The organism is Mesorhizobium sp. AA23 (assembly GCF_001672435.1).
Taxonomy (GTDB): domain Bacteria; phylum Pseudomonadota; class Alphaproteobacteria; order Rhizobiales; family Rhizobiaceae; genus Mesorhizobium.
Genome location: NZ_LYTP01000010.1, coordinates 1 through 54,285, shown reverse-complemented (window position 1 = coordinate 54,285; position 54,285 = coordinate 1). Strand labels below are relative to the sequence as shown.

At 64.9% G+C, this 54,285-nt stretch carries 58 protein-coding genes (1 of these 58 only partly in view); 21 read left to right on the top strand and 37 right to left on the bottom strand.

Annotated features, from left to right (window positions below):
* From A9K66_RS09960 to A9K66_RS09940, 5 genes are all read right to left on the bottom strand, one after another.
* Positions 1-747 carry the 5' portion of an ABC transporter permease gene (locus tag A9K66_RS09960; protein WP_067323044.1) on the bottom strand. Its footprint begins 228 nt before the window's first position, so the window shows 747 of its 975 coding nt (coding positions 1-747); it begins with the start codon at positions 745-747; its stop codon lies off the left edge, out of view.
* A gap of 1 nt (position 748) precedes the next feature.
* Complete coding sequence (locus A9K66_RS09955) at positions 749-2,212, bottom strand: sugar ABC transporter ATP-binding protein (RefSeq protein ID WP_067323041.1); 1,464 nt, start codon at positions 2,210-2,212, stop codon at positions 749-751.
* 45 nt (positions 2,213-2,257) lie between these two features.
* Positions 2,258-3,274, bottom strand: a complete 1,017-nt coding sequence (locus A9K66_RS09950) for an ABC transporter substrate-binding protein (RefSeq protein WP_066998252.1) — start codon at positions 3,272-3,274, stop codon at positions 2,258-2,260.
* 95 nt (positions 3,275-3,369) lie between these two features.
* Positions 3,370-4,260 (bottom strand): SMP-30/gluconolactonase/LRE family protein, encoded by an 891-nt coding sequence (locus tag A9K66_RS09945; RefSeq protein WP_067323136.1) that lies wholly within the window; start codon positions 4,258-4,260, stop codon positions 3,370-3,372.
* Positions 4,260-4,454 (bottom strand): 4-oxalocrotonate tautomerase family protein, encoded by a 195-nt coding sequence (locus tag A9K66_RS09940; protein ID WP_067323038.1) that lies wholly within the window; start codon positions 4,452-4,454, stop codon positions 4,260-4,262. The genes A9K66_RS09945 and A9K66_RS09940 overlap by 1 nt, the downstream gene beginning before the upstream one ends.
* 142 nt (positions 4,455-4,596) lie before the next feature.
* Here A9K66_RS09940 and A9K66_RS09935 point away from each other — a divergent pair, with 142 nt between their 5' ends.
* A complete protein-coding gene (locus A9K66_RS09935; RefSeq protein ID WP_067323034.1) occupies positions 4,597-4,935 on the top strand; it encodes a putative quinol monooxygenase in 339 nt (112 codons plus the stop codon).
* 22 nt (positions 4,936-4,957) lie between these two features.
* On the opposite strand, the gene A9K66_RS09930 is transcribed toward A9K66_RS09935, so the two are convergent.
* Positions 4,958-5,698 carry a response regulator transcription factor gene (locus A9K66_RS09930; RefSeq protein WP_066998258.1) on the bottom strand — a complete coding sequence of 247 codons (741 nt, stop codon included), beginning with the start codon at positions 5,696-5,698 and terminating at the stop codon, positions 4,958-4,960.
* Complete coding sequence (locus A9K66_RS09925) at positions 5,698-6,975, bottom strand: histidine kinase (RefSeq protein ID WP_067323031.1); 1,278 nt, start codon at positions 6,973-6,975, stop codon at positions 5,698-5,700. The genes A9K66_RS09930 and A9K66_RS09925 overlap by 1 nt, the downstream gene beginning before the upstream one ends.
* Positions 6,976-7,198: 223 nt before the next feature.
* Here A9K66_RS09925 and A9K66_RS09920 point away from each other — a divergent pair, with 223 nt between their 5' ends.
* The 7 genes from A9K66_RS09920 to A9K66_RS09890 all read left to right on the top strand — a co-directional run bounded on the left by A9K66_RS09920 (position 7,199) and on the right by A9K66_RS09890 (position 16,031).
* A complete protein-coding gene (locus A9K66_RS09920; protein ID WP_067323027.1) occupies positions 7,199-9,616 on the top strand; it encodes a glucan 1,4-alpha-glucosidase in 2,418 nt (805 codons plus the stop codon).
* Positions 9,617-9,647: 31 nt separating this feature from the next.
* Positions 9,648-10,655, top strand: coding sequence for a phosphogluconate dehydrogenase (NAD(+)-dependent, decarboxylating) (gene gnd, locus A9K66_RS09915; RefSeq protein WP_067323024.1), 1,008 nt, complete (start codon positions 9,648-9,650; stop codon positions 10,653-10,655).
* 16 nt (positions 10,656-10,671) lie between these two features.
* A complete protein-coding gene (gene zwf, locus A9K66_RS09910) occupies positions 10,672-12,048 on the top strand; it encodes a glucose-6-phosphate dehydrogenase (protein WP_067323020.1) in 1,377 nt (458 codons plus the stop codon).
* A gap of 16 nt (positions 12,049-12,064) precedes the next feature.
* Positions 12,065-12,769, top strand: a complete 705-nt coding sequence (locus A9K66_RS09905; protein ID WP_067323017.1) for an ROK family protein — start codon at positions 12,065-12,067, stop codon at positions 12,767-12,769.
* Positions 12,770-12,959: 190 nt separating this feature from the next.
* The gene (locus A9K66_RS09900) at positions 12,960-13,424 is read left to right on the top strand and encodes a MucR family transcriptional regulator (RefSeq protein WP_067323014.1); all 465 of its coding nucleotides are present in this window, start codon (positions 12,960-12,962) and stop codon (positions 13,422-13,424) included.
* A 110-nt stretch (positions 13,425-13,534) separates the two neighbouring features.
* The gene (locus A9K66_RS09895) at positions 13,535-14,635 is read left to right on the top strand and encodes a pyridoxal phosphate-dependent aminotransferase (protein WP_067323011.1); all 1,101 of its coding nucleotides are present in this window, start codon (positions 13,535-13,537) and stop codon (positions 14,633-14,635) included.
* 157 nt (positions 14,636-14,792) lie between these two features.
* Entirely contained in the window at positions 14,793-16,031 is a 1,239-nt protein-coding gene (locus A9K66_RS09890) for an MFS transporter (protein WP_067323006.1), read from the top strand.
* A gap of 70 nt (positions 16,032-16,101) precedes the next feature.
* On the opposite strand, the gene A9K66_RS09885 is transcribed toward A9K66_RS09890, so the two are convergent.
* From A9K66_RS09885 to hemC, 6 genes are all read right to left on the bottom strand, one after another.
* Positions 16,102-16,818: a glutamine amidotransferase gene (locus A9K66_RS09885; protein ID WP_067323003.1), complete on the bottom strand. Its 717-nt coding sequence runs from the start codon at positions 16,816-16,818 to the stop codon at positions 16,102-16,104.
* A gap of 18 nt (positions 16,819-16,836) precedes the next feature.
* Complete coding sequence (locus A9K66_RS09880) at positions 16,837-17,316, bottom strand: TerB family tellurite resistance protein (RefSeq protein WP_066998287.1); 480 nt, start codon at positions 17,314-17,316, stop codon at positions 16,837-16,839.
* Positions 17,317-17,348: 32 nt separating this feature from the next.
* Complete coding sequence (locus tag A9K66_RS09875) at positions 17,349-18,920, bottom strand: heme biosynthesis protein HemY (protein ID WP_067323000.1); 1,572 nt, start codon at positions 18,918-18,920, stop codon at positions 17,349-17,351.
* A 10-nt stretch (positions 18,921-18,930) separates the two neighbouring features.
* Positions 18,931-20,403 (bottom strand): mitofilin family membrane protein, encoded by a 1,473-nt coding sequence (locus A9K66_RS09870; protein ID WP_067322997.1) that lies wholly within the window; start codon positions 20,401-20,403, stop codon positions 18,931-18,933.
* A gap of 105 nt (positions 20,404-20,508) precedes the next feature.
* Entirely contained in the window at positions 20,509-21,222 is a 714-nt protein-coding gene (locus A9K66_RS09865) for a uroporphyrinogen-III synthase (RefSeq protein WP_067322993.1), read from the bottom strand.
* A gap of 1 nt (position 21,223) precedes the next feature.
* On the bottom strand, positions 21,224-22,150 hold the full coding sequence (gene hemC, locus A9K66_RS09860; RefSeq protein ID WP_067322989.1) for a hydroxymethylbilane synthase: 927 nt from the start codon (positions 22,148-22,150) through the stop codon (positions 21,224-21,226).
* Positions 22,151-22,377: 227 nt separating this feature from the next.
* Here hemC and tsaD point away from each other — a divergent pair, with 227 nt between their 5' ends.
* The 6 genes from tsaD to A9K66_RS09830 all read left to right on the top strand — a co-directional run bounded on the left by tsaD (position 22,378) and on the right by A9K66_RS09830 (position 26,471).
* Entirely contained in the window at positions 22,378-23,463 is a 1,086-nt protein-coding gene (gene tsaD, locus A9K66_RS09855) for a tRNA (adenosine(37)-N6)-threonylcarbamoyltransferase complex transferase subunit TsaD (protein ID WP_197507464.1), read from the top strand.
* A complete protein-coding gene (locus A9K66_RS09850) occupies positions 23,460-24,485 on the top strand; it encodes an NAD(P)H-dependent glycerol-3-phosphate dehydrogenase (protein WP_067322986.1) in 1,026 nt (341 codons plus the stop codon). The genes tsaD and A9K66_RS09850 overlap by 4 nt, the downstream gene beginning before the upstream one ends.
* 17 nt (positions 24,486-24,502) lie before the next feature.
* Entirely contained in the window at positions 24,503-24,799 is a 297-nt protein-coding gene (locus A9K66_RS09845; RefSeq protein ID WP_066998315.1) for a YciI-like protein, read from the top strand.
* A 102-nt stretch (positions 24,800-24,901) separates the two neighbouring features.
* Complete coding sequence (locus tag A9K66_RS09840) at positions 24,902-25,327, top strand: EVE domain-containing protein (protein WP_067322984.1); 426 nt, start codon at positions 24,902-24,904, stop codon at positions 25,325-25,327.
* A complete protein-coding gene (locus A9K66_RS09835; RefSeq protein WP_067322981.1) occupies positions 25,324-25,995 on the top strand; it encodes a methyltransferase in 672 nt (223 codons plus the stop codon). Before A9K66_RS09840 ends, A9K66_RS09835 begins: the two co-directional genes overlap by 4 nt.
* Before the next feature lie 50 nt (positions 25,996-26,045).
* Positions 26,046-26,471, top strand: coding sequence for a DUF1761 domain-containing protein (locus A9K66_RS09830; protein ID WP_067323129.1), 426 nt, complete (start codon positions 26,046-26,048; stop codon positions 26,469-26,471).
* 72 nt (positions 26,472-26,543) lie between these two features.
* Here A9K66_RS09830 and gcvA read toward each other — a convergent pair whose 3' ends face one another.
* Positions 26,544-27,470, bottom strand: coding sequence for a transcriptional regulator GcvA (gene gcvA, locus A9K66_RS09825; protein ID WP_067322978.1), 927 nt, complete (start codon positions 27,468-27,470; stop codon positions 26,544-26,546).
* A 131-nt stretch (positions 27,471-27,601) separates the two neighbouring features.
* Between gcvA and A9K66_RS09820 the strand changes: the two genes are divergently transcribed.
* Complete coding sequence (locus A9K66_RS09820) at positions 27,602-27,859, top strand: DUF1127 domain-containing protein (RefSeq protein WP_067322976.1); 258 nt, start codon at positions 27,602-27,604, stop codon at positions 27,857-27,859.
* An 89-nt stretch (positions 27,860-27,948) separates the two neighbouring features.
* Here the strand turns inward: A9K66_RS09820 and A9K66_RS09815 are convergent, their stop codons facing one another.
* A complete protein-coding gene (locus A9K66_RS09815; RefSeq protein WP_067322973.1) occupies positions 27,949-28,545 on the bottom strand; it encodes a L,D-transpeptidase in 597 nt (198 codons plus the stop codon).
* Between the two features lie 83 nt (positions 28,546-28,628).
* Here A9K66_RS09815 and A9K66_RS09810 point away from each other — a divergent pair, with 83 nt between their 5' ends.
* Complete coding sequence (locus tag A9K66_RS09810; protein WP_066998380.1) at positions 28,629-29,312, top strand: response regulator transcription factor; 684 nt, start codon at positions 28,629-28,631, stop codon at positions 29,310-29,312.
* 246 nt (positions 29,313-29,558) lie between these two features.
* Complete coding sequence (locus tag A9K66_RS09805) at positions 29,559-30,017, top strand: cyclic nucleotide-binding domain-containing protein (RefSeq protein WP_067322970.1); 459 nt, start codon at positions 29,559-29,561, stop codon at positions 30,015-30,017.
* 33 nt (positions 30,018-30,050) lie between these two features.
* Here the strand turns inward: A9K66_RS09805 and A9K66_RS09800 are convergent, their stop codons facing one another.
* The 7 genes from A9K66_RS09800 to tesB form a co-directional block, all read right to left on the bottom strand.
* Complete coding sequence (locus A9K66_RS09800) at positions 30,051-30,851, bottom strand: exodeoxyribonuclease III (protein ID WP_067322968.1); 801 nt, start codon at positions 30,849-30,851, stop codon at positions 30,051-30,053.
* A 103-nt stretch (positions 30,852-30,954) separates the two neighbouring features.
* Complete coding sequence (locus tag A9K66_RS09795; protein WP_066998340.1) at positions 30,955-31,623, bottom strand: outer membrane lipoprotein carrier protein LolA; 669 nt, start codon at positions 31,621-31,623, stop codon at positions 30,955-30,957.
* A 143-nt stretch (positions 31,624-31,766) separates the two neighbouring features.
* Positions 31,767-34,427 carry a DNA translocase FtsK gene (locus A9K66_RS09790; RefSeq protein WP_067322965.1) on the bottom strand — a complete coding sequence of 887 codons (2,661 nt, stop codon included), beginning with the start codon at positions 34,425-34,427 and terminating at the stop codon, positions 31,767-31,769.
* Positions 34,428-34,639: 212 nt separating this feature from the next.
* The gene (locus A9K66_RS09785) at positions 34,640-34,915 is read right to left on the bottom strand and encodes a hypothetical protein (RefSeq protein WP_066998346.1); all 276 of its coding nucleotides are present in this window, start codon (positions 34,913-34,915) and stop codon (positions 34,640-34,642) included.
* 294 nt (positions 34,916-35,209) lie between these two features.
* Positions 35,210-36,391 carry an ammonium transporter gene (locus A9K66_RS09780; protein ID WP_245307480.1) on the bottom strand — a complete coding sequence of 394 codons (1,182 nt, stop codon included), beginning with the start codon at positions 36,389-36,391 and terminating at the stop codon, positions 35,210-35,212.
* 196 nt (positions 36,392-36,587) lie between these two features.
* A complete protein-coding gene (locus tag A9K66_RS09775) occupies positions 36,588-36,926 on the bottom strand; it encodes a P-II family nitrogen regulator (RefSeq protein ID WP_066998360.1) in 339 nt (112 codons plus the stop codon).
* Between the two features lie 248 nt (positions 36,927-37,174).
* Positions 37,175-38,038 carry an acyl-CoA thioesterase II gene (tesB, locus tag A9K66_RS09770; RefSeq protein ID WP_067322958.1) on the bottom strand — a complete coding sequence of 288 codons (864 nt, stop codon included), beginning with the start codon at positions 38,036-38,038 and terminating at the stop codon, positions 37,175-37,177.
* A gap of 107 nt (positions 38,039-38,145) precedes the next feature.
* On the opposite strand from tesB, the gene A9K66_RS09765 reads away from it, so the two are divergent.
* The gene (locus tag A9K66_RS09765) at positions 38,146-39,408 is read left to right on the top strand and encodes a ubiquinone biosynthesis hydroxylase (RefSeq protein ID WP_067322955.1); all 1,263 of its coding nucleotides are present in this window, start codon (positions 38,146-38,148) and stop codon (positions 39,406-39,408) included.
* A 271-nt stretch (positions 39,409-39,679) separates the two neighbouring features.
* Here the strand turns inward: A9K66_RS09765 and A9K66_RS09760 are convergent, their stop codons facing one another.
* The 3 genes from A9K66_RS09760 to A9K66_RS09750 all read right to left on the bottom strand — a co-directional run bounded on the left by A9K66_RS09760 (position 39,680) and on the right by A9K66_RS09750 (position 40,886).
* A complete protein-coding gene (locus tag A9K66_RS09760; protein ID WP_067322954.1) occupies positions 39,680-40,210 on the bottom strand; it encodes a hypothetical protein in 531 nt (176 codons plus the stop codon).
* Between the two features lie 98 nt (positions 40,211-40,308).
* Positions 40,309-40,665 (bottom strand): YciI family protein, encoded by a 357-nt coding sequence (locus tag A9K66_RS09755; RefSeq protein WP_067322951.1) that lies wholly within the window; start codon positions 40,663-40,665, stop codon positions 40,309-40,311.
* Between the two features lie 2 nt (positions 40,666-40,667).
* A complete protein-coding gene (locus A9K66_RS09750; protein ID WP_067322949.1) occupies positions 40,668-40,886 on the bottom strand; it encodes a hypothetical protein in 219 nt (72 codons plus the stop codon).
* A gap of 205 nt (positions 40,887-41,091) precedes the next feature.
* Between A9K66_RS09750 and A9K66_RS09745 the strand changes: the two genes are divergently transcribed.
* Positions 41,092-41,517 carry an OsmC family protein gene (locus A9K66_RS09745; protein WP_067322946.1) on the top strand — a complete coding sequence of 142 codons (426 nt, stop codon included), beginning with the start codon at positions 41,092-41,094 and terminating at the stop codon, positions 41,515-41,517.
* Positions 41,518-41,725: 208 nt separating this feature from the next.
* Here the strand turns inward: A9K66_RS09745 and A9K66_RS09740 are convergent, their stop codons facing one another.
* The 7 genes from A9K66_RS09740 to A9K66_RS31615 all read right to left on the bottom strand — a co-directional run bounded on the left by A9K66_RS09740 (position 41,726) and on the right by A9K66_RS31615 (position 46,992).
* On the bottom strand, positions 41,726-42,355 hold the full coding sequence (locus A9K66_RS09740) for a DUF480 domain-containing protein (protein ID WP_067322943.1): 630 nt from the start codon (positions 42,353-42,355) through the stop codon (positions 41,726-41,728).
* Between the two features lie 295 nt (positions 42,356-42,650).
* Positions 42,651-43,430 carry a succinate dehydrogenase iron-sulfur subunit gene (locus tag A9K66_RS09735; RefSeq protein ID WP_066991866.1) on the bottom strand — a complete coding sequence of 260 codons (780 nt, stop codon included), beginning with the start codon at positions 43,428-43,430 and terminating at the stop codon, positions 42,651-42,653.
* Complete coding sequence (locus A9K66_RS09730) at positions 43,430-43,864, bottom strand: DUF3052 family protein (RefSeq protein ID WP_067322940.1); 435 nt, start codon at positions 43,862-43,864, stop codon at positions 43,430-43,432. Before A9K66_RS09730 ends, A9K66_RS09735 begins: the two co-directional genes overlap by 1 nt.
* 1 nt (position 43,865) lies before the next feature.
* Entirely contained in the window at positions 43,866-45,701 is a 1,836-nt protein-coding gene (sdhA, locus tag A9K66_RS09725) for a succinate dehydrogenase flavoprotein subunit (RefSeq protein WP_067322936.1), read from the bottom strand.
* A gap of 4 nt (positions 45,702-45,705) precedes the next feature.
* Positions 45,706-46,101, bottom strand: coding sequence for a succinate dehydrogenase, hydrophobic membrane anchor protein (sdhD, locus tag A9K66_RS09720; protein WP_066991857.1), 396 nt, complete (start codon positions 46,099-46,101; stop codon positions 45,706-45,708).
* The gene (sdhC, locus tag A9K66_RS09715) at positions 46,101-46,523 is read right to left on the bottom strand and encodes a succinate dehydrogenase, cytochrome b556 subunit (protein WP_067322933.1); all 423 of its coding nucleotides are present in this window, start codon (positions 46,521-46,523) and stop codon (positions 46,101-46,103) included. Before sdhC ends, sdhD begins: the two co-directional genes overlap by 1 nt.
* A 223-nt stretch (positions 46,524-46,746) precedes the next feature.
* Positions 46,747-46,992 (bottom strand): hypothetical protein, encoded by a 246-nt coding sequence (locus A9K66_RS31615; protein WP_336618886.1) that lies wholly within the window; start codon positions 46,990-46,992, stop codon positions 46,747-46,749.
* 465 nt (positions 46,993-47,457) lie between these two features.
* On the opposite strand from A9K66_RS31615, the gene A9K66_RS09705 reads away from it, so the two are divergent.
* Positions 47,458-47,811, top strand: a complete 354-nt coding sequence (locus tag A9K66_RS09705) for a hypothetical protein (protein WP_067322927.1) — start codon at positions 47,458-47,460, stop codon at positions 47,809-47,811.
* Here A9K66_RS09705 and A9K66_RS09700 read toward each other — a convergent pair.
* Entirely contained in the window at positions 47,795-48,973 is a 1,179-nt protein-coding gene (locus tag A9K66_RS09700; protein ID WP_245307478.1) for a GGDEF domain-containing protein, read from the bottom strand. The genes A9K66_RS09705 and A9K66_RS09700 overlap by 17 nt on opposite strands.
* A gap of 140 nt (positions 48,974-49,113) precedes the next feature.
* The gene (locus A9K66_RS09695; protein WP_067322920.1) at positions 49,114-50,307 is read right to left on the bottom strand and encodes a GGDEF domain-containing protein; all 1,194 of its coding nucleotides are present in this window, start codon (positions 50,305-50,307) and stop codon (positions 49,114-49,116) included.
* Positions 50,308-50,433: 126 nt separating this feature from the next.
* Here A9K66_RS09695 and A9K66_RS09690 point away from each other — a divergent pair, with 126 nt between their 5' ends.
* Positions 50,434-50,748: a hypothetical protein gene (locus A9K66_RS09690; protein ID WP_066991843.1), complete on the top strand. Its 315-nt coding sequence runs from the start codon at positions 50,434-50,436 to the stop codon at positions 50,746-50,748.
* 60 nt (positions 50,749-50,808) lie between these two features.
* Here the strand turns inward: A9K66_RS09690 and leuC are convergent, their stop codons facing one another.
* From leuC to A9K66_RS09675, 3 genes are all read right to left on the bottom strand, one after another.
* Positions 50,809-52,218 (bottom strand): 3-isopropylmalate dehydratase large subunit, encoded by a 1,410-nt coding sequence (leuC, locus tag A9K66_RS09685; protein WP_066991840.1) that lies wholly within the window; start codon positions 52,216-52,218, stop codon positions 50,809-50,811.
* Positions 52,219-52,498: 280 nt separating this feature from the next.
* Positions 52,499-53,134, bottom strand: a complete 636-nt coding sequence (locus A9K66_RS09680; protein ID WP_067322917.1) for a class I SAM-dependent methyltransferase — start codon at positions 53,132-53,134, stop codon at positions 52,499-52,501.
* Between the two features lie 57 nt (positions 53,135-53,191).
* A complete protein-coding gene (locus A9K66_RS09675; RefSeq protein WP_067322913.1) occupies positions 53,192-54,004 on the bottom strand; it encodes an amino acid ABC transporter permease in 813 nt (270 codons plus the stop codon).
* Positions 54,005-54,285: the final 281 nt, after the last annotated feature.

Genomic DNA, 54,285 nt, shown 5'->3' with positions numbered 1-54,285 from the left:
GTTGCCGATATTGGCGTCGGCCGAAGTGGTGATGCCGATCAGCGCCATGCCGGAAAGCACGCCGAACAGGCCGGTCAACGTGAAGAGCACGATCTTTGTCTTGAGCAGCGACCAGCCGGCGCGCCTGAGCGCCGCGGCATTGCCGCCGGAACCGCGCAGGATGACGCCATATGAAGTGCGCATCAGGCCAAAATGCACGATCGCCGCGATGAGCAGTGCCGCCAGTATAGGGAACGGGATATAGGGCGGCTTGAAAGACATGATCGCCAGCAGCCAGTCCGGAGCCTTGCCGCCCGGCTTCGGCAGGATGAGGATGGCCAGCCCCTGCCAGACGAAGCTCATGCCGAGCGTCACCACGATCGAGGGCAGGTTGCGCAGATGGATCAGCGCGCCGAGCAGCGCGTAGACGCCGATTGAACCGAGCAGCACAGCGACACCGATGAGCGGCGCATCCCTGAGCCAGGTGGCGGTGACGCAGCCGACAAAGCCGACGAAAGTGCCGATCGACAGATCGAGCTCATTGCCGGCGATGACGAACATCTGCGCGATCGTCGCCAGCGCGATCGGGATCGCCAGGTTCAGCATCAGGTTGAAGCCGAAATAGCTGATGGCACGCGGATTGAGCCAGGCGATGGCCATCAGCACCAGCGCCAGCGACAGCGCCGGCAGCAGGCTGCGCAGCATGCGTGCGCGGGCCGCGCTGCCGCGGGAAGATTTGGGGAGCGTGCCGGGAGCGATCGCCGTCATCTCAGGCCGTGTCGCCGAACGAGGACTGGATGATCTTCTCCTCCGTCAGTTCGTCGCGTCCAAGATTGGCGACGATGCGGCCGTTCTTGAAGACATAGACATGGTCGCAATTGTCGAGCTCTTCGGTTTCGGTCGTGTACCAGAGGAAGGTGCGGCCCTTTCCGGCCTCCTCGCGCACGAGGTCGTAGACTTCGAGCTTGGTGCCGATGTCGACGCCGCGCATCGGATCGTCCATCAGCACGATCTCGGCATCGGAGCCGAGCGCGCGCGCAAACAGCGCCTTCTGCTGATTGCCGCCCGACAGCGAATAGATGTTGTTGTTCATGTCCGGCGTGCGGATGCCGATCTTCTTCTTCCAGAATTCGGCCAGCTCCGCCTCGCGCTGCGGCGAGATCAGCAGGCCGTCGCGCAGGCGCTGAAGCGAGCGGATGCCGATGTTCTGGGCGATTGACCATTGGGCGAAGATGCCGTCCGCCTGGCGGTCGCCGGCGACCAGCGCCACCGGCGCCGTCACTTCGATGCCGGCCCTGGCGCGCGAGGCGGCCGAGAAGATCGCGAGCAGCAGGTCCGTCTGGCCATGCCCCGCGAGTCCGGCAAGGCCGATGATCTCGCCCGCCCGGGCGACAAGCTCCTTGCCATCCTGCTGCCGCGCCGGGCGCGCCCGCACCCTGAGCGCCCCGACCGCGACCTTGCGGGTCTCGGCGGCGGCCTTCTGATGTTCCCCGGCGCCGCCCATCGCGGCGACCAGCTTGTCCCGGTCGAACGCGCTTGCGGCGTCGGCGGCGACCACCTTGCCGTCGCGCATCACCACGATGCGGTCGGCATTCTGCAGCACCTCTCCCAGCACATGGGAGATCAGGATGCAGCTGCCGCCCGCGGCGACGAAGCGGCGCACGAATGAAAGCAGCTGGCCGGCCGTGTGCGCATCGAGCGACGAGGTCGGCTCGTCGAGGATGACCAGATGCAGCGGCTCGCGGGTCAGCGTGAAGGCGCGCGCCACCTCGACCATCTGGCGGCGTCCGATCGACAGATCGCCGGCAATGTCGTCCGCCGCGATGCCGTGGTCGGGAAAGATCTCGTCGAGCTTGGCCTGGATGAGATCGGCGGCCTTGCGCCGCCAGCCGAGCCCGCTGAGCGAGGGATGGTTGATGCGCGTGTTCTCGGCGACGCTGAGGTTTGGGCAGAGCGACAGCTCCTGGAACACGCAGCGTATGCCGAGCTCGAGCGCGCGCGCCACGGAATAGCTCGCTTCCTGATTGCCGCGCACCGCGATCTGCCCGCCATCGGGCCGCAGCGTGCCCGCAACCATATGCATCAGCGTCGACTTGCCGGCGCCATTGTGCCCGACCAGCCCGACGCATTCGCCGGCGCCGACATGGAAGTCGACGCCGTTGAGCGCGCGGACGGCGCCGAAGTGCTTTTCGGCGCCGTCCAGCCTGACGATGTCTGCAATAGCCTGGAGCATCCTCAACGATATCCGGTCGGCGATGCGGCTGGCAACGTCGCGCCGCTATTGCTTGATGTTGGCCTTGATGGCCGCGATCGCGTCTTCCTGGGTGTATTCGTGGGTAGCGACGCCGCCTTCCTTGATCTTCGGCAGCGCGGCCTCGAAATTGTCCTGGGTGAAGGCGAGATACGGCACCAGCAGATCGTGCGGCACGTCCTTGCGGCCGTCGAGCACCTGCTGCGCCACCCAGAAGGCGAGCGTCGACACGCCGGGCGCGATCGAGGCCGACCAGGTCTGGTAGCCGTCCTTGTCCTTCTGCTCCTTCCACCACTTCAGCTCGTCCTGACGGTTGCCCATGATGATGGTCGGACGCGGCTTGCCGGCGGCGGCGAACGCTTGCGCGGCGCCGTAGCCGTCGCCGCCCTGGTCGACGACGCCGACGATCTCCGGCAGCGACGGCAGGATGGTCGCCACCGCCTTCTGCGCCGTGGTCTGGTCCCAGTCGCCGGTCACCGAGCCGACGATCTTGAACTCGGGATGGGCGGCGACGCCTTCGAGGATACCGGCATGGATGGCATCGTCGATCGAGGTGCCTGCCAGCCCGCGGATTTCCAGCAAGTTGCCGCCCTTCGGCTGGAATTTGGCCATCTGCTCGACTTCCTGCCTGCCCATGTCCTTGAAGTCGACGACGACGCGGTAGGCGCAAGGCTCGGTCACGATGCCGTCGAAGGAAACGACCACGATGCCGGCGTCGCAGGCCTGCTTGATGGCGCCGTTCAGCGCATCCGGCGAGGCGGCGTTGATGACGATGGCGTCATAGCCCTGCAGGATCAGGTTCTGCACCTGCGCGGCTTGCGTCGGCACTTCCTTGTCGGCGGTGGTGAAGACATCCGCCGCCGCCACCACCTTGTCCTCGACCGCCTTCTTGGTGACGATGGCGTAGCTGTCGAGCATCGCCTGGCGCCACGAATTGCCGGCATAATTGTTGGAGAAGGCGATCTTCTTGCCGCTCGTGTCGGCAAGCGCGGTGCCCGAGGCGAGCATGGCTGCAAAGGCGCTCAAGACCAGTAGTTTCTTCATGTCATTATCCTCCCAGATGTGTTGACTGCTGCACTTCCCACCGGCCCCTGCGGGTCGGCTTCACTCCCATCCGATCTGAGCGCGAACGGTCCCGCTCAAAACAGCCTCAATCCCGGCACCCGTACCCTCAGCCGGTAGAGCGACGTCGACGCGGCGATGTAGAGGCTCCGCAGGTCCTCGTCGCCGAAGGTGAAATTGGCACAATCTTCCGGCGTCGCGATGACGCCGAGGAGATCGCCCGACGCGTCAAAGACATGGATGCCGCCCGGGCCGGTGCAATAGAGGTTGCCGCGGCTGTCGATCTTCATTCCATCCGGCGCGCCTGGCGCATCGCCCTCGGTCACAGCCCATACGGCGCCGCCATTGAGGTCACCATTGGATTCGACGCCGAACACACGGATGTGGCCACGCGTGGTATCGTTGACGAAGAGCCGCGATTCATCGAGCGAGAAGCAGAGCCCGTTGGGCTGCGCGAAATCGTCGGCAAGCAACGTCAGCCCGGCGCCGTCGCCGTCGATCCGGTAGACACCCTGGTAGGACAGTTCCTGCGGCCTCGGCACGCCGTAGAATTCCGCTCGGCCGTAGGTCGGATCGGTGAAATAGATCGAGCCTCCAGTGGCGACGACAATGTCGTTCGGGCTGTTGAGCTGCTTGCCCTGGTAATGGCTGGCGAGAACGGTCGTGGTGCCGCCCGGCTCGGCGCGGGTAACGCGGCTGCTGGCGTGCTCGCAGGTCACCAGCCGCCCCTGCCGGTCGAGCGTGTTGCCGTTGGCCATGTGGCTCGGGTCGCGGAACGCCGCGATTTCGCCGGAAGCGCTGCGCCGGTACATGCGGCTTTGCGGAATATCGGAAAAGACCAGCCATTTCTCATAGGGATGCCACACCGGACCTTCGATGAAGCCGTAGCCGGTGGCGAGCCGCTCCATCGCCGCATTGCCGACGACGTCATCAAAGCCGGAATGACGGGCGCGCGCCGGGATCGACATCACGGGCTCTTGGGTTCCCGCACCGGCTTGCCGGCGACGAACCAGTCGCTGCCCGGCACGTCCTCGATCACCACCCAGATCGCGTCCATGGGCAGTCCGGCGACCTCGCTGATCGCCTCGGTGACCCGGCGAGAGATCTCGTTCTTGCGCTTTTGCGAATGACCCTCGAGTATCCGTATGCTGACGAACGGCATGAGCGCTTCCCCGGGATTTTTGTTTTTGTAGGACAAAAGCTAGTCGGGACGCGGACCGGGCGATAGCGGTCTAAGCGCAGCACCGACTGTGGTTTTGCACAGTCGGCACCGGCATCCACGGCTGCAGACAGGAGAACCATGGATGGCAGAGAGATGCGGCAGGCCGATCGTGCGGATTGCGGAACTGGAGATCGAGGCATCCCAGCTCGAAAGCTTCAGGGCCTTGCTCGCCGAAGAGATCGAGGCCTCGGTGCAGAACGAGCCTGGCGTGTTGTTCCTGCACGCGGTCTCGATAAAGGGTTCGCCCGAAACGGTGCGCGTCATCGAATGCTATGTCGATCATTCCGCATACCAAGCTCACCTGACCGCGCCGCACTTTCTCAAATACAAGGCGCGGACGGCTGATATGGTCAGGTCGCTTCGATTGATCGAGACCGAGCGGATCGTTCTGAGGGCCAAGAGCAATCAGCATTCAAGCTGAGCCTGTTCGCCCATCGCGGGGCTTACTGCTCCTGCAACGGCGTTGCCTGCGCGAGCCAGGCGTCGAGTTGCTCCTGCTCGCGCCGCAGCGCATCGATGTTGATCAGGCCTCGGGCCATGGCCAGATAGATCGCGCGGGTGCGCGAATTGAACACCGACGCCTCGCCAGCACCCTCCTCCGGCGGCACTATTCCGAGCTTCTCGTAGACATGCTTGATGCGGCTCTGCGCGCCGCGGATCGACAGGCCGCGCCGCGCCGCGATCGCTCGGTCGGTGAGGCCGAGCGCGATGTCGATCAGGCTTTCATATTCGCCGTCGGTGATGCCCTCGAACCGGTCCTGGACGCGGTGCTGGATGCCGCGGATCTCGCGGTCGATGATGCAATGCCCCTCGCGGAACACGCCCCGCAGCGCCGAGCGCATGCCTTCTTCCGTCGCCGATTTCAGCACATAGCCATAGACCGACCCCGGCGGCACGATGCGCGCCACGCCGCGCACATAGGCCTCGTCGGCGAAGTTGGACCAGAACAGGATATGCGTGCCGGCGCGCTGGCTCCAGATGGCGCGCGCCACCTCGATCCCGGTCGCCTTGGGCAGTTGCAGGTCGAGCACGACATGCGGCGGCTGCCGTTCCGCCGCAAGATTGATGGCGTCCTCGCCGTCGCCGGCTTCGATCACCTCGACATCGCCGGGCCACAATTGCTCGACGGTCCGCCGCGCGAAGGTGCGGTGCAGCCCGTCATTTTCGGCGATCATGACCAGCATCAGACTGCCTCCGCCACCGGCTGAGCTTCGGTTATCGCGGTGCCGTACGCCGCCGCCTCGGCCTCGGCGGACTCGCGATCGATCTCGATCACGACCCTGGTGCCGCCCTTGCGGTCGGCCGGCTCGAAACGCAGCCGCGCCCCGACAAGGGCCGCTCGCGTGTGCATGTGGCCGATGCCGCCTTGAGCGGCGGGATCGATCGCGCCGCAGCCATGCCCGTCGTCGGTGACGGTCACGTTGAATGTGGTTGCCGTCGACGCCAGCTGCACCTCGATGCGGCTTGGCGCGGCATGACGGACCGCATTGTTGATGGCTTCCTGCACGATGCGATAGAGCGCGGTGCGAAGTGTTTCCGACAGGCCGTCGGCGCTGCCGTCGCTGGTGTCGGCGATGCGCACCGCGATCGGCGGCTTGGCCCTGGCAACGCTGCGGTTGAGATGTGCCTCGACCGCGTCGCGCAGGCCGAACAGTTCCAGGACGCTCGGCCGCATGTCGTCGACGATGTGGCGCAGCTCCGCGAGGCAGCCCGCCACCTCCTGCTCGAGATCGGCAAGCTGGGCCGTCCGCGCCACGCCCCGGCTGCGGAACGCAGAAACCTGACGTGCGATGCGGGCAAGGTCGGCGAGCGTCTGGTCGTGCAGGTCCATGGCCATGCGGCGCCGCTCGCGCTCCATGCCCTCGGTCAGTTGCGAGGCGCCGACTCTCAGCAGTTCCGCCCGGTTGCGCGCCTCGCTTTCGGCGAGCATGGCGCGGCGCGCTTCCTCTGTCTGGATCAGCGCGAACATATAGGGCCCGATGAGGTCGGCGCATTGCTGAGCGACCTCGACGTCCTCTTGCGAGTAGCAGCCGGCCTTGTGCCGGCTGATGTTGAGCGCGCCGATCACGCTGCCGCGTGCCCGCAGCGGCACGATGATGCGGCTGCGCAGCTTGGCGGCGAAGATCGGTCCGTCGAACGCTCCCTCGAAGTGGAATCGGTCGTCGAGAAGCGCGTTGTCGGTCAGAAGATAAGGCGTGTCGCCCCACAGCACGCGCCGGATCGGGCTGCCCTCGACCGGATGCTGCGCCAGATCGCTCCAGCTGGTATGGAAGCCGGCCTCGTAGCAGGCATGCATGCGCCCATCGAGCGACAACACCGCCAGATCGATATGGTCGTGCGGGATGAGCGTGCCGATTTCGATCGCTGTCGCCCGGAACGCTGAGCCCGGATCGATATGGCCGGCGAGCGCCCGCGAGATCGCGAGCAGCCGATCGATCAGCTGGGGAGATACCTCCGACATGTCTCCTCCCTGTCCCCCTGATGAATGCCGTGGAACGACAGCCAAGCTGCGCCGCGCGGCCTCGATCCTGTTTTCCGCAGTTCCTCCCTGCCCGAGAAATAGTGAGCGCTTGACAGCGCCGCTGTCAACGATGGGTCAAGCGACCCGAGCCCGATCAACTTCGGGTGCGGCGATTGAAAAGCCGCCGGCTCCTGGTCTAGGAACGGCCGCAGGAGGCCAATTGATGGCAGTGACGCCGACCGTTGCTCAGGGCGCCCCGGGAATTCCCGCGCGCTGGACGTCAAGCGCCAAGAGCGGCGTCGGCACCGGGCTTTCAGCGAACAGCCCGCTTTGGTTCACCATCAGTCACGGCATATTGAACGAGGTCTATTATCCCCGCCTCGACAGCGCCTGCACGCGCGACCTGGGGCTGATCATTACCGGTCCCGATGGCTATTTCTCGGAAGAGAAACGCGATGCCGCCCATCTTGTCGAGCCATTCGAAGCCGGCGTCCCCGGCTATCGCCTGGTCAACACGGCGGTCAATGGCTCCTATCGGATTGAAAAGCGCATCGTTACGGATTCGAAACGGCCCGTTCTGCTGCAGGAAATCACATTCGCGGCGCTCAAAGGCTCAGCCTCGGAATACCAGGTCTACGCGCTGCTCGCGCCGCATCTCGTCAATCGTGGCATGGGCAACACCGCCTGGGTCGGCGAGCACAAGGGGCAGCGTATCCTCTTTGCCTCAGGCCGCGGCATCTCGGTCGCGCTTGCCGCCTCGCTGCCCTGGGGCGCATGCTCGGCCGGCTATGTCGGTTTCTCCGACGGCTGGCAGCAGCTGCGGAATGGCGGCGCGCTCGATCCTGCCGCTGAGCGCGCGGAGGATGGCAATGTGGCGCTGACCGGCGAGATCGGCTTCTCGACAGGCAAGGGCACCGCATTGCTGGCGCTCGGCTTCGGCGCCTCGCCGGAAGAGGCGGCGGAGGCCGCGCTGGCCAGCCTGAAGGACGGTTTCGATGCGGCCGCCGAAACCTATGCCGCCAGTTGGCGGAATTTCCAGTCCGGCCTGGAGACGCTCGACAGGCAAGCCGCCTCCGGCTTGAACACCTACCGCGTCAGTACCGCCGTCCTTGCCTCGCATCTGTCGATCGCCAGGCCTGGAGCCGCAGTCGCCAGTCTTTCGATCCCCTGGGGCTTCAGCATGGGCGACGACGATCTCGGCGGCTACCATCTGGTCTGGCCGCGCGACCTGGTCGAAACGGCGGGGGGCTTCCTTGCAGCCGGCGACGCCAGGCAGGCGCTCGATGTCCTCACCTATCTCCGCTCGATCCAACAGGCGGACGGTCATTGGCCGCAGAACTGCTGGGCGAGCGGCACGCCCTACTGGCCTGGCATCCAGATGGACGAATGCGCCTTTCCGCTGCTGCTTGCCGACGCGCTCCGCCGCGCGGGTCATCTGCCGCGCGCGAAGCTCGACGACTTCCTAGCCATGATCGAAAGCGCGGCTTCCTATGTGGTGCGCAACGGCCCGGTCACCGGCGAGGACCGCTGGGAAGAGGACGCCGGCTACAGCCCGTTCACGCTGGCCGTCGAGATCGCGGCGCTGCTTGCGGCGGCTGACATGCTGGATGCTTGCGGCAAAAATGAACCGGCAAACTATCTGCGCGAGACGGCCGACTGCTGGAACGACCAGATCGAGCGCTGGACCTATGTCACCGGCACCGAACTCTGCGCCAGGGAGGGCATCGACGGCTACCATGTCCGCATCGCACCGCCCGACGGTGCTGGCGCCGCTTCGCCGAAGGACGGTTTCGTGCCGATCAAGAACCGCCCGCCCGGCGATAGCCATCGGCCGGCCGAGGCCATCATAAGTCCCGACGCGCTGGCGCTGGTCCGCTTCGGACTGAGAGCCGCCGACGATGCGCGCATCGTGAACACCGTCAAAGCCATCGACGCGCTTCTGCGCTGCGAGTTGCCGCAGGGCCCGCTCTGGTACCGCTATACCGGCGACGGCTATGGCGAGCATGAGGATGGTTCGCCCTTCGATGGCACCGGCCGGGGCCGGCCCTGGCCGCTGCTCGCCGGCGAGCGCGCGCATTACGAACTGGCCGCTGGGCGACCCAGCAAAGCGGCCGAACTGCTCGAAACCTTCGAGCGCTCGGCCGGTGCAGGCGGCCTGCTGCCGGAACAGGTGTGGGACAGACCCGACCTGCCGGAGCGCGAATTGCGGCTCGGCGCGCCATCGGGCAGCGCCATGCCGCTGGTCTGGGCGCATGCCGAGCACATCAAGCTGCTGCGCTCGCTGCGCGACGGCAAGGTCTTCGACATGCCGCCGCAGGGCGTCGAGCGCTACATCAAGCGCAAAACCGTGTCGCCGTTCAGGACATGGCGCTTCAACAACAAGATCCGCTCGCTTCCCGCCGGCAAGCTCCTGCGCGTGGAACTTGCGGCGCGCGGCGTGGTTCACTGGAGTAGCGACAAATGGCTGACGGTGCGCGACGACAACACGGTGGAGAACGCCTTCGGCGTCCATCTGGTTGACCTGGATGTCGCCGGCCTGCAGCCGGGATCGACGGTCGTCTTCACATTTTTCTGGCCCGAAGCGAGCCGTTGGGAGAATGTCGACTTCACCGTCGGCATCGATCCTTCGGATAGCCAGTAAGGTTCTTTCCTCAAGCTATTAGGATAACACCATGCAGATCGGAATGATGGGACTGGGCAGGATGGGCGCCAACATGGTGCGCCGCCTGATGCGCGACGGCCACGAATGCGTCGTCTACGACATCAATTCGGCAAGTGTCGCCGGCATGGTCAAGGACGGCGCCATCGGCGCCGCCTCGCTGGAGGAGTTCGTCGCCAAGCTCGCCAAGCCGCGATGCGCCTGGCTGATGCTGCCGGCGGCGATCACCGGCAGGATCGTCGACCAGGTTGCGGCGCTGATGGAGCCGGGCGATATCATCATCGACGGCGGCAATTCCTATTATCACGATGCCGTCGACCAGGCGGCGAAGCTGGCGACCAAGGGCATAAATTTCGTCGATGTCGGCACCAGCGGCGGCGTCTGGGGGCTGGAGCGCGGCTACTGCCTGATGATCGGCGGCCCCGACGACGCCGTGAAACACCTGGATTCGGTCTTCGCCACGCTGGCGCCGGGCGCCGACCCGGGCTCCAATCCGCCGAAAGGCGCCGGAACCGCGCCTTACGGCTATCTGCATTGCGGGCCGAGCGGCGCCGGCCATTTCGTCAAGATGGTTCATAACGGCATCGAATACGGCGTCATGGCGGCCTACGCCGAGGGCATCAACATCCTGAAATCGGCCAATGCCGGCAAGCGCGCCCGCACGGCGGACGCCGAAACCAGCCCGCTCGAAAGCCCGCAATACTATCAGTTCGACATCGACCTGCCCGCCGTGGCCGAAGTCTGGCGCCACGGCAGCGTCATCGGCTCCTGGCTGCTCGATCTCACCGCCGGCGCGCTGAAGAACGATCCGTCGCTCGCCCAGTTCGGCGGCCGCGTCTCCGATTCCGGCGAAGGCCGCTGGACGCTCAAGGCCGCGATCGATACCGGCGTTCCGGCGCCGGTGCTCTCCTCGGCGCTGTTCGACCGCTTCTCCTCGCAAGGCGAATCCGCCTTCGCCGACAAGCTCTTGTCCGCCATGCGTTACGCTTTCGGCGGCCATGTCGAAAAGCCGAAGGCGTGAGGGCGGGAGTGACGGGATGAGCCAGGAGAGGTCCGACACGCTGGTGCTTTTCGGGGCGACCGGCGATCTTGCGCACAAGAAGATATTTCCGGCGCTCTATCACATGGTCGCCAAGGGGACGCTGAGCGAGCCGGTGATCGGCGTCGCTTTCGATCCTTGGGATCTTGGCAAGCTGGTGGACCGCGCCCGCGACGGCGTCTTCAATGCGCTGGGCGGCGTCGACGACAAGGTGTTCGCCAAGCTCGCCTCGCTGCTGCGCTATGTCAGCGGCGACTATCGCGACCCGGCGACATTCGAGAAATTGAAGGCAGCGCTCGGCTCGGCGCAGCGGCCGCTGCATTACATGGCAGTGCCGCCCACCATGTTCGAAACCGTCGTCCAGGGCCTCGAACAATCCGGCACCGCGCGGGGCGCCAGATTGATGGTCGAAAAGCCTTTCGGCCACGATTTGCAGTCGGCCCACTGGCTGAACCGCGTGTTGCATCTGGTGTTCAACGAACAGTCGATCTTTCGCATCGACCACTATCTCGGCAAGGAAGCGATCCAGAACCTGCTCTATTTCCGTTTCGCCAACGCCTTCCTCGAGCCGATCTGGAACCGCAACTTCGTCGAGAGCGTGCAGATAACCATGGCCGAGGATTTCGGCATCGAAGGCCGCGGCAAGTTCTATGACGACGTCGGTTGCATCCGCGACGTCATCGAGAACCATCTGCTCAACATCCTGCTGTTGCTCGCCATGGAGCCGCCGGTCGGCCGCTCTGCCGACGATTTGATCGACGAGAAGGTGCAGGTGCTGCGCGCCATCCGCACCTTGACCAAGGACGATGTCGTGCGCGGCCAGTTCGACGGCTATCTGGCCGAACCGGGCGTGCGGCCGAACTCGCCGGTCGAGACCTTCGCCGCCGTACGCTTCTTCGTCGACACCTGGCGCTGGCAGGACGTGCCCTTCTTCATCCGCGCCGGCAAGAACATGCCGGTGCATGCGACCGAAGTGATCGTGCGGCTGAAGCGCCCGCCGCTCGACGTCTTCGATCCGATCAAGCCGGGCGACGCAAACTATGTCCGTTTCCGTATCGATCCGCAGGTGGCGATCTCGATCGGCGCCCAGCGCAAGGTAGCCGGCGACGACATGATCGGCGAGCAGGTGGAACTGACCGCGCTCGACGACACCAAGGGCGATATGCCGCCCTATGAGCGGCTGATCGGCGACGCGATGAACGGCAACGGCCAGCTCTTCACGCGCCAGGACGCGGCCGAGCTTGCGTGGCGGATCGTCGGACCGGTGCTTGGCGACACCACGCCGCCTCCGATTTACGCGCCGAAGACCTGGGGGCCGGCCGACGCCATGAACGGCTTCGGCCCGCCCAATGGCTGGATCAATCCGACGAAATAGCTTCTCGGGGGACGGGATGGCGAAAGCAGCAAAACGGGCTTCGACGAAGGACGGGCAGGTCGTCCTCACCATCGACGTCGGCGGATCGCGTGTGAAAATTCTCACCAGCGCCGGCGGCGAGATGCGCCGCACCGATTCCGGGCCGGGCCTGACACCTGAGCAGATGGTGGCTTCGGTGAAGAAGCTGGCCGAGGGCCTGGATTACGACGTCATTTCGATGGGCTACCCTGGCCCGGTCAGGGACAACAAGCCTTCGCTCGACCCCTTCAATCTCGGCAAGGGCTGGAACGGCTATGATTTCGCCGCCGCCTTCGGCAAGCCGGTCAAAGTCGTCAACGACGCGCTGCTGCAGGCGATCGGCAGCTATGACGGCGGCCGTATGCTGTTCCTCGGCCTCGGCACCGGCCTGGGCGCCGCCATGATCCTTGACAATGTCGGGCAGCCGATGGAGCTTGCTCATCTTCCTTACAAGAAGGGCGGCAGCTTCGAGGATTATGTCGGCGAGCGCGGCCTGGAAAAGCACGGCAAGAAAAAATGGCGCAGATACGTTTTCGATGTCGTAAACAGGCTTCGCGCCGCCTTGCAGCCGGACTATGTGGTCATCGGCGGCGGCAATGTCGACAAGCTCGATGAATTGCCTGAAAGATCCAGGCGCGGCGACAACACACGTGCCTTCGAAGGCGGATTTCGACTGTGGCGCGATAAGGCGCTGATCGTCTGATATTTTTACTTTTCAGTATAGTCGTTCAAAATAGCGTGTAGTCGCACGACCTGTCGTTGCGCCGCGCAGGTTTGCCGACTAGGAATCCGCCGGCCTGCCGCACATGCGCCTGCCTCGGCGCGCCAAGGGCGCGGCAGCGCGCTGATTTTACATCCCGATTTGTGGCCGTGCGGCATAGAGGAGGACTGACGTGGACGAGGAAACCAATGCAGCCAAGGAAGATGTCGACCTGCTCGAGCTCACCGCCCACATCGTGTCGGCCTATGTCGCCAAGAACCGGCTGCCTGCTTCGGGCCTGGGCGAGCTCATCGCCAGTGTCGCCTCCTCGATCGGCGCCCTGAACCAGCCGCCGACTCCGCCGGCACCGCCGCCCGTTCCTGCCGTCAATCCCCGGCGCTCGGTGACGCCGGATTACATCATCTGCCTCGAGGACGGCAAGAAGTTCAAATCGCTGAAGCGTCATATCGGCGTGCATTTCGGGCTGAGCCCGGAAGCCTACCGGACCAAATGGGGCCTGGCGGCAGACTACCCGATGGTCGCGCCTAACTACGCGGCATCGCGCTCCGAGCTCGCCAAGTCGATCGGCCTCGGCCGCAAGGCCGAAGCCGAGCCGGAGAAGCCGGCAAAGGCCAGGAAGGTAAAGGCCCCCGCCTGAACGATCTTGGCCCTGTGCCAACGGTTTGAAGAAGCCTGCCAAGGAATCCGCCTTGGCAGGCTTCCTGCTTTTGGCTTGGATAAGACAAGCGAATGCTGTTCGGGTGAGCCATGAACTATGCGAGGATGGTGATCGAGAAGGAAGCGCCGGAGGAATACGGCTACGACCGGATCCGCTTCAATCTCTCCGAAAGCTCGATCGCCGACCAGAAGCTTGCCGATATCGGCCTCTCGCTGCCCGACCTCACCTTGTTCTACGGCGAGCATCGCGGCGACAAGGAATTGCGCGCGCTGATCGCCGGGCAGGACAAAGGGCTCTCCCCGGACGACGTGCTGGTTACAGCCGGCGCTGCCGGCGCGCTGTTCATCATTGCTACCTCGCTGCTTTCGGCCGATGACCATCTCGTCGTCGTGCGGCCGAACTATGCCACCAATATCGAGACGCCCAAGGCGATCGGCTGCGCCATCACCTATGTCGATCTCGACTTCGACGAGGGCTTCGCCGTGGATGCCGCGCGCGTCGCGGCGGCGGTGCGGCCGAACACCAGGCTGATCAGCGTCACCTGCCCGCACAACCCGACCGGCACGATGATGACCGGCGCCGATCTCGACGCGCTGGTCGCGCTTGCCGAAACCCGCCGCTGCCGGCTGCTGGTCGACGAAACCTATCGCGATCTGTCCTATGGCGAGCGCCTGCCCTCCGCGGCATCGCTCAGTCCAAGCGCGATCAGCGTCTGTTCCCTTTCGAAAGCATTCGGCATTCCGGGCATCCGCATCGGCTGGCTGGTCAGCAAGGACCACGCTCTGCAAGAGACTTTCCTCGCCGCCAAGGAGCAGATCGGCATCTGCGGCAGTGTCATCGACGAGGCGATCGCACGCTTCATGCTCGAGCGGCGCGATGCCTTCCTTTCATCGTTGTTGCCGGAGATGGCCAAGCGCCGCGATATCGTCCAGGCTTGGATCGACGGCGAGCCGCTGGTCGACTGGGTGCGTCCGCAAGGCGGTGTGGTCGGCTTCCCGCGGCTGAATGTCGATGCGGATTTCGACCTCGACCGGTTCTACTTGCGGCTCCTGGAAGAACACGGCACTTATGTCGGCCCCGGCCACTGGTTCGAGATGCCGAAGCGCTTCTTCCGCGTCGGCTTCGGCTGGCCGAAAGAGGCGGAATTGCGCGGCGGGTTGCAAGCGATTTCCGCTGCGCTGGGAGACTGAGCCTCTTTCCACCGCGAACGACAATCCCGAAGATCCTTCATGCGGCGCCGATTTTTTGCGCGCGCGACGAGGCGAACTGGGCTAAGGGTCTCCGGCCGGAACAGCGCCCACCGTGGAAGTGCCCCGCCGGCCGATGTCACAACGGGGCCCTCGAATCATGACCGCCGAAGCAACTTCACCTGAACAGCGCTACGCCGCCTTCCGGCACCGGCCGTATCTCAGCTACTGGACGGCGCGCTTCCTCACCACTTTCGCCACCCAGATCGTCTCCGTCGCCGTCGGCTGGCAGATCTACGACCTGACGCGCAATCCCTTCGACCTCGGCATCGTCGGCATCGTCCAGTTCCTGCCGTCGCTGCTCTTGGTGCTTGTCACCGGCGTCGTCGCCGACCGCTTCGGCCGCCGCCTGATCATGACATTGGCGTCGTTCGTCGAGGCCGGCTGTGCGCTCACTCTGTTGTTGCTGACGCTGCGCGGCCTTGGCGGCCCGCTGCCGATCTTCGTCGTGCTAGCCATGTTCGGCATCGCCCGCGCCTTCTACGGGCCGGCCTCGTCCTCGCTGGTCGCCAATCTGGTGCCGCCACAGGATTTCGCCAACGCCATTGCCTGGAATTCGTCGGCCTGGCAGACGGCAACCATCGTCGGCCCGGTCGCCGGCGGCCTGCTCTACGGCCTTTCGGCGGAGATCGCCTACGCTACTGCGGCGATCCTGATGCTTGTCGCCGCGCTGCTCGTCTTCACCATCCCCAAGCCCGCGCAGCAGACGGCCACCGACAAGCCGACGATGCAGACCCTGTTTGCCGGCTTTCGTTACATCTGGGGCGAGAAGATCGTGCTCGGCGCGATCTCGCTCGACCTGTTCGCGGTGCTGCTCTCCGGCGCCTCGGCGCTGCTGCCGGTCTATGCCCGCGACATTCTGGAGCTTGGGCCCTGGGGCCTCGGCCTGCTGCGCTCGGCGCCTGGCATCGGCGCCATCGCCGTGGCGGTCTGGCTCGCCGGCCATCCGATCCGCGACCATGCCGGCAAGATCATGCTCGGTTTCGTCGCCTTGTTCGGCGCCTTCACCGTCCTGTTCGGCGTCTCGACCATCACCTGGCTGTCGATCGTGGTGCTCGCCATGCTCGGAGCCACCGACATGTTCAGCGTCTATATCCGCGAGACGCTGATCCAGCTCTGGACGCCGGACGAGGTGCGCGGCCGCGTCAACGCCGTCAACCAGGTCTTCGTCGGCGCTTCCAACGAGGTTGGCGAGTTCCGCGCCGGCACCATGGCGGCGCTGATCGGCACCGTGCCGGCGGTGGTGATCGGCGGCATCGGCGCCATCGCGGTTGCCGGGATCTGGGCTTGGTTGTTCCCTGCGCTGCGGCAGGTGCGGCATTTGAATAGCAGGAACTAATTGCCGGCGCAGCAACTTGACGGCCGGACTAGAAGAGTGCAGCGGCTTCCCTCTGCAATTGCGGCAAAATCTATCCGACGGCCGGCTTGCCGAAGATCAGGCTCAAAAATTCGCCGAGCCAGCGCTTGAGGTGCATGTCCCAGATCAGCCGGCCGCCGAGATGATCGCGGCCGGGCTGCGCGCCGGGCAGCTCGAAGCGATGCGCGCCTCGCACCACCCAGCGCTGCATCATCACCCTGGTCAGCTCGCCATGAAACTGAATGCCCCAGGCATTCTCGCCATAACGAAAAGCCTGGTTGGGATAGGTTTCGGCCGTGGCGAGCAGCGTCGCGTCCTTCGGCAGGGAAAAGCCCTCGCGGTGGAACTGGTAGACCATCTCCGGCCAGTGCAGCAGTTTCTTGCCGGCGTCGGTCGCCTTCAGCGGATACCAGCCGATCTCGACCAGTCCTTCGCCATGGCCCTCGACCCTGCCGCCAAGATGCCTGGCGAGCATTTGCGCGCCGAGGCAGATCCCAAGAAAAGGCCGGTTTTCCTTGAGCGGGATTTCGATCCACTCGGTCTCACGCCGGACGAACTCGTCGTGGTCGTTGGCGCTCATCGGCCCGCCGAAGATCACCGCCCCGGCGTGGCCGTCCAAAGTGCAGGGAAGCTCTTCGCCAAGCGGCGGCCGGCGAATGTCGAGATCGAAACCTTCTTCCAGAAGCATATGGCCGACGCGGCCGGGGCTCGAAGTCTCCTGATGCAGCACGATCAGGATTTTTGGTCTCGGCCTGGGTCTGGGTGGCATGGAAGAAGAAAGGTCCAGCTATTCGTCGCTCGATGTGCCCCGCGCGCCCGGCGCTTCGGCCGCCGCCTTGCGGCGCGCCTCGATGCGGTCGTGGCGCTCGACACCGATCAGTTCGGCGACGCGCCAGACGGTGTTGTCCTCGAGCTCGTGCAGCTCGCCGTCGGCGTAGACGATCTCCCACATCAGGCCGATGAAGGCCTTGCGCGCCTCGGCATCCAGATGGCGCTTGAGCACGCTGGTGAAGGCATAGAGGTCGATCGCCTCGTTATCGGCACGCTCGCCGGCGGCGGCCAGCGCGTCGAGCTCGTCGCCGCTGATCGAATAGGTCTCGGCCAGGATCTCCTTGAAGCGCTCCCACTCGATATCCTGGCGCACGCCGTCGGCGTTCATCACGTGATAGAGCAGCGCCGAGGCCGCGACGCGCGGATCGTCCGCGCTTGGCTTGCTCGCGCCCGCAGCAGGCAAATCCCTCAGGAAGGACAATACGCGTTCGAACATCGATGCTTTTTCCCTGTCCGCCAAGCCGAGCCTCAAAACAAACGAAACCGGCGCGGCGATTTTTCCGCCTCGTCTTCCGGCGTGACGCCGGGATCATCCGGCAAGCGCGGCAACTCCGGCGCCTGCTCGACCACCATGTCATCGGCGGCGGCGACCTCGGTTTCCCTCTCGATGCCGTTCGGCGCCTCGGCGGCCGCCTTCTCGGCCGAACTATCGGGCTCAAGGTCGATCGCTCTCTCGTCAGCCGGCAAAGCGGGCGCCGATGCAGCGATCGCGGGAACCGCCTCCTCAACCTCGCTGTCGATTAGTTGCCCGAGCCGCTCCATCGGCGCGCGCCAAGTGAACGCGTCGAGCTTGCCGGTGATCGGCGATACCGGCGCCCAGCGCTCCGAGACGACACCGTCCGCCACCCAGGCCGGATCGCGCGGCGCGCGCACAGCCTTGGACAGCAGCTGCCGCACCTTGCCCTGGTCGCCGCTTTCGGCCTCCTCGATGTCGGCCAGCAACAGATAGGCGCCTTCGCGGCGATCAATGCGGATGGCGGATTCCGCCTCGCGCCTGGCGGTGGCGAAATCCTGCGCGTCGAGCGCGGCGCGTGCCACGGCCATCGACGATTCGGCATGGTTCTTCTTCAATTCCTGCAGCTTTTTCGCCCGGTTGAGGCGATCGAGCACGGCATCGCCCGGCCTCGCATGGATGTAGAGCTCGGCAATATCCGGATGCGGTTCGGCCCGCCAAGCGGTCTCCAGGATTTTGGAACCCTTGCGCACATCGTTGTGCTTAATCAGCAGGTTGGCCGCGATCACCGCGGCCGGCGCGAAACCGGGCGCCAGCTTGTTGGCTTCGAGGGCCGCGGTCCGGGCAGCGTTCGGATCGCTGTCGACCAGCGCCTGCGCCTTGGCAGTGAGCAGCACGGCGCGGCGGCGGTTGGCGGCATCGCGTTCGATTTGCCTTGTCGATTTCTGCGCCTCGACCAGCTTCAACGCGCCGTCCCAGTCGCCGCGCTCGGTCAGCTCTTCAAGCGTCGATTCCGCCGCCCAGGCAAGCTGCGGTGCCACGGCTGCGGCACGACCGGCATAGTGGCGCGCGGCGTTGCGGTCGCCCAGTCGCTCAGCTTCGAGATAGAGCCCGCGCAGGCCGAGCAGCCGCATCTCCGGATCATCGAGCATGCGCTCGAACTTTTCCCGCGCGCCTTCATGGTCGCCTTCGAGCAGCGAGGCCTGCGCATCGAGCAGGTTGATCAGCGGCTCCTGGTCGGAACTGATCAACTTGGCGGCCTCCTTGGTCTTCTTGCGCGCCAGCGCGCCGTCGCCGGCGCCGGCCGCGATCATCCCCGTCGACAGCGCCTGGTAGCCGCGGTCGCGGCGGCGCACCCGGAAATAGCGCGAGATCGCATAAGGGCTGTTCCACAGCGACTTGATCAGCCACCAGACGATCATCACCGCTGCGACCACGGCGACGATCGCCACCGCCGCCACCATCAGCGTGACCTGGTACTGGTAACCGTTGAAGGTGACGATCATCTCGCCCGGGCGGTCGGCCAGCCAGGCAAAGCCGAGTCCCAGCGCGAACACGACGGCGAGGAAGGCGAGGATGCGGATCATCTGACGGTCCTCATGCCTTGGTCGCGCCGGCAATCAGCGCTTCGATCTGCTTTTCGACTTCGAGCCGCGCCTTCAGTTTGCTGGCGAAGTCGGCGCCGGCCGCCTTCGACGCATCGGGCAGGGTATCGTATTCGGCGAGCGCCTTGGCATAGTCGCCCTGGTTGACTGCCACTTCAATGCGCGCGACCGTTTCCGGCACGCCCTTGCCTTCGACGGCGCCGACCGGCCGCACCTGCACCAGCGATTTCGCGCTCGACACCAGGCTTTGGAAGAAGCCGGCATTCTGGTCGACCGGCGTTGCCGCTTCGATCATGGCGTTGGCGGCGGCTTCGGCCTCGGAAGCGATGGTGGCTCGCGTGGGCACGCCTTTTTCCGCATAGCCGCGCAGAACGCCAAGCTCCGGCGAGTCAGGCGCAATGGCGGCGAACGTGTCGAGCTCGGTCGCGAACGGCGCACCGCGATCGAGCGCCGCCTTTAGCGCCGAAGCGGCAATCGCCAACGCGATCTTCGGCTGCGAGGCCTGCGCGTCGACCTTGCCGGAGAGCTGCTGCACCGACTGTTCCAGCGCCGCGATCCGGCTGTCCGCCGCCTTCGCCGCGTCGCCCGCCGATTTCACAAGCGCGTCGAGCCCGGCGAGCTTCTCGTTGAGCGGGGCGACATCGACCGGTGCAGCATTTCCGGCCTTCTGCAGGTCGGCGACCGACGTCTCGACCTGGCCGACCTTGTCGGTGAGCGCCTTGAGCGCGGCGCCGTCGTCGCCCTGGCCGGGCGAGGATTTCAGCGCCGCGAGGTCCGACTTCACCTGGTCGAGCGCCGAGGACAGGCCGTCGACCTTGGCCGAAGCGCCGGTATCGGCCGCCTCCTTAAGTGCCGCGATTTGGCTTCTCAGCGAAGCGATCTCGCCGGTGACGCCGTCGGGCGAGGGCCCGCCGACCGAAGTCGGAGAACCGAGCAGCCCTACCGCTTGCAGAAGGCCGGCGCCGGCAAGCGCGACAACGCCGCCGATCACGCCGGCAGCAATCATGTTGACGCCTGAGCGCCTGGCGGCCGGGAAGTCGCGATCGTCGCTTCGGGTTTCGCTCGGCTTCGACGCCGAGGCGGCAGAACTGGTCTTGGCTGCCGACGCATCCTCGAAACTGTAGCCGAAGCTTTTTGGTTCGCTCTTCGGAGCCTCATCCGTGCCCGGATAGGATGCTTGCGCCCCATCCTTGTTGGTTCCAGCCTGGTCAGCTCCGCCCCGCGCCGCGTCGGTGTGTTCCCACGGCTCGATGTCGGCCTGTTCGGCATGGATCGGCTCTTCGGGAGCTTCCGGCTGCGAAGCAGCAGCCCCTTCCTCTGCCTTCGCCTCGTCGGTTCGTTCCGTGTTGGTATCGGTATTGTCGGCATCCTCGTCGGTGATTCGCGAGACGGCGCCGGGTTCGAGTTCGATGGTCACCGGCTCGCGGCGGCTCTTCGAATGTCGCACCTTAGGCGTCTTGACCATGCTTGGGCTCCGCAAATTGGCTTGAGGATGGTTCAAAGGGTCTACAGCTCAAGGATGCTCTACCACATCACCAAGCGGTGAAAAGGGGCGGTGTGATGACGCGGCTCAGCCCGGTAGCGACAAAAGCTGGAACAGCGCGTCCTCGTCGGGTTGAGAGGCAATGCGAACCTTTTGCCCGCCAACCCCGTCCAATTCTTTGGCGATTCTTACGGACAGGGCCAAAAACTCCGCCCGTTCAAAGAGATGCCGCAGTGCTGGGCGCATGGCCAGGCCAATCATCATGGGTGCCGCCTTGGCCGAATAGAGCAGCACTGCCTCGACCGGCGTGCCCGACAATCGGGCAACGACGGCATCGTCGCCATAATCGAATTCGATGGTGTCGTAGGTCTCGACAGGCCGGACACGCACCCGGGCTGCCGCCAGCCGTTCTTCGAACACCGGAAAGCGCACCCGGCCACAAAGATAAACCATCTCCTTGCCCGTAAGTTCGGCGGTTATCTGGCCGGCCAGTGCTTCGGCATCGCCTGGGCCTTCAAAGACGGACGTAAATCCAGCCGCACGGCAGGCTTCCGCCGTCCTTGTCCCGACCGCATGGCAAGGCAGGGCGGCAAGCGCGGCGACCAGTTCCTTGGGCGCATAGCGCACCGCATTGGCGCTGGTGACGGCAACCGCGGCAGCAGCGGGAAGGACGCTTGCCTCGACCGGCAACGCCACTGTTTCCGTCAGTGGCAGCAGGACGGGCTGGAACCCCTGGGCCAGAAGCCGCCGGGCCGTGCGGGAGGCGCCCGGTTCCGGCCTCGTCACCAGGACGCGGACCATGTCAGGCCCAGCCGTCGAAGAATTTTGCGCCGGCCTTGGCGCGAACGGCCCGCGCGGCTTCCGCGCCGATATTCGCCGCGTCCCGGGCCGGGCCGTTCAATCTGACCTCATGCGACTCGGTGCCGTCGGGCGAGATGATCAGCCCGGCGAAAGACAGGTTTTCGTCCGAGACGATCGCATGGCCGGCGATCGGCGTGCGGCAGGAGCCGTCGAGCGCAGCAAGAAAGGCGCGCTCACAAGCCAGCGCCTGGCCGGTCGGCATGTCGTGAATAGCCGCCAACATATTGTCGACCGCGCCGTCGCCGATGCGGCTTTCGATGCCGATCGCCCCCTGCCCCGGCGCCGGCGGAAAGACATCCAGCGGCATCAGATCGGTGATCACGCTCTCGAGCCCGAGCCGCTTCAGCCCGGCATAGGCGAGGATGGTGCCTTCGGCCACGCCCTCATCCAGCTTGCGCAGTCTGGTCTGCACATTGCCGCGGAACATCACCACATTGAGGTCCGGCCGCATCCGGCGGAGCAGCGCCTGGCGCCGGAGCGACGACGAGCCGATCGTGGCGCCATGCGGCAGATCGGCGATCCGCTTCGCGGTCTTGCCGATGAAGGCGTCGCGCGCGTCCTCGCGCGGCAGGAAGACGGAAAGCTCCAGCCCGTTGGGCAGCACCGTCGGCATGTCCTTCGAGGAATGCACGGCGATATCGATGCGGCGATCGAGCAGCGCTTCCTCGATCTCCTTGGTGAACAGGCCTTTGCCGCCCGCTTCCGACAACGGCCGGTCCTGAATGCGGTCGCCGCTGGTCGAGATCGGCACAATTTCGAAGGCCTGCTCGGGCAGGCCATGCGCCTGCATAAGCCGCGCCCGCGTTTCATGCGCCTGGGCGAGCGCCAGCGGGCTGCCGCGTGTTCCGATTTTCAAGGTTGTTTGCATGGCGCGCGGTCCGTGATAACCCCCAAGCGATTTCGAGGTCTGCCGAGATTCAGGTCAGGCCGAGCCGAAAATGGCGGATTTCGAGAACCGGAGCGGCGCGTACTTTTGGGTACGCGAGCGCCGGAAGCGCAGAAAACCGCCATTTGCAGGCCGGCATCACCTACTATCGACAGACCTCCTATATAGGAAAGGTCGGAGACACAATCTTCGAGGACAGCGACGAATTGATCCGCGTTCTGGGCATTGAGACAAGCTGCGATGAGACGGCCGCCAGCGTGGTGGCGCTGGACGGCGACTCCGCGCCCGAAATCCTCTCCAATGTCGTCTTGAGCCAGATCGAGGAGCATGCCGCCTTCGGCGGCGTCGTGCCCGAGATTGCCGCGCGCGCCCATGTCGAGGCGCTGGATGGGATCGTCGAGGCAGCGCTGACCGATTCGGCCGTATCGCTCGATGAGGTCGACGCCGTCGCCGCGACTGCCGGGCCGGGGCTGGTCGGCGGGCTGATCGTTGGTCTGATGACCGCCAAGGCGATCGCCGCCGCCGCGAACAAGCCGCTGATCGCCATCAACCACCTCGAAGGTCACGCGCTGACTGCCCGGCTGAACGAGGGGCTCGACTTTCCCTATCTGCTCTTGCTGGTCTCCGGCGGCCACACCCAGATCGTCGCGGTGCGCGGCGTCGGCGACTACCAGCGCTGGGCAACGACCATCGACGATGCGCTGGGCGAGGCTTTCGACAAGACGGCCAAGATGCTTGGCCTGCCCTATCCGGGCGGGCCCAACGTAGAAAAGACAGCGGCCGGCGGCGATGCGAGCCGCTTTGCCCTCCCGCGTCCGATGAAAGGGTCGGCGCAGCCGGATTTCTCCTTCTCCGGCCTGAAGACGGCTGTGCGCCAGGCGGCAACGGCAATCGCGCCGCTCAGCGACCAGGACGTCGCCGACATCTGCGCCTCCTTCCAGGCTGCGGTGGCCGATGCGCTGGGCGACCGTGTCGCGCGGGCGCTCGCCCGTTTCCGCAGGGAATTTCCCGACACGGCAAAGCCGGCGCTGGTCGTCGCCGGCGGCGTCGCCGCCAACCGCACGATCAAGGCGACGTTGGAGGCGCGCTGTTCCAAGGCCGGCTTCGCATTCGTCGCGCCGCCGCAAAAGCTTTGCACCGACAATGCCGCGATGATCGCCTGGGCCGGCATCGAGCGGCTGCGCGCCGGGATGGTCGACGCTAGCGCCGCCGACTTCGTGCCGCGCTCGCGCTGGCCGCTGGACAGTGTTTCGGCTCCCTTGGTCGGCTCGGGCCGTCGCGGGGCAAAGGCATGACTGACGCGGTCACGAACGGCGCACAGGCCAAGGCGCCCAGCGGTTGGCGCGTAGCGGTGCTTGGCGGCGGCGCCTGGGGCACGGCGCTGGCGCTCGCCATGCTGCGCGCCGGCCATTTTGTCCGCCTCTATGCCCGCGATCCCGACACCGTCGCCGCGATCGACCGTGGCGAAAACCCGCACTATCTGCCCGGCATCGCGATCGAGCCCGGCATCGTCGCCACCAGCGATATCGCTGCTGCGCTCGACGGTGCGAATTGCGTGCTGGCGGTAACGCCGGCGCAATCGCTGCGCGCGGTTCTGGCCGCTGCCGCCGGCCATGTGCCATCCGGCGTGCCGCTGGTCCTCTGCGCCAAGGGCATCGAGCGAGACACCGGGGCGCTGCTGTCCTCGATCGTCGAGGAAAACCTGCCCGACAACCCGGTCGCGGCACTTTCCGGCCCGAGCTTCGCCAGCGATGTCGCGCGCGGCCTGCCGACGGCCGTGGTGGTGGCCGGCCGCGACGGAGAACTGGCGGCCGATCTCGCCGCCCGCTTCTCGGCCGAGAACCTGCGCTGCTATTCCAGCGACGATCTCATCGGCGTCGAGATCGGCGGCGCGCTGAAGAACGTCTTCGCCATTGCTGCCGGCGCCGTCACCGGAGCCAAGCTTGGCGCCAGCGCCCAGGCCGCCATGGTGACGCGCGGCTTCGTCGAGCTGCGCCGCATCGGCGCCGCCTTCGGCGCCAGGCCGGAGACGCTGATGGGGCTCTCCGGCCTCGGCGACCTGCTGCTCACCTGTTCCTCGGCGCAGTCGCGCAACTTCGCCTATGGCCTGGCGCTCGGCCAAGGCAAGGAGCTCACCGGCCTGCCGCTCGCCGAGGGTGTGCCGACGGCCGCCATTGCCGCCCGCATCGCCGCCGAGCGCGGCATCGAGGCGCCGATCATTGCCGCGGTCGCCGCCATCCTCGATGGCAAGGTGACCATCGGCCAGGCTGTGACGGCGCTGATGACGCGGCCGCTCAAAACCGAAACCGACATTTGAAGCCTCGGAGTTGAAACATGCTGTTTGCGTTGATTTGCAAGGACAAGCCCGGCAGCTTGCAGCTGCGCGCCGACACGAGGCCGGCGCATGCGGCGTTCCTGGAAGGCCTGATCAGCGAAGGAAGACTTGCTTTTGCAGGTCCCTTCCTCGACGCTGCCGGCAAGCCTGACGGAAGCCTGGTGATGATCGAGGCGCCCGACATGGCCGGCGCGCAAGCCCTGGCGGCCGCCGACCCTTATGCCAAGGCCGGCCTGTTCGAAAGCGTCGAAATCCGTCCATGGAACTGGGTCTTCCAGAAGCCTGCCGCCGCGTGACCGGTCGCGGCGCTCCCGCTCCCCGCGAGTACGGGGAAAGGATAAGGAAGAGCGCCAACGCTTCAATCGTGGCGAACCGACAATGGCAAGGGGACAACTGAGATGAACTACTGGCTGTTCAAGTCCGAACCCTCGGTCTTTTCCTTCGAGGCGCTGAAGGCGAAGGGCAAGGCCGGCACGCAGTGGGACGGCGTGCGCAACTACGCTGCGCGCAACAACATGAAAGCCATGCAGATCGGCGACCTCGGCTTTTTCTACCATTCCAATGAAGGCCTCGATATCGTCGGCATCGCCGAGGTTTGCGCGCTTGCCCACCCCGACACCACCACCGACGACCCACGCTGGGAATGCGTCGACATCCGCGCCTGCAAGGACGTGCCGAAGCCGGTGACGCTGGAACAGGTCAAGGCCAATCCGAAGCTGGCCGACATGGCGCTGGTGCGGCTTGGCCGGCTTTCCGTGCAGCCGGTGACGCCGGCAGAGTGGAAAGAAGTCTGCCGCATGGCTGGCCTCGACCCGGCGCCGTGACCAGGCTCACCCCCAAAAACGCAAGGACATTCATCCTCGACAATACGGCGCTGATGGCGCCGCCGCACGTGCCGGAAGTGCTGCTGCACCTGGCTGACGAGGCGCACGACTTCTGGCTGCGCACCGAGGAGGAGCTGGCCGAGATCGGCCTGCCGCCGCCCTTCTGGGCTTTCGCCTGGGCCGGCGGCCAGGGCCTTGCCCGCTATGTGCTCGACCATCCGGCGACGGTGCAGGGCAAACGCGTGCTCGACTTCGCTTCCGGCTCCGGCATGGTCGCCATCGCTGCCTTGAAAGCCGGCGCGGCTGAAGTGACCGCGGCCGATATCGATCCCTTTTGCGCGACGGTCATCGCCCTCAACCTGGAAGCCAATGGCGTGAAGGCCGATTTCCTGGATGCGGACTCCATCGGCACCGATGACGGCTGGGACCTCGTCTTGGCCGGCGATGTCTTCTACGACAAGCCTTTGGCGGAGAGGCTGACGCCGTGGTTCACGAGCCTCAAGGCGCGCGGCGCCGACATCCTCGTCGGCGATCCCGGGCGCGCCTATCTGCCGAAGACCGGACTGCAATCGCTCGCCGTCTACCAGGTGCCGGTGACGCGCGTGCTGGAGGATGCCGAGGTCAAGCGCACGACCGTGTGGCGATGGGTTTCCGCCGCTTCGGCTTGACGCAGCCGGCGAACAGGGATTCCATCGCTCATCTTTCGGGAGCGGATTCTATGGATTTCTCAACGGTGAACTGGCTGGCGGTGATCGCCGCGGCCGTCATGGCGTGGCTGTTCGGTGCCGCCTGGTACATGGGCCTGAGCAAGCCCTGGCTGAAGGCGGCAAAGCTCGATCCGGCGACGATGAAGCGCTCGGCCGTTCCGTTCATCGTCAGCTTCGTCGCCGAGCTCGTCATGGCGCTGGTCATGACGCTGGTGGTCGGCGCGATGACCGGCGGCGAGCCCAACCCGCTCGCCGGCGTGATCTTCGGCTTTGTGCTCTGGTTTGGCTTCGTCGCCACCACGTTGTCGGTCAACCACCGCTATCAGGGCTTTGGCTGGGACCTCACGCTGATCGATGCCGGCCATTGGCTCGGCGTGCTGCTCATCATCGGCGCCGTGATCGGTTGGTTCGGCGCGCCGGCCGCGCCGGCAGGCTAGAGCAATTCCAGGAAGTGAAACGGTTCCGTCGGAATTGCGCCCGATAAACAGAGAGAGCGGTCCGGAGCGTCGCTAACCCGCGTCTGCGTCTTTCGTGACTTCGTCGAGAAGCCATTCGCGGAAGGCGACGATGCGCGCGTCGTCCTTCATCGCTTCCGGATAAACCAGGAAATAGGCGAACTCCGGCGCGACCTTGATGCCGAGTTCGAAGGGCCGGATCAGCCGCCCTTGCGAAAGGTCGTTGGCCACCATGGCGAAGTCGGCAAGCGCCACCGCATTGCCGTCGAGCGCCGCCTGCGCGGCGTCGGCCGAGGACCCGAAGACAAGGGTGCGGCTGTCGTCGAAATCTTCGACCCCTGCCGCGTGCATCCACATGCTCCAGTTCGGCCAAGTGACGCCCTGCCGTGACCATTCGATATGCGCCAGCGTATGGTGGAAGAGATCGCGCGGCTCCTTCAGCGGCGGGCCTGAGGCGAGCAGCGCCGGGCTGCAGACGGGGATGATGATGTTCTCGAACAGCCGGTGCGCGCAGAGCCCGGGATATTTGCCGCTGCCGAAACGAATGCCGATATCGACATCGTCCCGCTCGAAATCCCTGACTTCATAGGTAATATCGAAGCGCAACTCGACGCCCGGCTTCTGCCGGCGGAAACCGTCGACGCGCCGCATTAGCCACTTGGTTGCGAACTGCGCGTCGAGCGTCACTTTCAGCAGCGCCGTGCCTCTCGTCATTTTGCGCGCGCGGGTAACGGCGCGGCCAAGCAGGTCAAGCGCATCGACCGAAGCTTCGAACAGAACGTTTCCCGCTTCGGTTAACCGCATGGTGCGGCTGGTGCGCGTGAACAGCACGAGGTCGAGCTGATCCTCTATTTCCTTGATCTGGTGGCTGACCGCCGCCGGCGTCAGGCCAAGCTCGTCCGCGGCACGGGTGAAATTGAGGTGCCTCGCCGCTGCCTCGAACGTCCTCAACGCACGCGTTCCGGGCAGCAAGCGGGCCATCCCAATCTCCAAACAAAACTTGATGATCGGACAAGAACTACTCGTTTCCCGTTTGTTTTTCAATCCGGCAAGATGGCTGCATCGATAAACCATCAAACCGGATTTGATATCCGGAGAACACGGATAGCGCCATGACCGAGATCGTCCTGAAGTCCCACGCCGCTCCGAAATCCAACTCCGGCATCACGCTTTGGCTGCGTTCGGCATTGGAGTGGCTGCGCCAGGCCCGGGTCGCCGCTCGGCTTCCCGACGAATCCGTCGAGGATCTCTCCGACCGCCAGCTGCGCGACATCGGCGTCGAGCGCAGGGACGTCGCAAAGGCGATGAACCGGGACCTTGGCCGGATCGGATTGCTGGATACCGGCTGGCAGCAGCCTAAGCGGCACTGAGGGAATAGGGGAGTAGGCAGAGAATCTCGCTTCGGTGGCCGTGCGTCCTCCGTGACATATCCTACTCCCCTACCCCTACCCCCTACTCCCTACCTCACCACCTTCACCACCGTCCGGTCCGACAGCAGCGGCAGCAGCCTCGCCATGGTGCGCGCCGTCACCGCGACGCAGCCTTGCGTCGGCGTGAAGCCGGGACGCGCCAGATGGAAGAAGATCGCGCTGCCGCACCCGCGCCGGCGCGGCACGATGTTCCAGTCCAGCACCAGGCACACATCGTAGAGCCGGTCGGCGCGCCGCATCCGTTCATGGCTGGCGCCGTAAGGGATCTTCACCGGCCGATTGTAGTTGCGGTCGTCCGGCACCTCGCACCAGCCGAGATCCGGGCCGATCGGCGCCATCGCCAGCCCCGTCCGGCGGCCGCCGGGAAACTGGTCGTTGCGGAAATAGCCTGACAATATCCGCATCGCAGCCAGTGGCGTCGCGCCGTCGCCCTCACGCTTGCTGGCGGAAATGCCGCCGCGCCCGAGGGCGCAGGGAAACACCGTTTGGCCGGCTTGCAGCAATCCCTGCGCAGGGTTGCCGGGCCTCGCACGCACAACCAGGACATGCAGCCCCTTCGGCAAAAATTCGCCTGCCGCATTGCGCGCGCGTTTTTTCTTGTATGATTGTCTCACGGAACAAATCACTGTGAACGACTGTTGCGCCGGTGAGCTTCCGCATAAATGGGGGGAGGTCAACTGAATATTCTTTTTAAAACAACGGATTGATCATGACATCACGCACCATTCTGATCGTTGACGACGACGACGACCTGCGAGCCACCCTCGTCGAGCAACTGGCGCTCTACGAGGAATTCGACGTCCAGCAGGAAGCCACTGCCGCAAAAGGCGTCGCCACGGCGCGCGGCGGCCTTGTCGATCTGCTCATCATGGACGTCGGCCTGCCAGACATGGACGGTCGCGAGGCGGTGAAGATCCTGCGCAAGGGCGGCTATAAGGCCCCGATCATCATGCTGACCGGCCACGACACCGATTCCGACACCATTCTGGGGCTCGAGGCCGGCGCCAACGATTACGTCACCAAGCCTTTCCGCTTCGCGGTGCTCTTGGCGCGCATCCGTGCGCAGTTGCGCCAGCACGAGCAGAGCGAGGACGCCACCTTCTCGGTCGGCCCCTACACCTTCAAGCCCAGCCAGAAGCTTTTGATCGATCCGCGCGGCGCCAAGGTGCGGCTGACCGAAAAGGAAGCCTCGATCATCAAATATCTCTATCGCGCCGACCAGAAGGTGGTAACGCGCGACGTGCTCTTGGAAGAAGTGTGGGGTTACAATTCCGGCGTCACCACCCACACGCTGGAAACCCATGTCTACCGGCTGCGCCAGAAGATTGAGCGCGATCCTTCCAATGCCGAAATTCTTGTGACAGAAAGCGGCGGCTACAAGCTGGTTCCTTAAACATTTCATGATCTAGAGCGATTCCAGGAAAAGTGTGAAAGCGGTTTTCCGATCGGAATTGCGTCGAACCAAACAGATAGGCGGTCGGGCGGGATTGCCTCGGGTACGATCCTGATGCTGGAGGGTGATGGATCGGCTCGCTGCACGCATCGCACGATGCGTGATTGAAAGTTGGAGTGCGCGCTCCCGCAAGGAGACGGCGCTCCAAAGGAGGGACTGGACTGACCGCTCGGGGACACAGCTAGCATGGCGCTGGATGACGACATCCGCATCCTGTCCGCCGTGAAGCTTTTTCAGGGCTTCACGCAGGAACAGTTGCGCCTGCTGGCCTTCGGCGCCGAGACCACTTTTCTGCAGGCCGACCACAAGCTCTACCGCGAGGATGACGTGGCCGACTCGGCCTATATCGTCGTCAGCGGGCGCATAGTCCTCTATCGCGAGCAAGGCACCGGCGAACGCGTCCCGATCGGCACGGCAGGCCCCGGCGCCATGCTCAGCGAACTGGCCCTTATCGCCGACACCAACCGGCTGACCAGCGCCTCGGCCGCGATCGATTCGGAAGTTATCCGCTTGAGCCGAAAGATGTTTCGCCGCATCCTCGAGGAATATCCGGAGCTCGCGGTGCAGCTGCATGAGCGCATCCTGGAGGAATTCCAAGAGATGATCGCCCGCATCGAGGAGCTCGCGCCACGGTTTACGGAATAGACGCGCCGCAGCGTCTCTGCCGATTGATAGCGCTCAATCCAATTCAAACTTAGCGATGACCGGCACATGGTCCGACGGCTTCTCCCAGCCGCGCGCCGCCTTGACAATCTCGTAACCGGCAAAGCTCGGCACCAGATTGGCGGACGACCAGATATGGTCGAGCCGCCGGCCGCGGTCCGATGCTTGCCAGTCCTTCGCGCGGTAGCTCCACCAGGTGTAGAGCTTTTGCTCGGCCGGCACGTTGAGCCGCATCAGGTCAACCCAGCCGCCGGCCCGCCGCATCGCCTCGAAGTTTTCGGTCTCGACCGGCGTGTGGCTGACGACGTTGAGCAATTGCTTGTGCGACCACACGTCATGCTCCTGCGGCGCGATGTTGAGGTCGCCCACCAGGATCGAGGCATCGTGCTCGCTCGCCGGCACGCTGTTCATCTCATAGACGAAATCGAGCTTGTGGCGGAATTTCCGGTTGATCTCCGGGTCGGGCTCATCGCCGCCGGCCGGAACGTAGAAATTGTGCAGCAGAATCGACCTGCCGCCGGCCTGGACCCTGACCGAGAGATGCCGGCTGTCGTCGATCTCGCAGAAACGCCGCTTCTCGACCAGCGCGATCGGCCGGCGCGCGACCGTCGCCACGCCGTGATAGCCTTTCTGGCCGTGGAACAGGATGTGCTGGTATCCGGCCTTGCGGAAAGCCTTTTCCGGAAACAGCTCGTCCGGGACCTTGGTTTCCTGCAGGCAGAGCACGTCCGGCGCGTGCTCCTTGAGCAGCCGCTCGACGATCGGCATGCGCAGACGCACCGAGTTGATGTTCCAGGTGGCTATGGTGAAGGGCATTCAGGCAGGTCCGGCAAAAGATCGCCGATCTACTGCCAGCCACGCGCCATAAAGACAAGCCGGCCCGCGCTGCAAGCCGGCCCTGCCCTGAATATGGGCGGACCTACCGCGTCTTGGTATTGAGCTCGCGGTTCGCCGTATAGTCGATGGCGAAGGTGCCGTCCGGAATGGAGACGCCTTCCTTGACGTTGAAGATCATCACCGTCGTGTCCTTGCCCTGCGCGTCGGTGATCGTCCACTGGCGCAGTTCATAGGTCTTCGGATCAAACATCATGGTGATCTTGGCGTTGCCGAACACCGACTTGTCGGAGAGTTGGATGGTGGTGAGGTCGTCTTCTTCCTTGACGGCCTTCACGCGCCCGCCGGAGAGATCGATCCGGTCGTCGAGCAAAAGCTTCAAGGGCGTCTTCGACAGCGGATAGAGGTCGGAGGTGTTCAGCTTCTTGTTGAGGATGACGACCGACTTGCCGTCCGAGATCACCCGGAAATTCGACGATCCGTCATAGTTGAAACGGATTTTGCCGGGACGTTCGAGGAAGAACTTGCCGCCGGTCTGCTCGCCCTTCGGGCCGAACTGCACGAATTCGCCGCTCATCGATTTGACCGAGGAAAAATGGTCGGCGATCTTTTGCGCCGCCGGCGGAACGGCGGCCTGAGCCAAGGCCAGAAGTTGGAAGCCCGGCACGACATTGATGGCGGCGGCGCCCGCAAGCACCAGGCCAAGGCCGAGCAGCTGTCGGCGGGTCGGAGCGAAATCTGTCTGGGTCTTCATGCCGTTCACTTCCTGTGATTTGCCTTGGTCGCAGTCTTTGGACCGCCAGTTGGGCCTAAGTTTGGCGGGTCGCACGGCGCTTGGTCGCATCAACGCGCCAGAGGGTTCAAAGTTGCCGGCCGCCTCCCGTGGACGTCGCCGCTCTAGAACTTATCGTCCTCGGTGGGAACGAGAATCTCGCGTTTGCCGGCGTGGTTGGCCGGGCCGACGATGCCTTCCTTCTCCATCTTTTCGATGATTGACGCCGCGCGGTTGTAGCCGATGCCCAGCCGGCGCTGGATGTAGCTGGTCGAGGCCTTGCCGTCGCGCAGCACCACGGCCACCGCCTGATCGTAGGGATCGTCGGAATCCTCGAAATTGCCGCCCCCACCGCCGCCGCCGGAACCGCCCCGGCCCGAGGCGCCGTCCTCATCGTCTTCCTCGTCATCCTCGGTGATGGCGTCGAGATACTCCGGCACGCCCTGCAGTTTGAGATGGCCGACGATCCGTTCGACCTCGTCGTCCGAGACGAAGGGACCGTGGACACGCTGGATGCGGCCGCCGCCCGCCATGTAGAGCATGTCGCCCATGCCGAGCAGCTGCTCGGCGCCCTGCTCGCCCAGGATGGTGCGGCTGTCGATCTTCGACGTTACCTGGAATGAGATGCGGGTGGGGAAATTGGCCTTGATGGTGCCGGTGATGACGTCGACCGACGGGCGCTGCGTCGCCATGATGACATGGATGCCGGCGGCGCGCGCCATCTGCGCCAGGCGCTGCACCGCGCCTTCGATGTCCTTGCCGGCCACCATCATCAGGTCGGCCATTTCGTCGATGATGACGACGATATAGGGCATCGGCTCGAGGTCGAGATCCTCCGTCTCGTAGATCGCCTCGCCCGTCTGGCGGTCGAAGCCGGTCTGCACGGTGCGCGAGATTTTCTCACCCTTCTTCTCGGCCTGGCTGACGCGAGCGTTGAAGCCGTCGATATTGCGCACGCCGACCTTGGACATCTTGCGGTAGCGGTCTTCCATCTCGCGCACCGTCCATTTCAGCGCCACCACGGCCTTCTTCGGATCGGTGACGACGGGCGTGAGCAGATGCGGGATGCCGTCATAGACCGAGAGCTCGAGCATCTTCGGATCGATCATGATCAGCCGGCATTCCTGCGGGGTGAGCCGGTAGAGCAGCGACAGGATCATCGTGTTGATGGCGACCGACTTGCCCGAGCCGGTGGTGCCGGCGACCAGCACATGCGGCATCTTGGCGATGTCGACGATGACCGCCTCGCCGTTGATGGTCTTGCCGAGCGCCAAGGCGAGCTTCGCCTTGGTGGTTTCAAAGTCGCGGCTCGCCATGATCTCTCGCAGATAGACTGTCTCGCGCTTGGCATTCGGCAGTTCGATGCCGATGGCGTTGCGGCCGGGCACGACGGCGACGCGGCAGGCGATCGCGCTCATCGAGCGGGCGATGTCGTCGGAAAGGCCGATGACGCGCGAGGATTTGATGCCGGGCGCAGGTTCCAGCTCATAGAGGGTGACGACCGGGCCCGGGCGGACATGGATGATCTCGCCCTTGACGCCGAAATCCTCGAGCACGCCTTCGAGCAGCCTTGCGTTCTGCTCCAGCGCGTCCTTCGACAGGCTAGGGTCTTTCGCCACGTTCTTCGGTTCGGACAGGAAATGCAGCGACGGCATCTCGAACGTGCCGGAGCCGATGAGCGAGGTCTGCGCCTCGCGCTGAACGCGTGCGCCTTGCACCGGGCGCGGCGCAGGCGCCTCCACGCGCGTCGCCGCGTCCGAGCGGAAGTTGCGCACATTGGCGCGGCGCTGGACCGGCTCTTCGTCGTCGAAGTCGTCGAGATCGGCCTCTTCGTCGTCGAAGTCATTGTCGTCCACCGGATCGACCGAAGCGCTGCGGTCGTTGACCATTGCGGCGAAGAATTCCGGCTCGACGCGGGCGCGGCCGCCGGGGCTCATCCTGGATTCGGCGTACTCGGCCGATTCGACCCGTTCGGCGGCGCGGCGCCAGGCGCTGGCCCGCGGCTCAATCTGAGGCTCGAACTCGTCACGCTCCTGCCTGCGGCGCGCGGCACGCCGATGCATCCATGCACGGAACGACAGCCACCAATGGGTGATGGCGCCGAGCGCAAGAATCCCTTCGTCGCCCTCGTCTTCATCCTCATCGAAGAGCAGATCGTCCTGCTCGCGCGGTTCCGGCTCGGCGGCGCGCTCCATGACGGCAAAGCCGTTCTCGCGCGCGATCAGCGCTGAGCCATAGGCGAACAGCCAGAGCGCCGGCGTGGCAAGCACAGCGGCGATGATGGTGGCGAAAAGGCCCTTCGGATAGCCGCCGACGGCGATGCCCGGGATCTTCAGCACCATATCGCCGAACACGCCGCCGAGACCGGTCGGCAGCGGCCAGGTGTTGGGCGGCGTCACGCAGCCGGCGATCGCCGCGGCAAGCAGCGCGAAGCCGAACCAGGCAAGCCCGCGCTTGCCCAGCCTGTCGACGCCGCGGGCGGAGAAGAGCAGAAAGCCCCAGATCACCGCCGGCACCAGCCCGGCGACGGCGGCAAGGCCGAAGAACTGCATGGCAAGGTCGGAAAACACCGCGCCCGCATAGCCCATGGCGTTGGTGACGAGATTGTTGGTGGCGTGCGAGAAGCTTGGATCGGCGACGTTCCAGGTAGCGAGGCTGGCGACGCCGAAAGCGGTCAACACGAACATCCCGGCGCCGACCAGGCGCCCAACCTGCCGCCGCGCGAACGCCTGGATGCCGTGCCCCGTATCGGTCAGCGCGAGCGGTGCTGAAGCGCCTGAACGCATGCCTCTTCCCCGTGTGTCGATGCCTGGCCGGATGCGTGACGCATGCCGGGAGATTCGTCTCCCAGACTATCGGCGGGAAGGTTAAGGGCGCATTAACCATGGCCTTTTACCGAGATGCTCCCCGGAAAGGAGATGGCGGGCCCATGAAGCCCGCCATCTCTCATTGGCAAAGACGAAACGGTCAGGCCCGTAAGGACCCGACCTGCCGCAAATCACTTATGGCCGGCGTACTGCATCAGGTTGGCGCAGAATTCGGCATGCGGCTTGCTCATCGCCGCGTCCTGGCACTCCTTCATCATCGCGTCCTGCTTGTCTTTTGCTGTCGTCGCCCAGGCGGCCTTGAAATCGGCCTCGGACTTCATGGTCTTCATGCTGGAATCGGTGAAGAACGGGGCCATGTTGTCAGGCGAGTCGAGCGCGCCAGCAAGTGCAACACCGCTGACCATCGACAGAGCCATTGCTCCCAGGAAGATGTTCTTGCAGTTCATTGGTCGGTTCCTTCCCTGATATTTGGCGACACCACGATGGCGGTCGCAATCCCAGTACGGAACCGGAAGGGCGGACGTTTCACACATTCGCGATCAAGTGAATGTGATCGAAACGCTCCATGCTCATATCCCAGAAAAAAGGAGGCCCGGAAGATCTTCCGGGCCTCAAGGCGTGAGCCCCTTTCGAGAGCATCACGACGGGATCTTGGGAGTAAATCGGGAAAGCCGCGCCGCGGCTTTCCTTGATGTCAGGACCGGCGGGAGAAGGATCCGCCGGCCCTGGCAGGGTCGGCCTTACGGCACGACTTCGCCGTGCTGGGTGACGTCGAGACCCTCGACCTCTTCCTGGGTGCTCGGACGCAGGCCGACCAGCGCTTTGACGATGTAGAGGATCACCAAGGTGGCGACCGCCGTCCATACGATGGTGACAGCGACGCCGTATGCCTGCTTGCCGAGCGAGGCGCCCGACGACAGGCTGTTGATCGCCGGATCGGCGAGCACACCGGTCAGCAGTGCGCCGACGATGCCGCCGACGCCGTGGACGCCGAAGGCGTCGAGTGAATCGTCATAGCCCATGGCGTGCTTGAGCTTGACCGCCGACAGGTAGCAGACGACGCCGGCGATGATGCCGACGAAGAAGGCGCCGGTCGGGTTGACGAAGCCGGAAGCAGGCGTCACCGCGACAAGGCCCGCGACAGCGCCCGAGATGATGCCGAGCACCGAAGGCTTCTTGGCGACGATCCATTCGGCGAACATCCAGGCCAGCGCCGCCGCGGCGGTGGCGACCTGCGTGTTCAACATCGCAGCGCCGGCGAGGCCGTCGGCCGCCAGTTCCGAACCGGCATTGAAGCCGAACCAGCCGACCCACAGCAGCGAGGCGCCGATCACCGAATAGACCAAGTTGTGCGGCGCCATGTTGGTGGTGCCATAGCCCTCGCGCTTGCCGAGAACGAGCGCGCAGACCAGGCCCGCGACACCGGCATTGATATGGACGACCGTGCCGCCGGCGAAATCGAGCACCCCGGCGGTGGCGAGGAAGCCGCCGCCCCATACCCAGTGCGCGACCGGCGCGTAGACGACCAGCAGCCACAGCGCCATGAAGATGAGCAGCGCCGAGAACTTCAAGCGTTCGGCGAAGGCGCCGGCGATCAGCGCCGGGGTGATGATGGCGAAGGTCATCTGGAACATCGAGAAGACGAATTCAGGGATGTTCGCCACACCGGGCGCCCACAGCGAGGAAGTGGTGATGCCGTGGTGAAAGAATTTCGAGGCACCGCCGATAAACTTGTTCATGCCGCCGCCGTCGGAGAAGGCCAGCGAGTAGCCGAACATGAACCACAGCACCGTCACCAGGCAGGTGATGGCGAAGCTCTGCATGATGGTGGCGAGCACGTTCTTCTTGCGCACCATGCCGCCGTAAAACAGCGCCAGGCCCGGGATGGTCATCATCAGCACCAGCGCCGTCGAGGTCAGCATCCAGGCGGTGTTGCCGGTGTCGAGCGCGGGCGCCGGGGCGGCCGGCGCTGCGGCGGTGGCTGCCGGGGCGGCCTCCTGCGCGAAGGCGGCGGCGGTGCTGAACGCTACGAAAGCGAGCGCAGCGGCCGCGCGTCCCGTCGTCTTCAAGGGGGAAGGAATATTCATTGAACTCTCCGTTGGAATAGCTGGTCGCCGCTCAGAGCGCGTCGGTGTCTGTTTCGCCGGTGCGGATGCGCACCGCCTGGTCGATGCCGAAGACGAAGATCTTGCCGTCGCCGATCTGGCCGGTCTTGGCGGCGGAGCTGATGGCTTCGACGGCCTTGTCGACCATGTCGGCGCCGACGGCGACCTCGATCTTGATTTTGGGCAGGAAGCTGACCGCGTATTCGGCGCCGCGATAGATTTCCGTATGTCCCTTCTGACGCCCGTAGCCTTTGACTTCGGTGACGGTCAGGCCCTGGATGCCGACGGCGGTGAGCGCTTCGCGCACCTCGTCCAGCTTGAACGGCTTGATGATTGCCATCACGATTTTCATAAGGTTTCACCCTTTGCTGTTGCGGTCCCCCGCGTTTGCACACCTTCACCGATCCCGAGGAGAGCCGGAGAGTGCAGGACAGGATTCAAGCTCCGTGCCAATTGCCGAAGCAGGGCATTAACCTGTTGTAAACACACGGGGTCCGCAGCCCTTGCTCAACAAACGGGCGCAGGGCCGCAATGGCTCATGATTAAAAAATGGGCAAAATTTGGAAAATGCCTGCTTTCTAGGCTTGCCTCGAAGCCGGCTCAGCGTTTCAGCCGGATGAGGCCTTCCTGCGCGACCGAGGCGATCAGCGTTCCGTCGCGCGCGAACAGCGATCCGCGGGTGAAACCGCGCGAGCCTTGCGTGGAGGGGCTGTCCTGCGTGTAGAGGATCCAGTCGTCCAGCGAATGACTGCGGTGGAACCACATGGCATGGTCGAGGCTGGCCGCCTGGATGTCGCGATCGAAGATGGCGCGGCCATGCGCGAAGGTCGAGGTGTCGAGCAGCGTCATGTCGGAGAGATAGGCAAGAACCGCCGCCTGCGTGGCGCGGTCTTCCGGCACCGGGCCCGTGGTGCGGATCCAGATATTTTGCTCCGGCTCCAGCTTCTCGCGGCTGGTATAGTGCTTGAGCATTACCGGCTTCATCTCGATCGGCCGGTCGCGCTCCCAGTAGCGCTTGATGCCTTCCGGCACCGCTTCGCCGAACTTGCCGAGCAGCTCGCGCTGCGACAGAAGGGTGTCGGGCGCCGGCACGTTGCGTGGCATCGGCAGCTGATGCTGCAGCCCGACCTCGTCCTGCTGGAACGAGGCTTCCAGCGAGAAGATCGCCTGCCCATGCTGGATCGCCACCACCCGGCGCGTGGTGAAAGAGCCGCCGTCGCGGATGCGGTCGACCTCATAGACGATCGGAACCTTGGTGTCGCCGGGCCGCATGAAATAGCCGTGCAGCGAATGCACATGGCGCCCGGGCTCGACAGTGCGCTGGGCGGCGACCAGCGCCTGAGCGATCGTCTGGCCGCCGAACACGCGCTGCCAGTCGAGCTTGGGGCTGCGACCACGATACAGGTTGTGTTCGAGCTGCTCGAGGTCGAGAATGTCGAGAAGCTCGTCCATGGCCGCCGTCATGTTCCACCTCCCTTGAAGATGTGTCATGGCGGGTTTCGGACAGGAGAGCCGGGCAGTCAAGCTGCAACGGCCGCCGCGGTGGCCGGAGGCCGCGAAAGGAAAGTGCCATGGTCGACCGCAAGGCGGATGCAGCGGACAAAACCTCGGTGGACGTGCTGGTGGCGGGCGCCGGTTACGTCGGCCTTGCCGCGGCCGTGTCGCTGAAGCAGGCGCGACCGAGCCTTGCCGTCGCCATTGTCGATGCGGCACCTGCCGGCGTCTGGCAGAAGGACGGCCGCGCCTCGGCGATCGCCGCCGCGGCCTGCCGCATGCTGGAGCAGCTCGGCGTCTGGGACGAGATCGCGCCCGAGGCGCAGGCTATCACCGAGATGATCATCACCGATTCGCGCGCCGCCGATCCGGTGCGCCCGGTGTTTTTGACCTTCGACGGCGAGGTGGCGCCCGGCGAACCCTTCGCCCATATGGTGGCCAACCGGGTCCTCAACGGCGCGCTGCGCTGCCGCGCCGAAAAACTCGGCATCGACGTCATCGAAGGCATGGCTGTCAGCGCCTTCGACACGAACGGCGCCGGCATCACCGTGCATCTGGCCGACGGCGCCGCGCTTAAGGCCTGCCTCCTGGTCGCCGCTGACGGCGTCAATTCGAAGCTGCGCGACATGGCCGGCATCAGGACGGTAAAATGGGAATACGGCCAGTCCGGCATCGTCTGCACGGTCGCGCATGAGCGCCCGCACAATGGCCGCGCCGAGGAACATTTTTTGCCCGCCGGCCCCTTCGCCACCTTGCCGCTGAAGCCTGAGGAGGACGGCACCAATCGCTCCTCGATCGTCTGGGTTGAGCGCACGGAAGACGCGCAGAAGCTGGTCGAGGGCGACGAGTTCGTCTTCGAGCATGAGCTGGAGCAGCGCTTTGGGCTGAAGCTCGGCGAGATACGAGTCGCCGACAAGCCGCGCGCCTGGCCGCTCGGCCTGATCCTTGCGCGCGCCTTCGTCGCACCGCGCATCGCGCTCGCCGGCGATGCGGCGCACGGCATCCATCCGATCGCCGGTCAGGGCCTCAATCTCGGCTTCAAGGATGTCGCAGCACTTGCCGAAGTGGTGGTCGAGGCTGACCGGCTCGGCCAGGACATCGGCGCGCTCGACGTGCTCGAGCGCTACCAGCAATGGCGCCGCTTCGACACGCTGCAGATGGGCGTCACCACCGACGTGCTGAACCGCCTGTTTTCCAACGACATCGGCCCGCTGCGCGCCGTGCGCGACATCGGCCTCGGCCTCGTCGAGCGCATGCCGAAGCTCAAGGACTTCTTCATCCGCCAGGCGTCTGGCCTGTCAGGCGACACGCCGCGGCTATTGAAGGGCGAAGCGATCTAGCGCCTAGCAATTGGCCGGTGCCTACGCGACGTCGTCATCCACGGCGGGAGCGGGAGCGAAGCGGACGCGAAGACCCGAGGATCCATGCCGTGACCTTGGTCGAAGAATGCCGCCGAGCAGAATTCTGCACCGCTGCAACGCTTATAGGTAAGGGAATGGATTCTATGGTCTGCGCCGCGCCGCTTCGCTCCTTGCTCCGCCATATAATGAGGATGCGAGAGGCGTTTCGGCCAATCACGAAGGTAGGCGATCCGGCCGCCACTGCTTCAGCTTAATTGACCTCAAAACCCAGCTTCTGCCGCAGCCTCACCATCCGCTGGTCGGCGATCCGCAGGCGTTGCTCGCCGCCCTGTGCCACCCGGTTCAGCATGCTGAGCAGATCGTCCCGTTCGTGCGGCTCGAGGCGCTCGCGCAGGAACGGCGCCAGCTTGTCGATGACGATCGTGGTGTCGTCGACCTGCGCGGCCGCCCATTTGGCGTAGACGACGGCCTCGTCGGTTTTCTTAGGGTTGTCGGCAATCTGCGCGATCACCTCACGGATGACGGCTTCGCGCTGCGGCAGGATCGGGCCATGTTCCGAAACGATCGCGGTGATCAGCGTCGCGGCGGCCACGACCGGATCGTCGATCGCCGTCAGCGGCGAAAGTGCCGCCTGTTTGCGCAGCTTCTTGCGGCGGATATTGCCCTGCACGCGGCCGATAACGTCGGCGACCTCGCTGGCCGCCTCGTTCATCGCCTTCAGCCGGTACCACCAGATGGCCGCCACGCCGAGCAGGCCAAGCATAGCGAGCAGAAAAGGCATGCCGAATTCCCCCGAAACTGCGGCAACGATAGAAGAAGTACAGCATCGCTTCAACTCGCGACAATTGCGGCGATGAACAAACCGCTAATAGCTCCGGGTCATGACCCCGGTATGTCGTAGACAGCCCTGACCTCGACGGTGCCGAGCTCGGCCAGCGGAATGCCGTCTGCGATCGCCATCGCCTCGTCGAGATCCGCGGCCTCGATCATGACGAAGCCGAGCAGCTGTTCTTTCGTCTCGGCGAACGGCCCGTCGGTAACCAGCCGCTTGCCCTTGCGACGCCTGAGCGACTTCGACATCTTCACCGGCTGCAGCGCCTGCGCGATGATCAGCTTGCCTTGTCGATCGAGTTCCCTGTCATAGGCGAGCGAATCGGCGTCGAGCTTGGCGGATCGTTCCGGCGTGAGCGCGAAGAGGTCCTTTTCCTCGCCGTAGACCAGCAGGACATATTTCATTGTCAGTTCCCTTCCTGCGATGAACCATAGGAGGCGACCGCGATGCTGTCAGCCTTGCTTCTGGCCGCCGCATGATCGAGCAGGCATGCCGCAATCCCGATTATGGCCACGGCCGCCGCCAGCCGGCCGAGGCCGAAGGCCGGGGGATCCAGCCAGAACTCTTCCGGTCGCTGCACCCTTCCGCCGGGGCGCCTCCAAAGTGCGAAAAACAGATTGTCCATCTTCAACCTCCTTCGGCCCCGAACTTCGTGGCCGCCCCCAGGACGGTCCGGCCGCCGGGAAGTCGACATTCTGCACGCGCTTTTTTTGAGAATTTTTTCGCGGGCGTCGACCCAATCGTGCCATGGTCTTCCGGCGCGCTCGCGCTATAGTTCAGCGGAACGCCGGCGCCCGCCGGCGCGAACCCCGACAAGCCAGGAGGACTTCATGGACCGCACCGCAAACGCCGTCTGGAAAGGCAATCTTAAAGAGGGCAAAGGCACGCTGGAGACGCAGAGCGGGACTCTGAAGGGCATACCCTATTCCTTCAAGGCGCGCTTCGAGGATGAGAGCGGCAAATCCGGCACCAATCCGGAAGAGCTGATCGCCGCCGCCCATGCCGGATGCTACGCCATGCAGCTGTCGCATTTCCTCGCCGAGAACGGCACCCCGGCCACCGCGCTCGACTCCAAGGCTGTTGTGACACTGGTGCCCGGCACCGGCATAATCGGCAGCGCCATCACCATGGTCGGCAAGGTCCCGGGCATCGATGCGGCAAAGTTCCAGGAACTGGCCGAGAAGGCCAAGGCCGAGTGCCCGGTCTCAAAGGCGCTCGGCGCCATCAAAGTCTCGCTGGACGCCAGGCTGGGCTGACGTAGGCTGCGCGGGGCAGCGATCCTTCGCGCCCCCCTTTGCCCTGCCGGGCATCTCCCCCACGAGGGGGGAGATCGGCTATCGCGCCGGCTTTGGCCAGTCACCGACGCCGCATGAACGAGCGAAGCGCTGGAACTGCCAATCTCCCCCTTGTGGGGGAGATGTCCGGCAGGACAGAGGGGGGGCGCTGTCCCGCCATCATCTCACGCTAGCCGCCCAGCGCCTCGATCTTCGCCCGCAACGAAGCAACCTCTTCCTCCAGAGCCCGCACCCGCGCTTCGAGATCGGAAGCGTCGGAGGATTGCGGCGGTTCCCATGGCGCTGCCGCCGCTGATGCTTCCACCGGACCGCTGAGCAAATGCACATACCGCTCCTCGCGCTGCCCGGGCGCACGTTCGAGCAGCAGAATGAGCGGTGGCCGGCGGCCGATGAGGAGGTCGAGATTATCGCGAAGCTCTTCGATCGACCCGAAGCGTGCCATGCGCTCAGAACGGGCGAGCAGCTCATGCGCCGTCTGCGCGCCGCGCAGAAGCAGCAGACCGACGATCGCGATCTGCGGCGTGGTCAGCGAAAAGCGCTGCGCCATCAGATGCTCGTAACGCTCGACGCGCGAAGCAAAAGCCTGGCGCACCAGACCCTTCTGTTCGAGCGAGCTGAGCGCGCGCCTAACGTCGGTCAGCTCCAGCGCCATCACCGGCTCGCGCGCCGTCTTCTGGTTTGCCGCGGCATGCGCACCGTTCAGCGTCAGCGGATAGACGTCCGGCGTCAGCTCCTTCTTCTCGATCAGCGAGCCGAGCACGCGGGCTTCGACGGAAGAGAGGACGGGGAGATCGGTCATTGGGGTTGGCTTTTCGATAAGGTCGGTTCTCCGGGTACCGATTTTGACAGAAATCGGATCGCCGCGACAAGGCAGAACCTTCGGAACGTCGGCGGGACAGCGCCCCCCTCTGTCCTGCCGGACATCTCCCCCACTTGGGGGGAGATCAGCAGCTTCGCCGACGGCGCTCATCCTTCAACGTTGGCGATTGGCGAAAGCCGCGATGACAGCCAATCTCCCCACCCGTGAGGGAGATGGCCGGCAGGCCAGAGGGGGGCGCGAAGAATCGCTGCGTACGAACTTGAGCCGCTAAACTCTAGACGCGCCGCTCCACCATCATCTTCTTGATCTCCGCGATCGCCTTCGCCGGATTGAGCCCCTTCGGGCAAGTTTGCGCGCAGTTCATGATGGTGTGACAGCGATAGAGCCGGAACGGATCCTCGAGATTGTCGAGCCGCTCGCCGGTCGCCTCATCGCGGGAATCGATCAGCCAGCGATAGGCCTGCAGCAGCGTTGCCGGGCCGAGATAGCGCTCGCCGTTCCACCAGTAGCTCGGGCACGAGGTCGAGCAGCAGGCGCACAGGATGCACTCATAGAGCCCATCGAGCTTCTCGCGGTCTTCATGGCTTTGCAGCCATTCCTTGGCGGGCGTCGGCGAGACCGTCTTCAGCCAGGGCTCGATCGAGGCATGCTGGGCATAGAAGTTGGTGAGGTCGGGCACGAGGTCCTTGATCACCGGCATATGCGGCAGCGGATAGATCTTCACCGCGCCGGAAATGTCTTCGGCGCCCTTGGTGCAGGCGAGCGTGTTCGAGCCGTCGATGTTCATGGCGCAGGACCCGCAAATGCCTTCGCGGCAGGAGCGGCGCAGCGTCAACGTCGGGTCGATCTTGTTCTTGATCCACAGCAGCGCGTCGAGCACCATCGGCCCGCAATCGTCCATGTCGACGAAATAAGTGTCCATGCGCGGATTCTCGTCGTCGTCCGGCGACCAGCGGTAGATGCGGTATTCGCGCAGATTGGTGGCGCCCTCCGGCTTCGGCCAGGTCTTGCCCTGCTGGACTTTCGAATTCTTGGGAAGCGTGAGTTCGACCATTACCTGCGGTCCTTTCGGATGACGAGCTTCAGCCCGGACCAGATTTCGTTGAGGGCCGCGACCTTGACGTCGACAAGGTCGCGCTTGAGCGCCTCGGCGCGGATGACGTCCTCGGTGACGTCGGTCGGCACGTTCGAAGCCTTCTTCGGCCAGGAGACCCAGACCATGCCGTCGCGCTTGATCGCCGTCTCGATGCCGGCCAGGCCGTCCTCGATCTCGGCGCGCTGCCGGGTGAAAGCGTGCACGGCATCGTATTTCCGGTTGCCCGAGATCGCCGACCAGTTGGGCACTCGGTCGACCCCGGCAAACGCGACGGCCCCAGCCAACTCGTCGAGCTCCGGCGGCAGCGCGATGAAGGCGGCGACCATGCCGTCCTTCAGGCCGAGCTTGGCCGGAAGGGGCGTGCCGGAATATCCCGCGGCCGCCAATGCCATGTCAGTAGACCCTGGCCTTTGGCGCGATCTTGGCCAGGCTGATGCCGCCATCCTTTTCCGCCAGCAGCGGGTCGGTGTGCACCGGGCGGTAGGAAAGCGTCACCTTGCCGTCCTCGCCGACGTGGGCCAGCGTGTGCTTGCGCCAGTTGGCGTCGTCGCGCGCCGAGAAATCCTCTCGCGCATGCGCGCCGCGGCTCTCCTTGCGCGCCTCGGCGCCGTAGACCGTGGCGATGGCATTGACCATCAGGTTTTCGAGCTCCAGCGTCTCGACCAGGTCCGAGTTCCAGATCATCGAGCGGTCGAAGACCTTGACGTCCTTGAGCTCGCTCCAGATCTGCGAAACGCGCTTGCAGCCATTTTCCAGCGATTCCTGCGTGCGGAACACCGCTGCGTCTTCCTGCATCGCCCGCTGCATCTTTTCGCGCAGCGCCGCGGTCGGGGTCGAGCCGCTGGCGTGGCGCAGCTTGTCGAAGCGGTCCATGATCTTGTCGATCGATTCCTGATTGGGCGACGGAATCGCCGACTTGCGATCGATCACCTGGCCGGCGCGGATTGCGGCCGCGCGGCCGAACACGACGAGATCGATCAGCGAGTTGGAGCCGAGCCGGTTGGCGCCATGCACGGAGGCGCAGCCGGCCTCGCCCACCGCCATCAGGCCGGGCGACACGCGGTCGGGGTTGTCGAAGCTCGGGTTGAGCGCCTCGCCCCAATAATTGGTCGGCACGCCGCCCATATTGTAGTGGACCGTCGGCAGCACCGGGATCGGCTCCTTGGTCAGGTCGACGCCGGCGAAGATCTTGGCCGATTCCGAGATGCCCGGCAGCCGCTCGTGCAGCACCGCCGGATCGAGATGGTCGAGATGCAGGAAGATGTGGTCCTTGTTCTTGCCGACGCCGCGGCCCTCGCGGATCTCCAGCGTCATGCAGCGCGAGACCACGTCGCGCGAGGCGAGGTCCTTGGCCGACGGCGCGTAGCGCTCCATGAAGCGCTCACCCTCGGAATTGACGAGATAGCCGCCCTCGCCGCGCGCGCCTTCGGTGATCAGGCAGCCGGCGCCGTAGATGCCGGTCGGATGGAACTGCACGAACTCCATGTCCTGCAGCGGCAGCCCGGCCCGCGCGGCCATGCCGCCGCCGTCGCCGGTGCAGGTATGCGCCGAGGTGGCGGAGAAATAGGCGCGGCCATAGCCGCCGGTCGCCAGCACCACCATCTTTGCCGAGAAGCGGTGGATGGTGCCGTCGTCGAGGTTCCACGCCACCACGCCGGTGCATGTGCCGCCCGGCTCCATGATCAGGTCGAGCGCGAAATACTCGATGAAGAACTGCGCGTTGTTCTTCAGCGACTGGCCGTAGAGCGTATGCAGGATGGCGTGCCCGGTGCGGTCGGCGGCGGCGCAGGTGCGCTGAACCGGCGGGCCGTCGCCATAATTCATCATGTGGCCGCCGAACGGCCGCTGATAGATCTTGCCCTCTTCGGTGCGCGAGAATGGCACGCCGTAATGCTCGAGCTCATAGACGGCGGCCGGCGCCTCGCGCACCATGTATTCCATGGCGTCGACGTCGCCCAGCCAGTCTGAGCCCTTGACCGTGTCGTACATGTGCCACTGCCAGGAATCTGGGCCCATGTTGGAGAGCGAGGCGGCGATGCCGCCTTGCGCCGCGACCGTGTGCGAACGTGTCGGAAACACCTTGGTGATGCAGGCGGTGCGCAGCCCCTGCTCGGCCATGCCGAGCGTGGCGCGCAACCCGGCGCCGCCGGCGCCGACGATCACCACATCGAATTTGTGATCGACAAAGGTGTAGGCCGAAGCCGTGCTGGCTGTGTTTGCGCTGGCCAAGACGTCAGCCTCCGAATGCGAGTTTGAGCAGAGCGAAGAGCGAGGCGACGCCGACTGCTATTGAGAAGAATGTGTTGAGGGCGATCAGCGCCAGCTTCATGCCCTCGCCATGCACATAGTCCTCGATGATGACCTGCATGCCGATCCGCATGTGGTAGAGCGCGGAAATCAGCACCAACGACAGCACCAGCGCCACGAAGGGGTTCGCGAGCGACGCCCGCACTTCAGCATAGCCGTGGCCGTTGAGGGCGATCAGAAAGCCGACGAAGAACAGGATGAGCGGGATATTGGCCACCGCCGTCAACCGCTGGCGCCAGAAATGGCCGGTACCCTCACGCGCCGAACCAAGGCCGCGAACCTTCCCGAGCGGCGTGCGCATGTCCGAATTCTTTGCGGTCATCAGAGTGCCCCCCGCGCCATGTAGCCCGCGATCCAGATCAATAGCGTCAGCACGATCGAGCCGGCGAGCGTTGCCCATGCGATCCTCGAGGCGGTGTGTTTTTCGAGCCCGGCGCCGGTGTCCCAGACGAGATGGCGCAACCCGCCCAGCATGTGGTGCATCAGCGCCCAGGTGTAGCCGAACAGGACCAGCCGGCCGAGCCAGGAGCCGAAGGCCCAGTTGACCCAGTCGAACGCAGCCTGCGAACTCGACGCAGCGATCAACCAGGCCGCCACCAGGAGCGTGCCGAAATAGAGCGCGCCGCCGGTGATGCGATGGATGATCGACATCGTCATCGTGATCGGGGGCCTGTAGATCGTCAGGTGCGGCGAAAGCGGCCGTTCACGTCTGGCAATTGCGCGGGTGGCTGGTGATTTGCTCATGGCTCCCCCAGATCGGCGTTCCTGAGCCGCGAAGGATGCGGCTTTTGCCGCCACGACATAGGGCCTCGGATAGCGGGTTTCTAATGCGCTTTTTGCACCGCGTCAAAGCCGGAAAATCGTTTTGGAAACGTCATTTAGTCTGACAAAACGGGGAAATTCAGCTTCAATCGATTAGCGGCCGATCTGCAACCGGCGCAACGTCGCTGCAGTGCAATAAGATCCGTTATCTTTTGCAGCTCTGCGGCGTGGACCCCTTCTTCATCACCAGCGCCTCGCGACCGTCGATCACGATTGCGTCATGCGTCGCCGCTTCCTGGTAGCGGCTGGTTTGATTGGCGGGCGACGCTGGAAACACTTCGGCCGAGCCATCCGGCCCGAGCACGCGCAGCGAAGAGCCGAGATTTTGGATGGTGATCATGCCGCCATCGCCGCATCTGTAGGTGGCCGTTCCGACGCCGGCTCGCGGCATGGTCAAGTCGGTGGTGATTTTGGTTGCGGGTGGCGAAGCTGTTGCCGATGTCTTGGGCGCTGCGGCAGCTCCGGCCCCGGGAGCGACGGGTTGGCTGGTTGGAACGGGCGAGACTGTTGGCGATAAAGTATTCGCCGCCTTCGGCACGCCGTCCTGCGGCATACAGGCCGCAGCCGCAAGAAGCAGCGGAACAACGAGCGACACCCAAATCGCACGGCCAAACATCATGTGCTGCCCCTTTCGTGCGCGGCACGCTAGCCACGCAATGCGCCAAGATCAAGCTCGCCTGGGCCGGGGCGGGGCGATGGACGGAGTGGAGCCAAGGCGCCGAAATTAACCATGTTCATTAAGTTCCCCTCCTGAAGCCTGTCTGCCCCTTAACAAAGGTTAAGAAAGGGTTAATTTCCGATTCGCACGACGTTTGCAGGGCGATCCCGAGGGTCGCACCGTCCAAGGGAGAGCGACATGCGTTCGAATTCAGTGCGGGCAGGCCTGGCGGTCGCGACGCTGGCCGCACTTGCCACCGCCATTGCTGTGCCGGCCGAAGCCGGCCTGCGCCATCACGACCGCGTCTATGCCGATTCCTTCGGCAATCTCGTCATCGACAGCGCCGCCGGCTACAAGCGCATCATCGTCGGTGAGGGCAGGCACGCCAAGCAGCTCTCGAACTTCACCGGCGCCGGCCAGCCCGACGTCCTCTACGATTCCGACGCTGCCGGTGCCCCGGGCTGCTACCAGCCGCCGGTCTTCATCAAGGGCCGTTCCTATATGTACGGGCTCTCCGACGGCGAGATGCCCAACCTCAGCCCCTGCCGCTGACCGCCGCCGGGAATTGCCGGCGCGCGGTCCCGAGCGAGACGCGCACGCAGTCGCGGCCGGCATTCTTGGCTGCGTAAAGCGCTTCGTCGGCGCGCCGCAGCAGATCTGAAAAATCCTCGACCACGGCAAGCTCGGCGACGCCGAAGCTCGCGCTGCAGCGATGATCGGCGGGCAGGCCTTCGATCGGCAACCCGCCAAAGGCGCTGCGCGCGCCTTCCGCGAACAATCGCGCGGCAGCGAGGTTGGTACCGGGCAGGATGATGGCGAATTCCTCGCCGCCGATGCGGCCGGCGACGTGATGCTCGGCCGCCGCCTCGCGCAGCAAGCTCGCGAAGGTCTCGATGACACGATCGCCGCAGGCATGGCCGTAGCTGTCGTTGATCCTCTTGAAGTGGTCGAGGTCGGCGATGACCAGCGCCACCGGTGCGCCCCGGCGCACCGCATCGCGCAACGCCAGCTCGGCATGGCGTTCGAAACCGCCGCGGTTGAGGAGCCGCGACAGCGTGTCCGTCTCCGATTTCGACATCGCCTCGGCCAGCACGTCGCGCACCAGGATGGCGAGCGCGAGCAGCGCCAGCGCCAGACCGAACACGGTGCCAAGCGACTGCGACACCAGTGCATAACCCGTCTGCACATAGGATTGCGGATTGGCGCCCCAGCCGCCCAGCGCGCCGGCGATGAAAGGCTTTGATGCGAACTGCAGGGCGCTTGCCGCGAGCACGAGCATCAGGAGGTGATCGAGCCGCTCGAGCCGCTGCCTGGAGGACAGCACGATGCCAAGCGCGGTGCACTGCATGGCCGCATAAGGAAGCTGATAGGCCAACATGCGGGTGAGCGAGTATCGCGGCAGGTCCTGCACCAGATAGACGGCGGCCGAGGCCACGGCCAGGAAGACCAGCATCGGCGCCCAGGGCGGCGTCACGCCATATTTGTGGGCAAGCCCGCCGTTGAAAGCGATGGTTGCGCCGAGGAAGACAGCGAAGGCCATGACAACCGGCAGCCGGGCATCGGCAAAAGCGGGGATACTGAACTCGATGGCAAAATAGGCCATGCCGAGCAAATAGCCGAAAGCCAGCCAGCGCGCCGACACACGCCCGACGTCGTGGACGGCGATCGCCGCGAAGGTCGCGGCCAACAGCCCGGCGACGAGCAGATTGATCACCAGGATGAAATCAGCGCTGCCCCATGTTCCCTTCGAAGCCCCCCGGGCAGAAAACCATCGACGGGCGAAAAACACGTTAACGTCCGTCGCCTTCGGGCAGTGATGTTGGCTGTTGTCAGGTGCTCTGGAGCCTGCGATTATCAGCCGACGCTCACCGCTTCGGGCACGAAGGCGGTTTCGGGGCGCTCGTAGGAAAGGCGGACGCTGTCGCGGCCATTCCTCTTGGCCTTGTAGAGCGCCTCGTCGGCGCGCCGCATCAGCGGCGCCAGCCCTTCCGCGCCGCTGCGGGCCGCAACGCCGAAGCTCGCTGTCACCCTGGTGCCGGGCGGCAGGCCGTCGACGGCCCCGGCCGAATAGAAAGTGCGGATCGCTTCGGCGAAAAGGCGCGCCGCGGCGAGATCGCTGAGCGGCAGGAGCACGGCGAACTCTTCGCCGCCGATGCGGCCCGCAGCCCCGCGCGCGCCCGTGGCAAAGCGCAGCTTGGCAGCGAAGTCGGCAATCACTCGGTCGCCCGCCTCATGTCCGTGCTGGTCATTGAGCGCCTTGAAGTGATCGAGGTCGGCAAGCACCAGCGCGACGGGAAACCCGGCCTTGGCGCATTGATCGAGCAGCAGTGCTGCCCGGTCTTCGAAGCCGCGGCGGTTGAGAAGACCGGACAACGGGTCGGTGTGCGTCTCGGCCTTCAGTGCCTTCAGCACGTCGAGGGCGGCCGCCGTGAACAGGCAGAGCGCGATCAGAAGCGACAAAAGCGCGTGCGAGAGCAGCGCCGTCGTCCAGTAGGACGAGCCGTAGAAGCCGTCATAGCTTGGGAACGGTCCATGCGCGATGACGACGATCAGGGTACGGGCGGTGAAATTCAGCGCGGAAAGCAGGGCCAGCGCGACCAGGATTTTCTCAGGGCCATTGTTGCGCACTGTCCTGAGCTCGGCGGCGACGAGCAGGCTCAGGCCGCCGAAGCCGAAATTCATGCTGAGCACGCGCCAGGTAAGATCCGGCTCGACGAACATGAACCATGCGAAGGCGGCGAGCCCGCCGCCGGCCATGAGGCCGATGCCGAAATAGGGCACGCGCCGGCCGTAGCGGGCGATGATCGCGCCGGAAAGGCAGCAGGCGGCTATCGTGAAACATATGTTGGAGATCAGCTTGGTCGCCACGATGCCGAGCGGCAGCGTGAAATATTGCAGCAGGAAACCCGACGCCGACAGGCAGTAGCTCGCCGCCAGCACCGCCAGATACGGACGATGGCGCTGATAGAACCACAGCACGAGGAACGCAGCGCCGAGCGCCAGCGCTATCGTCGGATTGAGCAGCGCTATGAGCAGACCGGTGTCCAACGGACCGTGACTTCCCCAAGTTACCCAGGGGGAGATGCTAGTCCGGAAGCACAAACAAGCGGTTAAGCGACGGCACGGAACAGCTCCGGGAGGCCGGCGTTCTCAACACAAAACAGGAGAACGCCTATGGCCGGTACAATCACCCTGACCGAGCACGATGCGATCCGTTCCTGGGCGGCGGCGCGCGCCGGATTTCCGGCCATTGTCGACATTTCGCCCGAGGCCGGCACGCAACCCATGCTGCGCCTGGTTTTTGGCCAGAACGCCTATGAGGACGACGACCGCCCGGAGCGGCCTCCCAACGCCGGCGGCTACGAGCTGGTCGAGTGGGACGAGTGGTTCAAGATTTTCGACGAGCAGCAACTGGCGCTGATCGTCGCTGCCGACGAGCCTGGCCGACGTGAGGAGTTCCACGAGATTATCCGGCTCGGCGACCGCTGACCGACAAAAGGCCCGGATCGCGGTGCGCTCCGGGCCTTTGATCGCGTCCGCGGCAGGCCGTTACTTCCAGTCGCGGATATCGACGAAATGGCCGGCGATTGCCGCCGCCGCCGCCATGGCCGGCGAGACCAGATGGGTGCGGCCCTTAAAACCCTGCCGGCCCTCGAAATTGCGGTTCGAGGTCGAGGCGCAGCGCTCATGTGGCTTCAGCCGGTCGTCGTTCATCGCCAGGCACATCGAGCAGCCGGGCTCGCGCCAGTCGAAGCCCGCGGCGACGAAGATCTTGTCGAGCCCTTCGGCTTCGGCTTGCTCCTTCACCAGGCCGGAGCCCGGCACGATCATGGCGTTCACGCGCGGATTGACCTTTTTGCCCTCGACCACCTTGGCGGCGGCGCGCAGGTCCTCGATGCGGCCATTGGTGCAGGACCCGATGAAGACGCGGTCGAGCGTGATGTCGGTGATCTTGGTTCCGGGCGTCAGCCCCATATAGTCGAGCGCGCGCAGCTTCGAGGAACGCTTGTTCTCGTCGGCGATGTCGGCCGGATTCGGCACGAAACCCTGCACCGAGACGACATCCTCGGGCGAGGAGCCCCAGGAGACGATCGGCGGCAGTTTTTGCGCATCGAGCACGACCACCTTGTCGAAATGCGCACCTTCGTCGGAATGCAGCGTCTTCCAGTAGGCAAGCGCGGCGTCCCAGGCGGCACCCTTCGGCGCGCGCGGCTTGTCCTTCACATAGGCGAAGGTGGTCTCGTCCGGCGCGATCAGGCCGGCGCGCGCACCGCCTTCGATCGACATGTTGCAGATCGTCATGCGGCCTTCCATCGACAGCGAGCGGATCGCCTCGCCGGCATATTCGATGACGTAGCCGGTGCCGCCGGCGGTGCCGATCTCGCCGATGATGGCGAGGATGATGTCCTTGGCGGTGACGCCTTCCGGAAGCTGGCCGTCAACGCGCACCAGCATGTTCTTGGCCTTGCGCTGGATCAAAGTTTGCGTCGCCAGCACATGCTCGACTTCCGAAGTGCCGATGCCGTGCGCCAGCGCGCCGAACGCACCGTGCGTGGAGGTGTGGCTGTCGCCGCAGACAATGGTCATGCCGGGCAGCGTGAAGCCTTGCTCCGGCCCGATGATGTGGACGATGCCCTGGCGGACGTCGTTCTCCGAATAATATTCGATGCCGAAATCCTTGGCATTCTTGGCCAGCGCCTCGACCTGGATGCGGCTTTCCTCGTTCTTGATGCCGAACTTGCGCTCGGGCGAGGTCGGCACGTTGTGGTCGACCACGGCGAGCGTCTTCTCAGGATGGCGAACGTCTCGGCCGCTCATGCGCAGGCCTTCGAAGGCCTGCGGGCTGGTGACCTCGTGGACGAGGTGGCGGTCGATATAGAGCAGGCAGGTGCCGTCGTCCTGGCGGTCGACGACATGGTCGTCGAATATCTTGTCGTAGAGGGTGCGCGGTGCGCTCATGTGCGTAAATCCGTCGATATGAGAATGGCAAAAGCTGGCGCCGGGGCTTCTGACCGGCGAAGCGACCGGATCGGTCGCCTCAGCTAAGTCGGCTGGTGAGCGCGCCGCAGACGCGCGCGGCAAATCGCGACGGCAGGCGCTTCCTGTCCTGCAGCACGAAACCCTTATAGGCCGGATCGCTGAAAAGCTCTTCCATGGCGCTGCTCATATCAACGTTTTGGCTTTTCGGCAATTGCGGTAGCTTTGCCTTCTCCCCTTGTGGGAGAAGGGGAAGCCGCGCTCACAGCACCTCGAATACGAAAGTCTTCACCAGCGCGTGCGGGTCGCCGATCGCATAGCAGCGAAACCACGGACTTTCCTCGGCCAGCCGCCATCTCCTTGCCTGCCTGAGATCGTCGAACACCGCTTGGAAGCCACCGCTCTCAAAAACCTGGTCGCGCACTGTGAAGATGGCGTGGCCGCCGCTCTTCGTGATGCGCACGAGTTCGTGCAGGCCCTCGGCCGGCGCGTGGCCGATGGTGAATACGCCGGTCGAGAAGAAGGCGCGGAAATGACTGTCGGGCCAGGGCAGCGGACCGCCGAGCATCGCCTTCTTCAGCTCGCCATAGGCATTGCGGCTGCCTGCGATCTTCAGCATGTCGTCTGAAAGGTCGAGACCGGCGATGTCGCCATAGCCCAGCGCTTTCAATGACGGCCCGGACAGGCCGGTGCCGCAGCCGGCGTCGAGCAGCGGGCCTTCGCCCGCCGGCACATGCCGCGCCACCCAGGCGGTGATAAGGAAGGGCAGCAGATAGCCGAGCGAGGCGGTCTCGCCGTCATAGGTCGCCGCCCATTCGGCATAGGCCTTGGCGAGCGCCTCCGGCGTCTCGGCCGAATAGACGGAATCCAGCGCCGCATTGGCCTTGTCGAAATTCATGGGTCAGCTCCTGGACGTTACCAACCCAGGAAGCGTAGCGCGCTCTTGGCCCGGGGGCTATTGCTCATGCTGCCGTCGCAGCCGTTTCTCGAGCGCCCGCAGCGCCAGCGACAGGCCGACCGTCAAGATCAGATAGATATAGGCGACGATCGAATAGGTCTCGAAGAAGCGGAACGAGCCGGCGGCATAGACCTTGCCGATCTGGGTGATGTCGGCGACACCCAGCACCGAGACCAGCGAGGAGTCCTTGACCATGGCGACGAAATCATTGCCGAGCGGCGGCAGGATGGTGCGGATCGCCTGCGGAAAGACAATCAGCCGGAAGCGCTGCACACGCGTCAGCCCAAGCGCCTTTGCGGCCTCGATCTGACCCTTCTCGACCGACAGGATGCCGGCCCGGAACACTTCCGAGATGAAGGCCGAATAGCCGATAGTCAGCGCCATGATGGCGCGCCACAGAAGCGAGATGTCGCGCACCAGGAGCTCGCCGATCAAGCCGGCGCTCTGCAGCGGCGCCGTCAGCCCGTTCCACGCCGCGACGAATGCCGGCGCCCCGGCAAAAGCGATCCAGAACAGCAGCACCAGGATCGGCACGCCGCGGATGATCTCGACATAGAAGCGCGCGATCTGGCGCAGCCATTGCGACCCCGACAAGGCCATCAGCGCGATGCCGAGTCCAAGCGCCGAGGCCAGCGCGAAGCCGACCACGGTGACGAAGACGGTGATGCCGATGCCCTTGGCGACGGTGGCGAAGACCTCAGCGTAAAGGTCGCTGGCGGCGATGGCCAGCGCCGCGGCGAGCGCCAGGACGGCCGCTGCGGCCAGCCACCAGGGGAATTCGGATTTGGCGGTGGACGTCGTGGCGGTCATCAGGATGTGCCGCCAGCATCGTTGCGAAGGCCGCGTTCCGGCACAGCCCCCTCTGCGCTGCCGGGCATCTCCCCCGCAGGACGGAAGATCAGCAGCTTTGTCGCCGGCGCTCTTCTTGCAACGTCGGCGATTTGCGAAAGCGAAGGCGACAGCCAATCTCCCCCCTTGCGGGCAGGGCTATCGCATATGAGTAAAGAGTTCATAGAAGAAGTCTTTGCTCCAGTTGGCCCTGCGCATCTTGCTGGCGATTGGTTTGTCGAGGGGATGGGCAGCCAAGATGT

What these genes read in the sequence shown, in the direction of transcription:
- A9K66_RS09955 (WP_067323041.1), bottom strand. Translation starts at nt 2,212, where the DNA reads ATGCTCCAGGCTATTGCAGACATCGTCAGGCTGGACGGCGCCGAAAAG.
- A9K66_RS09950 (WP_066998252.1), bottom strand. Translation starts at nt 3,274, where the DNA reads ATGAAGAAACTACTGGTCTTGAGCGCCTTTGCAGCCATGCTCGCCTCG.
- A9K66_RS09945 (WP_067323136.1), bottom strand. Translation starts at nt 4,260, where the DNA reads ATGTCGATCCCGGCGCGCGCCCGTCATTCCGGCTTTGATGACGTCGTC.
- A9K66_RS09940 (WP_067323038.1), bottom strand. Translation starts at nt 4,454, where the DNA reads ATGCCGTTCGTCAGCATACGGATACTCGAGGGTCATTCGCAAAAGCGC.
- A9K66_RS09935 (WP_067323034.1), top strand. Translation starts at nt 4,597, where the DNA reads ATGGCAGAGAGATGCGGCAGGCCGATCGTGCGGATTGCGGAACTGGAG.
- A9K66_RS09930 (WP_066998258.1), bottom strand. Translation starts at nt 5,698, where the DNA reads ATGCTGGTCATGATCGCCGAAAATGACGGGCTGCACCGCACCTTCGCG.
- A9K66_RS09925 (WP_067323031.1), bottom strand. Translation starts at nt 6,975, where the DNA reads ATGTCGGAGGTATCTCCCCAGCTGATCGATCGGCTGCTCGCGATCTCG.
- A9K66_RS09920 (WP_067323027.1), top strand. Translation starts at nt 7,199, where the DNA reads ATGGCAGTGACGCCGACCGTTGCTCAGGGCGCCCCGGGAATTCCCGCG.
- gnd (WP_067323024.1), top strand. Translation starts at nt 9,648, where the DNA reads ATGCAGATCGGAATGATGGGACTGGGCAGGATGGGCGCCAACATGGTG.
- zwf (WP_067323020.1), top strand. Translation starts at nt 10,672, where the DNA reads ATGAGCCAGGAGAGGTCCGACACGCTGGTGCTTTTCGGGGCGACCGGC.
- A9K66_RS09905 (WP_067323017.1), top strand. Translation starts at nt 12,065, where the DNA reads ATGGCGAAAGCAGCAAAACGGGCTTCGACGAAGGACGGGCAGGTCGTC.
- A9K66_RS09895 (WP_067323011.1), top strand. Translation starts at nt 13,535, where the DNA reads ATGAACTATGCGAGGATGGTGATCGAGAAGGAAGCGCCGGAGGAATAC.
- A9K66_RS09890 (WP_067323006.1), top strand. Translation starts at nt 14,793, where the DNA reads ATGACCGCCGAAGCAACTTCACCTGAACAGCGCTACGCCGCCTTCCGG.
- A9K66_RS09885 (WP_067323003.1), bottom strand. Translation starts at nt 16,818, where the DNA reads ATGCCACCCAGACCCAGGCCGAGACCAAAAATCCTGATCGTGCTGCAT.
- A9K66_RS09880 (WP_066998287.1), bottom strand. Translation starts at nt 17,316, where the DNA reads ATGTTCGAACGCGTATTGTCCTTCCTGAGGGATTTGCCTGCTGCGGGC.
- A9K66_RS09875 (WP_067323000.1), bottom strand. Translation starts at nt 18,920, where the DNA reads ATGATCCGCATCCTCGCCTTCCTCGCCGTCGTGTTCGCGCTGGGACTC.
- A9K66_RS09870 (WP_067322997.1), bottom strand. Translation starts at nt 20,403, where the DNA reads ATGGTCAAGACGCCTAAGGTGCGACATTCGAAGAGCCGCCGCGAGCCG.
- A9K66_RS09865 (WP_067322993.1), bottom strand. Translation starts at nt 21,222, where the DNA reads ATGGTCCGCGTCCTGGTGACGAGGCCGGAACCGGGCGCCTCCCGCACG.
- hemC (WP_067322989.1), bottom strand. Translation starts at nt 22,150, where the DNA reads ATGCAAACAACCTTGAAAATCGGAACACGCGGCAGCCCGCTGGCGCTC.
- A9K66_RS09850 (WP_067322986.1), top strand. Translation starts at nt 23,460, where the DNA reads ATGACTGACGCGGTCACGAACGGCGCACAGGCCAAGGCGCCCAGCGGT.
- A9K66_RS09845 (WP_066998315.1), top strand. Translation starts at nt 24,503, where the DNA reads ATGCTGTTTGCGTTGATTTGCAAGGACAAGCCCGGCAGCTTGCAGCTG.
- A9K66_RS09840 (WP_067322984.1), top strand. Translation starts at nt 24,902, where the DNA reads ATGAACTACTGGCTGTTCAAGTCCGAACCCTCGGTCTTTTCCTTCGAG.
- A9K66_RS09830 (WP_067323129.1), top strand. Translation starts at nt 26,046, where the DNA reads ATGGATTTCTCAACGGTGAACTGGCTGGCGGTGATCGCCGCGGCCGTC.
- gcvA (WP_067322978.1), bottom strand. Translation starts at nt 27,470, where the DNA reads ATGGCCCGCTTGCTGCCCGGAACGCGTGCGTTGAGGACGTTCGAGGCA.
- A9K66_RS09820 (WP_067322976.1), top strand. Translation starts at nt 27,602, where the DNA reads ATGACCGAGATCGTCCTGAAGTCCCACGCCGCTCCGAAATCCAACTCC.
- A9K66_RS09810 (WP_066998380.1), top strand. Translation starts at nt 28,629, where the DNA reads ATGACATCACGCACCATTCTGATCGTTGACGACGACGACGACCTGCGA.
- A9K66_RS09805 (WP_067322970.1), top strand. Translation starts at nt 29,559, where the DNA reads ATGGCGCTGGATGACGACATCCGCATCCTGTCCGCCGTGAAGCTTTTT.
- A9K66_RS09800 (WP_067322968.1), bottom strand. Translation starts at nt 30,851, where the DNA reads ATGCCCTTCACCATAGCCACCTGGAACATCAACTCGGTGCGTCTGCGC.
- A9K66_RS09795 (WP_066998340.1), bottom strand. Translation starts at nt 31,623, where the DNA reads ATGAAGACCCAGACAGATTTCGCTCCGACCCGCCGACAGCTGCTCGGC.
- A9K66_RS09790 (WP_067322965.1), bottom strand. Translation starts at nt 34,427, where the DNA reads ATGCGTTCAGGCGCTTCAGCACCGCTCGCGCTGACCGATACGGGGCAC.
- A9K66_RS09785 (WP_066998346.1), bottom strand. Translation starts at nt 34,915, where the DNA reads ATGAACTGCAAGAACATCTTCCTGGGAGCAATGGCTCTGTCGATGGTC.
- A9K66_RS09780 (WP_245307480.1), bottom strand. Translation starts at nt 36,391, where the DNA reads ATGCTGACCTCGACGGCGCTGGTGCTGATGATGACCATCCCGGGCCTG.
- A9K66_RS09775 (WP_066998360.1), bottom strand. Translation starts at nt 36,926, where the DNA reads ATGAAAATCGTGATGGCAATCATCAAGCCGTTCAAGCTGGACGAGGTG.
- tesB (WP_067322958.1), bottom strand. Translation starts at nt 38,038, where the DNA reads ATGACGGCGGCCATGGACGAGCTTCTCGACATTCTCGACCTCGAGCAG.
- A9K66_RS09765 (WP_067322955.1), top strand. Translation starts at nt 38,146, where the DNA reads ATGGTCGACCGCAAGGCGGATGCAGCGGACAAAACCTCGGTGGACGTG.
- A9K66_RS09760 (WP_067322954.1), bottom strand. Translation starts at nt 40,210, where the DNA reads ATGCCTTTTCTGCTCGCTATGCTTGGCCTGCTCGGCGTGGCGGCCATC.
- A9K66_RS09755 (WP_067322951.1), bottom strand. Translation starts at nt 40,665, where the DNA reads ATGAAATATGTCCTGCTGGTCTACGGCGAGGAAAAGGACCTCTTCGCG.
- A9K66_RS09750 (WP_067322949.1), bottom strand. Translation starts at nt 40,886, where the DNA reads ATGGACAATCTGTTTTTCGCACTTTGGAGGCGCCCCGGCGGAAGGGTG.
- A9K66_RS09745 (WP_067322946.1), top strand. Translation starts at nt 41,092, where the DNA reads ATGGACCGCACCGCAAACGCCGTCTGGAAAGGCAATCTTAAAGAGGGC.
- A9K66_RS09740 (WP_067322943.1), bottom strand. Translation starts at nt 42,355, where the DNA reads ATGACCGATCTCCCCGTCCTCTCTTCCGTCGAAGCCCGCGTGCTCGGC.
- A9K66_RS09735 (WP_066991866.1), bottom strand. Translation starts at nt 43,430, where the DNA reads ATGGTCGAACTCACGCTTCCCAAGAATTCGAAAGTCCAGCAGGGCAAG.
- A9K66_RS09730 (WP_067322940.1), bottom strand. Translation starts at nt 43,864, where the DNA reads ATGGCATTGGCGGCCGCGGGATATTCCGGCACGCCCCTTCCGGCCAAG.
- sdhD (WP_066991857.1), bottom strand. Translation starts at nt 46,101, where the DNA reads ATGACCGCAAAGAATTCGGACATGCGCACGCCGCTCGGGAAGGTTCGC.
- sdhC (WP_067322933.1), bottom strand. Translation starts at nt 46,523, where the DNA reads ATGAGCAAATCACCAGCCACCCGCGCAATTGCCAGACGTGAACGGCCG.
- A9K66_RS31615 (WP_336618886.1), bottom strand. Translation starts at nt 46,992, where the DNA reads ATGCCGCGAGCCGGCGTCGGAACGGCCACCTACAGATGCGGCGATGGC.
- A9K66_RS09705 (WP_067322927.1), top strand. Translation starts at nt 47,458, where the DNA reads ATGCGTTCGAATTCAGTGCGGGCAGGCCTGGCGGTCGCGACGCTGGCC.
- A9K66_RS09690 (WP_066991843.1), top strand. Translation starts at nt 50,434, where the DNA reads ATGGCCGGTACAATCACCCTGACCGAGCACGATGCGATCCGTTCCTGG.
- leuC (WP_066991840.1), bottom strand. Translation starts at nt 52,218, where the DNA reads ATGAGCGCACCGCGCACCCTCTACGACAAGATATTCGACGACCATGTC.
- A9K66_RS09680 (WP_067322917.1), bottom strand. Translation starts at nt 53,134, where the DNA reads ATGAATTTCGACAAGGCCAATGCGGCGCTGGATTCCGTCTATTCGGCC.
- A9K66_RS09675 (WP_067322913.1), bottom strand. Translation starts at nt 54,004, where the DNA reads ATGACCGCCACGACGTCCACCGCCAAATCCGAATTCCCCTGGTGGCTG.